Here is a 57,671-nt window from a genome sequence, read left to right as displayed (position 1 = left end):
CGCGAGCCATATTCGTAGATCGATTCCATGTTGAGATTGCGCTGGCCGGGCCATGCGGCCGCGCCCACAATCTCCGACAACAGATTTTCCGAGGCCGGATCATTGTCGAGAATGCAGCTCTCGCCGCCCTCCTCGTAATTGATCACGAACTGCACGGCGATCTTCGCACCGCCGGGCCATTGCGGATCGGGCGTGGTACGGCCAAAGCCGATCAAATCACGGGGATAATCTGCCAAGGAATGCCTCTTTGGTTTCGAATGGGCGTGTTACCGGAGCCTGCGAAGGCTGCACTGCAAAGTCAATGCGGCAAAAGAAAAAGCCGCGGACAGAGCCGCGGCTTTTATCGATCAATCCAATACCGTTTAGCGGCGCTTGAGCAGCGAACCCACGGCAGGAACAATGGCAGCAGCCAGAGCCAGCTTCAGGATATCGGCAACGATGAACGGGCCAACACCGAAGGCAAAGGCTTTTTCAATGCCGAGGAGATAGGCCAACCACAGGAAGCCGAGGCCAAGGATAATCGCTTCGCCCGCCAGCATGGCAAGACCAAGGCCAACCGGGTTGCGGGTAAAATCCTTGTCGGCAGCACGGCCAACCACCCAGGCGGCAGCGAGATAGGCGAATAGATAGCCGCCCGTTGTGCTGAGTATATAGGCAAGTCCAATGCCCTTTTCCGGCGTTCCGGTGAAAACGGGCATGCCGAGCGCACCTTCAAGCAGATAGAGCGCCATGGTGGCAACGGCGAGGCGCGAGCCATAGGCTGCGGAAATGGCAAAGACCGCAAAGGTCTGCATCGTCACATTGACGAACACCATGTCGACTTTGGTCTTGGCAGCAAGGGTCATCAGCGCCGTGCCGACGAGGGCAAGCGAGACAAACCATACGGCTTTGGCAAGCTGGCCTTCCGGCTGGAATGTTTCGGCAAGGGAGCGAGTTTGGGCAGCAATCATGTTCTATCCTCCGGATCAGCTTTCGCCACGCGTTGAAAACGGTATATTGGGGATGACACTTATCTGCAATACGTCGAAAGCCACACAAAGGTCTGCAAGCATCCATGTCCCTCGTTTTCGACAGTTCTTTTGCGCCACATTATGGCGAGGCCGTGCAGCTTGCGCATGATATCAAGCGAATCACGGTCAATAATCCGAGCCCCTTCACCTTCTACGGGACCAACAGCTATCTGATCGGCCGCGATACGTTGGCGCTGATTGATCCGGGCCCCGTCGACGAGGCGCATCGCGCCACCCTGCTCCATGCCATTGCCGGGCGTCCTGTCAGCCATATCTTTGTCAGCCATACGCACCGGGATCACTCGCCGCTTGCAACCTTGATGGCGCAGGAGCTCGGCGCAAAACTGGTTGCCGAAGGTCCGCACCGCCCTGCCCGGCCCCTGCATATCGGCGAGATCAACTTCCTCGATGCCAGTGGCGATTACGATTTCGTGCCTGATATCATCGCAGCGGACAATTCCGTGATCGAGGGGGATGGCTGGGCCATGCGCACCATCCACACACCAGGCCATACCGCAAACCATGTCGCTTTTGCGCTGGAGGGGACGGACGTGCTGTTTTCCGCCGATCACGTCATGGCCTGGGCCACCTCCATCGTTGCGCCGCCCGATGGCTCCATGTCCGACTACATGGCCTCGCTCGACAGGCTGCTGGAGCGGCACGACCGCGTCTATCTGCCCGGCCATGGCGGCGCGGTGACCAAGCCGAAAACCTTTGTGCGCGGGCTGAAAGCGCACCGGAAAATGCGAGAACGGGCGGTATTGGAGCGGGTCAAGCTTGGCGACCGTACCATTGCCGAGATGGTCAAGGTGATCTACCGCGAGACCGATCCGCGCCTGCATGGCGCTGCGGCGCTTTCCGTATTGGCACATCTGGAGGATCTGGTGGCACGTGGCCGTGTCTACACTGAGGGCAATCCCTCCATTGATGGCATTTACTGGGCAGGCTGAGTGGTATCTTCTTCCGGCTGGGCGCTCTGGATCTGACTATCGAGCGCTGCCATGAACTGGGTAATGCGGTCGGCATTGTCACCGAGATCATGCACGCCATAGCGCGACACCGAGCGCATATCGACATAAGTCGTATCGCCCTCATCGCTCAGACGGATCACCACATCGCTGGTAAAACCAAGCAGCCAGGTCCGTGCGACGACTTCCAGCAGAATTTCTTCATCGTCTCCCGGCAGGCCCTTCTGGTCGATGATCGTCCAGCCATTGTCGGCGATCACGCTGCTGATCCCATCCAGAATCCGGTCAGGTGAGCCTTCATAACGGCGACCCGTCACTTCCGGATAGGCCTTGGCCTGCAATGCGCGGCTGCGCGGATCATTGGCCAGCGGGTTCATCTGGTCGGTTCGCAACCCGCTTGTCGAAAACAGCGCCGGCGGATCAGTCAAATCCGTGGATATGTCATAGATCGCCGGCAGGGTCAGCGCCTGATAGACCGTGGTGACGAAAGGCCCAAGCACAATAAGTGCGATCACCGCGCCCCAAAATGCCGAAGGACCACCCCGATCGCCGCGCCGCCACAGGCTGGTGAAACCCTTGATGCTGAGGAGCAGTGCCAGCACGGCCAGACCGGCAACAATGGCCAGCAGCCAGAGAAATTCCGGTGTCTCGATGCGCTCGAAGCGGTGACCAAGGGCCGAGAGGACAAACAGGATTGCCGACAGAAAGGCGATGCGGACCGACCATTTGGCTGATATCGATTGGCGGCGTCGAATGTGCTGTCGCATGGAATCCTGGCGCTGGCTGCAAGAATGAGTACCAACAGCTAATCGCAAATGACACCGGAGACAAGCCATAGCTGCCCAAAGCGGGAAGCTTGGCTGACAGCTCTACCTTCCGCACCGTTCGCAGCGTGACTGCTCCTCATGTTAGGCTTGGAGCAGCCGCCTGAAACGCCGGAGCTGTGAAGCCTGCGCCGGCACGCGGGCTCACAATCTCCCAGCCGCTTACACTGTCCCGGCTTTGTAAATCCGCTTCACCTCGTCATAGATCATACCGATTGCCGGATCACTCTTGCTGATCGTGCCGGTTTCAAGACGCCCCGCATAGCGCCTGAGGTAACGGGATGTATTGACCGCATCGACAAAAGATACGTCGTACCACCCGTCAACGGTCATTGTGTCGGCAAATTTTGTCCCCCACGGAAGGATTTGTTCCTTTCCTGTATAAGCACTGATCATTTTCAACTTGCCGCTTCCTTCCGGCCATTGGCTGAAGTGGAAGTGCACCCCCTTCTCGTCATCGGTGAGCGATACATCGATGACATCGGCAAGGTACTGTTCGGTTGAATTCGAATTTCCGCGAAACTCGTTCAGATGACCATTCGGCCCATGAACGGCCAGATGATAGTCGAAAGGCGCTCTTCTCAATGTATCGTAGACACGGAGATCCCACAGGTCAGTCAGCAAATTAGGCTCGTCATCCGAGGATCCTTCCACGGTATAAAACCACGGACCATCGGTGCGATCATAGGAATAAACCGTAAAGGCAGCGGCCAGCGGACCGTAATTGGCAAAGGTCAGTGTGAGCTTTTCGGCTCCGCCGCTTACATAAATACGCGCCGCAGTGACGGTAAAGTCATAGGCGAGCGGCAGGATTTCGCAGCGCGCATTATCCTGCTTTCCACGAACCGGCATGTCCTTGTCCGGCAAGGTATCGCTGGCTTTCGGTGAAAAACCTTTTATTTGTCGAGCAGCTTCCCGTTTTGCGCTCGTAAAAATCGCAGCGGACTGACCGGGTTCGGCCAAAGACTCCGTACCTGGGTTTGCCGCGTGGTAGAAATCAAATGTGCTGGTTAAATCGCCGGCAACGGCATACCGCCATGAGGAAATATTGGGAAATGCGTCGGCATCTTCATCCTGTTTGCCGTGAGCAATCAACCATTCATCCAGAAAACGGATGAAAGATGTATGGTCAAAGACCTCCGAACAGACCCGCCCGCCCGTACTCCACGGGGAGATGACGAGCGTGGGTACGCGTGTTCCCATCCCGAGCGGCGTATTTTTTCCACGTGGCGATTCAGCATCGACATTGAATGTACTGGCGGGTTCAGGAACAACAATGCCGCTGGAAACCTTGCCGACATCCTTTTTGAGCGGCGGTACCGGCGGTGGTACATGATCGAAAAAGCCGCCATTTTCATCATATGTGATAAACAGCGCCGTTTTCTTCCATACCTCCTTGTTTGCGGCCAGTGCCCGCAAGATTTCGTGGACATAATATTCGCCAAATTCCGGCGGCCATTTTGGATGTTCGCTAAAAGCTTCCGGCGGCACGATCCATGAGACTGCAGGGAGCGTGTCATTGAGGATATCCGCCTCAAACTGCGATGGCTTGTCCGCATCGGTCCGCAGGACAGAATTTATCGACTGGTTTTTCTTATAAAGGACACTGCTCTTGCCCATGTATTTATCAAAATATTCGAGTGTATTATCACCGTAATTGCCGTCAAAAGGATTCTGCGCGTTCCATGTCAGGCCATCCTGATAGAAGTTCCAGCTGACACCCAGTTTCTCCAGCTTTTCCGGATAAGTGGCCCATGTTCGTATACCTTTTTGCGTGGCCGATCCGCTGAAACTCGAATTGTCACTGAATCCTGCCGATGTCGCAGTCCAGAAATAGCTGCGATTGGGATCTGTAGGCCCGTTCACCGAACAGAAATAAGCATCACAAAGCGTGAAGGCCTTTGCCAGCTTGAAATAAAGCGGGATGTTTTCCTCGACATAGTGGGCCAGGGAAACGACACCCTTTTGCATTCCCCATTGATCCATCCAGCCGTTGTTCCATGCGGCAATACCTGTCGTGTAGTCGTGCGCGGGATCCTCCAGAAACACTGCGCCCGCATGATGCGCATCCTGCAAGGCAAATTCCGGCTTCATCGGCAGATGGTAGGGTTGTATCGGGGACTGAGCCTTGCCGCTCGCATCTTTAGGCAATGCCTGCTGCCAGACTGGCTCATCATTCCTAAGCTTCAACGGTCGCGGATCGCCAAAACCTCGGACGCCGCGCAACGTCCCAAAATAATGGTCAAAGGAGCGGTTTTCCTGCATCAGGATGATGACGTGCTCGATATCCTCGAGCGATCCTTCGATACAAGGCACAGCAGCAGTGGTGAGTGCCTCTACTGTTTCAGGCCCTTTGGCCAGCGCCTCACGCATATAGGCGGAACAGGCTGTGTAAGCGGCTGCGCTCGTTCCTGCTAGGCCGAGCAAACGAATGAATTCGCGTCTGTCCATGTCTTCATCCTGAAAATATTCGTTCTGAAAAATTAAATCTCAAAAAGTGAGAACCGAGTGGAATTGAGCTAACCTTTTTGCTGGCAAACCTCGCCGTCATCGGTCTCTTTACCCTTACCGTCTTCCAAACGGGCTGCTAGAATCTCACGTTCCCGCTCCGAAACGGCGAGTTGATCCGCGAGAGCTTTCTTGTCCGCTTCAAGCGTCTGCTTTTCGCTGACCGCTGTAGCGAGATCAGCCTTGGCGGTTGTCAGTTCGCCCTCAAGCTTTGTCTTGTCATCTTCGGCGGTCTTTAGCTTAGCTTCCGCATCGGCTGCCTTCTTTTCTGCCGTCTCTTTCGCCGTGCCAGCTGTGGCCAAATCCGTCTTGGCGGTTGTCAGTTCACCTTCGAGCTTGGTCTTGTCGTCTTCGGCGGTCTTCAGCTTGGCCTCCGCGTCGGTGGCTTTCTTTTCAGCCGTCTCTTTCGCGGTGCCTGCTGTGGCAACATCCGTCTTGGCGGTTGCCAGTTCACCCTCGAGCTTGGTCTTGTCGTCTTCGGCCGTCTTCAGTTTGGCTTCGGCGTCGGCTGCCTTCTTTTCAGCCGTCTCTTTCGCCGTGCCAGCTGTAGCGAGATCCGCCTTGGCGGTTTTCAGTTCGCCCTCAAGCTTTGTCTTATCGTCTTCGGCGGTCTTCAGCTTGGCTTCGGCGTCGGCAGCTTTCTTTTCAGCCGTCTCTTTTGCCGTGCCAGCTGTGGCCAAATCCGTCTTGGCGGTTTTCAGTTCGCCCTCAAGCTTTGTCTTGTCATCTTCGGCCGTCTTCAACTTGGCTGCCGCATCAGCTGCTTTCTGCTCTGCTGTCTTTTTCTCCGTTGCGGCTGTGGCAATATCCGTCCTGGCGGTTTTCAGTTCGCCCTCAAGCTTTGTCTTGTCATCTTCGGCAGTCTTCAACTTGGCTGCCGCATCGGCTGCACTCTTTTCCGCCGCCTCTTTTGCCGTCCCGGCTGCGGCCAGATCCGTTTTGGCTTTCGCCAGTTCTTCCATAAGCTTCGTCCTGTCGCCTCCGGCAGTCTTCAACTGTTCGCTCAACGCATCAATTCTGTCCTGAAGCGCCGCTGCCCCGTCGCTGGCATCTTTCAACTCCCTGGTTTTCGCAGCCAAAGTATCGGCGGTCTCATGGCTGGACTTCTCCAGCGCATCAATGCGCTTTTCCAATCCGCTTTTTGCGTCCTGCAACCCGGTGATGATCAGTGTGCTGCCAGCGGCTGCCTTTTCGTTTTCCTGCTTCAGCCTTGCCGCATCGGCACGGGCAATGTCGAGTTGGCTTTGCGTTTGCTGAAGCTCCTCCTGCAACGCAAAAGTCGACGGCGATACATCGCCAGAAGCGTTGTTATCGTCACCATCGCAAGCAGTGAGGGAAAGCAGGAGAACGCTGGAAATAGCAATATTTTTCTACATGTTATCTACCAAAAATTATGAATATGACGACAAAAATGCAAGCAGTAAAATTTGGCATAATGGGCATGAAATTGCCCGCAATATCAACGGAATGACCGTTGTTCAATAATAGTACGATGACATCGCCCTGAACGCGCGTCAACCGCCAACTTGCGATCGTACATTTACGCCATTCACACTTTATGAATGGATCGGCTGTCACATAACTGACATCATCGCCCTGTGATTCCGTGCGGGACATGGAGAGCGGTCAAGCAAGCCGCTTTTACAATGCAAAATGACGAGGCCGGACAGAATGCCTGAGACTGGCAAAGCGGTTTCGCTTGAAGTTGTTGAAATTGAACTGGCGCTCGGCGCACAGGATATTGTTGCCGATGGTTTCGAAGGCGCCCTGCAGAAGGCGGCGGCGTTGGTCGGCGGCGAGGTCGTGTTCAACATGCGCGCGCCGGAAGATGGCGACCAGCAGCGCATTGCCGCTATTTCCGTGTCAGACGGCGCAGCCGATCAGATCGTCTTTGTCATGCTCGGCAATGACGGCACCAGCCTGACCGTTTCAGCAGAAGACGACGAAAACACCCTGCTCACGCGTCTTGGCAAGGACTATGCCGCCGTCATGAAGGGCATGCGCCCGGAATGATGCGCTGCAGCATCATTTTCCCGTCTGTTGCCGTTGCTCTTTCCTGAACTCCCGGTAGGGTTGCTCCATCCCTCACAGATGGAGTTATCACATGGCGAGCAGCCGCCCCCTTACGAATGTCCAGCAACGCGATATCGATTCGATCCTGCATCCCTATACGCCCCTCCACAAGCTGAAGGATCAAGGACCGCTGGTCATGGGTCATGCCAAGGGGGTCTATATCTATGACACGCAGGGCAAGGAATATATCGAGGGCATGGCCGGCCTGTGGTGTGCCGGGCTCGGCTTCGGCGACGAGGAAATGATCGAGGCCGCAACCGAACAGTTGCGCACCCTGCCCTACTACCATCTTTTCGGCGGCAAGGGCATGGAACCGGCCATCGAGCTGGCGGAAAAGCTCAAGGAAATCGCGCCTGTGCCGATTTCCAAGGTTTTCTACACATCGTCAGGCTCGGAAGCCAATGACACCCAGGTCAAGCTCGCCTGGTACTATAACAATGCGCTGGGACGACCGAAGAAGAAAAAGATCATCTCGCGGGTCAAGGCCTATCACGGTGTGACCATCATGGCGGCGTCGCTGACCGGCCTGCCCTACAATCACAAGGGCTGGGATTTGCCGGTCGAAGGCATCCTGCACACGGACTGCCCGCATTATTACCGTTTTGGTCAGGCGGGCGAGAGCGAGGCCGAGTTTGTGGCACGTCTTGCCGATTCCCTGCGCGATATGATCGAGCGCGAAGGCCCCGATACGATCGCTGCCTTCATCGCCGAGCCGGTCATGGGCGCGGGCGGCGTGCTGGTGCCGCCATCGGGCTATTTTGCCGCCATCGAGCCAATCCTGCGTGAGCACGATATCCTGATTATCGCCGATGAAGTCATCAATGGCTTTGGCCGTACCGGTCATTGGTGGGGCAGCCAGAGCGTCGGCATGACGCCAACGACAATTTCCGCCGCCAAACAGCTGACATCCGCCTATGCGCCGCTCGGCGCTGTGCTGGTTCCGGAAGATATCTATCAGGCCTATGTCGACCACAGCGCCCAGATCGGCACATTCGGTCATGGCTTCACCTATGGCGGCCATCCGCTTGGCTGTGCGCTCGGGGTGAAGGCCATCGAGATTTATCAGCGCCGCAACATTGTCGATTACGTCCGCAGCCTGACACCGACCTTCGAGGCACGCCTGAAGAAGGTCATTGATCACCCGCTGGTGGGCGAAGTGCGCAATTCCGGCCTGATGGGCGCGGTTGAACTGGTGGCGGACAAGGCGACCAAGCGCTCATTCGATCCAAAGCATGGTGTCGGCGCCCAGTTGGCGCGTTTCCTCGAAGGCCATGGCGCAATCCTGCGCGCTATCGGCGATTCCATCGCCTTCTGCCCGCCGATGATCATCACCGAAGCTGAACTCAACGAACTGTTCAACCGCTTCGAACTGGCCTTGGCAGATACAGAAGAGCTGGTATCGAAGAACAATCTGCGCGCCGTGAATTAAGCGAACAGACAATCCGGGGCGGTTTTCGCCGCCCCGGATTGAATATTAGCGCGCCTTCAGGAAATCGCCGACTTCAAGCAGCACGAATTCATTGTCATCGGCCTTATCAACGGCGCGGCCAGCGGAGAATGGCAGGTTGTTGTCGTTGCCAACGATGATATGGGTGGCATCAACCACGTCGACATTCTCGATGGTCACGAACGGCATATCGTAAAAACCCTCGCCGCCGCCCTGACGCTTCTTGTTGTCCGGATCGGTAATGTTCAGCAGATCGATATAGCCAATCTTGCGCACGGCAGCGCCAACGTTCTGGTCGGTCATCTCAATCTTGTAGATCCGCTTGACCTTGGAAGGCACATCAAAGCAATCGGGCTTCGGTGTCTTCGGATCGGCGCAGGCTTTTGCAGCCGTACCGGCACCATTGTCGCGCTCGATCACCAGCGCCGTAGTCGCGTCGATCATGTTGAAATCGCCGATGGCCTCGCCGCCTTGCGCCAGCGGATAAAGCCAGCTGCGGCCGGTCCAGCTCTTTGATGCGACATCGAATTCGATGATGCGCAGCACAGGCTGCCCGTCAACCTTCTCCACAACGCCATCCTCACCGAACAGCGGACCTTCAAGCAGACCATAGAGCTTGCTGCCATCTTTCGATTGCGCCAGGCCTTCGAAACCGCCGGAACGTTTCAGGTTGAAGGCCGGGTTCTTCAATGTCGGGTTGGCTGGCAGTGTGATCGCCGGATTGTCGGGCGAACGAACCGCACGCTCGCCAACTTTGGTGGCGATGACATCAGTGACCTTGCCGTCGCGTGTCACCTTGACAAGATAAGGTCCGAATTCCTCGCCGATCCAGAAACCATCGGCAACCGGCTGGATCGATTCCACATCGAGATCGCTGCCGGTGAGATAGCGCGTATCGCTGCCTTCCATGACAATCGGGAACGGTATTTTCTTGTCAGGGTCGCGCAGGAACACGGTTTCCTTGCGGTTAACCGTGCCCTTCTCCCAATCGAAAGCAATGTGATGCAGCATTAGCATGGCATCGGGTGAGTTCAGTTTCGTGCCGAAACCATTGTCGGACAGTGACCAGTACGTGCCATCGCCAACCGCCTTAATACCGGAAAAGCCCTGTACCGGCTGGCCATCGAAAGGCAGGCTCAGCCCTGTCAGCCGCACGCCATCCTTGCCGGGGACCGTCCCCAAACCTTCCGCGCGCTTGCGGTCGGCAGTGGTGAACTTGCCGGCTGTCTTCAGGTGTTCCGGCGCATTGTCGGGCGCCTTGATGATCGTGTTGGCAGGCAGAATGGCGTGGGAGACGAGTTTGGCCTTGAATTCCCGATCTGCAGCAAAAGCTGAAGCGGGAATGAGAAACGTAACGCAAAGAAGCGTGGCAAATATGGGTCGCATGGAGATCACCGGCGGTTTCGAGTTCGTGGATCGAGCCTGCAGGATTAGGTGCTGTGCATCTCTGCCGTTTGACTGTTCCATGAAGTTTTAGTGACGCCGCCGAATTGCTCAGCTTACAATTTCTGTGCGAAGACCCTGAAACGCATCCTGCAAAGCTATTGTGCGTGGTTCGACAGGCTCACCATGAGGGAGAGTGTGGATTGCACTGACAATCACGAACATTGCAGACCAGAGATCCCTGCAGTCAGCTCTCCCCCTCATGGTGAGCCTGTCGAACCACGCACAATAGGCATGCAATCCACAAACCCTTCACGGCAGCGGTAAAGCCGGACCAGTATAGCGGGCGCGCGACCCAATCAGACCTGCCCGCGATTATCGCCATGCTCGCCGATGATCCATTGGGCAATCAGCGCGAGATTGTCGCTGATCCGGTCGATGGACGTTATCTTTCCGCTTATGCAGCGATCGAAGCTGATCCGAACCAGTTGCTGATCGTGGCCGATGAAAACAACGGCGTTGTCGGCTGCGCCCAGATCACTTTCATACCCGGCCTCTCCCGCACCGGAATGTGGCGCGGACAGATCGAAAGCGTGCGCATTGCCGCAAGCCATCGTGGTTCCGGTCTTGGCCGCCATATGGTCGAATGGGCCATTGAGGCCTGCCGCGAGCGCGGTTGCGGACTGGTACAACTGACCACCGACAAGACCCGTCCCGATGCAACGCGCTTTTATGAAGCGCTGGGTTTCACCGCCAGCCATACCGGTATGAAGTTGCCGCTATAGGTGTTGAACCGGATGAAGATGATCCTGCACAGCTATTGTGCGTGGTTCGACAGGCTCACCATGAGGGAGAATGTGGATTGCACTGACAATCACGAAGATTGCAGACTAGAGATCCCTGCAGTCAGCTCTCTCCCTCATGGTGAGCCTGTCGAACCACGCACAATAGGTATGCAATCCACAAACCCTTTACGGCAGCGGTAAAGCCGGACCAGTATAGCGGGCGCGGGGACGGATCAGCTGTCCGTCAGACTGCTGCTCCAGAATATGGGCGATCCAGCCAATGCAACGGGCCAATGCAAACAGAATGAAGGGTGCTGACGGCGGCAGGCCGAATGCATCCGCCAATGCCGTCACGGCAAAATCGACATTGGGCTGCTCCCCGGTCAGCATTTCCACCGACTCGCGTATCTCCTGATAGACTTTGCCCGGCGTGAACTGGCTCAGCAGCGTGACTGCACGCAAATCGCCCGCAGGATAAAGCTGGTGGCCAAACGCCGGTATGCTGCGGCCCTGTGCCAGAAGTTCGCGCACGGCGAAGCCCGCGCTTGTCGCTTCAGCCGCCCGCACAAGGGACCACGCGCCAAGATAGGCACCGCCATGCAGCGGGCCGGTCAGCGTGGCCAGCCCGGCAAGAAGACTGGCCGCAAGTGGCGCTCCGGTTGAGGCGGCCACCCGCGCGGCGAAGGTTGAGGCATTGAGCTCATGATCAGCCAGCATGACCAGTGCCCGCCGGATGATGTCTTCGGCCTGCGGCGCATTCCACACCCGTGCCAGCCGTTCGTGCACCGCTGCGCCTTCGCGCGCGCCGGGGCCGAGCATCGCAGAGGTAACATCGTTGAAAAGACCAGCGGCTTCCCGCGCCAGGACCGCGCGGGAGCGGCCATATGCCGGTAAATCCACGCCCGCCCGCCGTGCCAGCAGCAGCAATACTGCCTCTAGCGGCTGTTCCGGCGCAAGGGCGGCTTCATCAGCGTTCCGCGCGTGATAGACCAGATCGATCTGCCCGGCGTCCCACAACAGTGCGGCAACCTGCTCGAGCGTGGCCGTGGCGGAAAGCGCCGCTGCATCCATGCCGCGATACCACAGACGCCCATCGGCAATAGTGGAAATGCTCGACGGCAGAACCGGATCACCCCAGCCGATAGCCTCTGCTGCCACACTGGCGACGGTGCGCCGTCCCGCCTTGCGCCCGGCCAGCCGTTTGACATCCTCGCTCTTGTACAGACTGCGGCGCGGATCTTTCGGATCGGGCTTTGCCTGAATCCGACCCCGGCTGACATTGGCATAGAGTGTTTGCGGCTGAACGCCGAGAGCCGCCAGTGCCTGTGATGCGGTGAGCCAGGTCATGCATTCCTTACATTGATCATTTACATCAAGATTGACGTCAATCATAGCGCACACCATTTTCCAATCAAAATAGAAAATGGAGAAAGCCATGAAAAACGGTCTTGATGATGTTGTCGCCACGGAAACCATGCTGTCGGATGTTGACGGGCTTGGAGGCATATTGATCATTCGCGGCCATTCGCTGGATGAACTGGCGGGCATTGTGACCTATGAGGAATTGCTGGCGCTGCTGCTCGCAGATGCCTTTGAAGACAAGCTCGACGCGGGCACACTGCGCCGCGAAATCAGCCTTGCCCGCCAGGATGTGTTTCGCGCCCTGCCCGATGCTGGTGCGCCGCTGTTGCGCCTGCCGGTTACCGACGCAGTGCGGGCGCTGACCGCGCAGTTTGAGGATGGCGATGACCTTGCCACTGCCCTGCGCCTGATTGCGGCTCCCGCTGTGTTCACTCCGGCGGTCATTCGGCTGAAGCAGGGCAAAGCCGCCGTCGCGCCTGACCCGGCGCTCGGACATGCCGCCGATATTCTGCACATGCTGCATGACCGCAGCATTTCCGCCGGAGAAGCGGCGGCGCTTGATACCTATCTCGTCACCGTCAGCGACCATGGCATGAATGCCTCTACTTTTGCCGCACGCGTCGTGGCCTCCACCCATGCCGGGCTGGTCTCCTCCGTGCTGGCGGCATTCGGGGCATTGAAGGGCCCGCTGCATGGCGGCGCACCGGGACCGGTGCTCGATATGCTCGATGCCATTGGCACACCGGAAAATGCCGAAAGCTGGCTGGAAAAGGCGCTGGATAATGGCGAGCGGCTGATGGGTTTTGGTCACCGCATCTACCGGGTGCGTGATCCGCGTGCCGACGCGCTGATGCAGGCGTTGCGACGGCTGGCAGGAAGCGGCGATCATGGCGCGGGCCGTTTCAAACTGGCGGAGAGCGTTGAAGCGGCGGCCTTGCGCATCCTCGCCCGGCGCAAACCGGACCGGCCACTCAAGACCAATGTCGAGTTCTATACCGCCCTGCTTCTGGAAACGCTCGGCTTTCCCCGCGAAAGCTTCACCAGCGTGTTTGCCATGGGACGTGTGGGCGGCTGGATCGCCCACGCGCGCGAACAGACCCAGCATGGCCGCCTGATCCGCCCGCAATCACGCTATACCGGACCGCGTCCGATCAAGGCAGCGTAAGCGTTCAAACAACCAACGGCGTCTGCAGTGATGGCAGACGCCGTTAGGCACCAATTGGCGGATTGTGGTTTTCGAACTGTAATTTTGAAATACCTCCCGGTCACCTCTTGTGTTAATCGTCTTCTTGGGAAGACTATTAAACGTGAGTGAAATAGATCAGGGGAGGAACTATTTGTGTCAGTGAAGCGACGGACTATTCTTGGCTTGGCGATCGGCTCGATGATCGCATCAATATTACCGGCAAAAGCAGCGGAAACATTTCCGGAGCGGACCATCACGCTGGTGGTGCCTTTCGCCGCTGGCGGTTCGACCGATCTCGTTGCCCGTCTGGTGGCAGCAAACATGGCAGCCAGTCTTGGCCATCAGGTTATCGTCGAGAATGTTGGCGGAGCGGGCGGCAATCTGGGTGCTGCGCAGGTCGCCCGGGCCGATCCGGATGGCTACACGATCCTCATGGGAACGGTTGCCACCCACGCGCTCAATCCGCTGATGCTGAAAACCAAGCCCTATGATCCGGTCAAGGATTTTGCGCCGGTTTCGCTTCTGGTTCTCGTCCCGAATGTGCTGGTGATCAACCCGCAATTGCCCGTCAACAATGTCAAGGAACTTGTGCAACTGCTCAAGGACAATCCTGAGAAATATTCCTATGCCTCGTCCGGCAACGGCACGCCGCTGCATCTGTCCGGCGAGCTGTTCAAAAGCATGGCAGGCGTCAAACTGGAACACATCCCGTATAAGGGTGCGGGTCCGGCTTTGAATGATCTGATCGGCAATCAGGTCTCGATCATGTTCGACAATCTGCCGTCCTCATCCGCGCATATCAAGGCCGGAACGCTGAAAGCGTTGGGCGTGACGACAAAGGATCGCGCGCCGTCCTTCCCGGATGTGCCGACGGTTGCCGAGACAGTGCCGGGTTATGAAACCTATACGTGGAATGCACTGTTCGCTCCAGCCGGAACACCGCCGGAAGTTGTGTCAAGCCTCAACAAGGCAGCCAATGCGGCGCTGGCCAATCCATCCGTCGTTGCGAAGATGAAAGACTTCAGCGCTACGATTGTTGCCTCAACCCCGGACGAGCTCGCTACACATGTGAAGGCCGAAATCGCGAAATGGGAGCCGATCGTGAAAAGCACGGGTGTGACGCTGGACTAAACAAAGCGCTCGAAATTCTGTGCAGCGTGATCGTTATTTGCGCTGCACAGTCAAACCTGTGTAAGCGAGGTCTTACCTATCAGCGTGGTTTTGCTGGTCTGCACTCTCGTCGAACCACTCGGTCAGAAATGTCAGGGAGATAATGCCTATGGGCTTGCTCTGGGCATCGCGCATGCTGATCGAAGCAATGCCGCGGCCCATCTCCGGTATCTCGTCGCGGGCAATATCGAGGAGAATACGCGAAGCGGCATCGACGGCTTGCTCGCGAGTATCGAACTCCAGCCCGTCCTCATCGACAAACCGCCCGTCGCCATTGTTCAAATCAAAATAATATCGACCCATTGGTTTCCTCGCCTTCTGGAACAGAAAGCCTGATCGCGGATTTAGTTCCTTGGAGACCGGATTTTCATCCGTTGACGAAACACCCCGGGAGATTTGTTTTGATCGAGTCATTGCTGTTAAATCTGGAGAGCCACGACGTTGTTTCGGAGGCCGAAAAAGCACTGCTCAGATCAATGGTGAAGCAGGAGAAGCGTTTCGCAGCGGGCGAGGATCTGGTTTCCGAAGGCAGCCGTCCGGGACACAGCACACTGCTGCTTGACGGGTTTGCCGCCCGTTACAAACTGGTGGATGATGGCCGCAGACAAATCACCTCGCTTCACATATCGGGCGACTTTGTCGATCTGCATGCATTTCCGCTGAAGCTCATGGATCACGGCATCGTTGCCTTGACACCCTGTCATGTTGCGCTGGTCAAATACAGCGACCTCAAACACATCACCGAGACCTCGCCCCATCTCACGCGGCTGTTCTGGCTCGATACGCTCATCGACGGGGCCATTCACCGCGAGTGGATCGTGGCGATGGGCCGAAAGAGCAAAAAGGCACATATCGCGCATCTGATATGCGAGCTTTACGTGCGTCTTCACGTGGTCCGGCGCACCAAGGGGCAGAGTTTTGATTTTCCTCTGACGCAAGCCGAACTCGCCGATGTTATCGGCATTTCACTGGTGCATGTGAACAAGACGATCCAGTCCTTGCGCAAGGAAAACCTTCTTACATGGACCAACCACACGATCACAATCCTCGACTGGGACCGCCTGATGGAATTTGCCGAATTTGACCTGATGTATCTCAATTTATCAGTCGAACCACGCTAAAGCATTTTTGAATTCTGTGCTGCCTTGGCGCTCGCAGTTTCATATATTTTGGGAACGATAGGAAAAGCTGCGTGTTGTTGAACCACTGAAAACAACAGGGAGCACTACCATGAAAACACTAGCAGAGCTTTTCGAACATACGCTCAAAGATGTCTATTACGCTGAAAACGCAATCGTAAAGGCGTTGCCGAAAGTATCCGGCGCAGTCAAAAATGCGGAATTCAAGAAGGCTTTGGATCATCACCTTGAAGAAACCAAGGGCCAGATCAAAATCCTCGACAAGGTTTTCAAGACAATCAACGTCAAGCCTGCCGGTGAAAAATGCGACGCCACGGAAGGGCTCCTCAAAGAGACCGATGGCATTGTGGCAGATGCGTCCGGCGTTGCGCTGGAAGCCGGCGCTCTGGCTGCCTGTCAGGCCGTCGAGCACTACGAAATCGCCCGGTATGGATCCCTGCGCGAATGGGCCAAGGTTCTCGGAAACGAGCAAGCTCACGTCCTGCTCAGTGAAATTCTCGATCAGGAAAAGGCAGCCAACAACAAGCTGACCAATTTGGCTGTGACATCGATCAATAAATAACCCCGACGGGTGTCGTGCTGGCGATTGGCGGCTCAATGCTGTCCATCGCCCCACTGCCCCACGATATCGCGGCTACAAGACATTCAATGCATTCATAATCAACGCCTAGCTAGCTCATCTATGCTATGTCGTATGCGGGCGTTTTAATCCAGACTAGGTTTTTCCATTGCTGCATTGTTGAAATGCGCTGCTGAAGGTCCGTCCATCATACCGGTACGGCGTGCAAGGGAGCCCCTGGATATGACGATGTCATATTTCCCCATTGTCGGATTTGCGCTGTTTTTCGCCACTGTTGTTCAGGCTGAGCCCCTCGGGCCGCCGAGTGTGACGACAACGGTGGAAATTTCACCTGGCAAGGAGAGTGATTTCTGGACACAGATTGTAGTAACGCCCGTGGGGCCACAGCCTAGTTTAAATCAATTGCTCAACCAGTTAAACCAGACCATTCGCCTCGATCCGACAAATCCAAATGCATATAAGAGCCGTGGCATTGTCCATTTTCAGATGAATGACCTTGATCATGCGCTTGCGGATTTTAGTGAAGCGATCCGGCTGAAGCCTAATTATCCGGACGCGCAAAACAATCGGGGAATGACCTATCTCCAGAAGGGCATGTTCGACCAGGCAATCACAGATTTCGATAGCGCAATCAAAAACAATCCGCGCTTTCTGGAGGCTTATAATGGCCGCGGGATAGCACTCTCCCGCACAGGTAAACTTGACCGGGCAATTGCTGATTTTGACGCAGCAAGCAAACTTGCTCCCAAAGATTCTTCGAGTTACGGCAACCGCGCTACCGCACGCTTCCTGTTGGGCGACTTGAAGGGTGCAATTGCAGATTATGACGAAGCCATCGGCCTTGAACCCGATTATGCGGATTCATATCATGGGCGCGGCAGAACGTATGCTCAGAAGGGAGAGTTCGACCTCGCAATTGCCGACTTCAATCGAACAATCCGTCTCAATCCGCAAGATGCCAAAAGCTATATAAGCCGTGGGACAGCTTACCTGCAGAAGAGACAACTGAACCGGGCGATCACAGATTTCAACAAGGGGATTGGTCTCAATCCCAAAAGCACGCAAGGGTACAATGGACGCGGAGCAACCTATTTAAAACTCGACAAGCCCGATTTAGCGATAAAGGATTTTAATGAGGCGCTGAAGCTGGATGCCAATAATATCGGGGCGCTTAACAATCGCGGCTACGCCTATCTCAGTAGAAAAGATTTCAAGGCTGCAATGACAGATTTCTCCGAAGCTGTTCGTATCGATCCCCAATATGCGCAGGCCTATAACAGCCGTGGAACCCTGAAGTCACAGACGGAACAATTTGATCAGGCAATTGCTGATCTGGACATGGCGATCAAACTTAAACCTGCCTTTGCAGAGGCCTATCAAAATCGCGGGATAATTTACCTTCGGAAAGCAGATTTCGAGAAGGCCTTCAATGATCTGGGAAGTTCGATACGATATAATCCCAACTATGCTCCGTATCTCGGAAAACGCAGCACCACCGGCAATTCCGACGACGCAGCCCCAATTGAACTTGCCGAGTTAGAAAGACTGATCAAGCGTGCGCCCAAAACTCCGGCTCTCTACTACACACGGGCGATGATCTACGGTCAGAAAGGTAATATCGCTCAAACGATCAAGGACCTTAACCGGGCGCTCGCCCTCGATCCTGGCTATGCGGACGCTAAGAGCGTTCTTATCGCCGTCAGCCATGCACCACGTTAATATTGGGCAGATAGTGGCTCACCGGTTGGCTTGAACGACTTGGCCCTCACATAGGCAAGTTGCATATCCGTAGTTTGGGTCGCATTCGGTTTCAAAACAGGCAATTCATGAACAGGAAGGCTGGCCGATCGGCTGGAATGTCCAGGCAATGGCTGGATTCATATAATGGACAACGTAAACGGCCTTGGATTTGGGAGGCACAGTAAAACTCTCCCACAGCTCTCTCGACTGCCGCCCCCCGACAGTTACCGTTTATAGCACGCTGCACGAATAGTTCCTGTCTTCATAATTGGTAGCATCGACCCAGAATCCAGACTCGTTGGAATTCCATGTAGCAAAGACATATGCACCCGCACCGGAAGGCGCAAGCACCAGCAACAATGCGAGAAGAGCGGCCGTTTTTCTCACGTCAACCTCCATTAGCCCCCATATTATTATATGGGAACTGGCGGTGATTGACGCGCCGTCTGGTGCACTAGTGAAAATCAGGATGCCCTAATTCTTCAGGCTTTTGCACTACTACTCAATGCAGCGGTTTTGTCCGGAATCCCGGAATTGCACCGTTCACCACGAACGCACCACGGCCGCTGGGATGAAACTGTTTGATGACGATCTGCACAGTCGAACCGTCTTTCAGTTCGAGCGCAACATCAGAACTGGTGAAGGCATCATAGAGGACATCATGGGTGGTTTCGATATGGCCGCTGGCGCTCAAGGTGCTGCCAATCTTGTCCACCTCGATACGATATCCAACATCGCCATGCGGATCGCCATCAATGATGATCTCCGCATGGCCGCGTCTTTCGCCAATCGTTGCCATGTTTTACCTCGAATGAATTTGGGTTGAGGCAGTGAACCGTGTCTGTAATCAGAAAGCAAGCGGAGCCTTGTCGCAGAGGGACTGAATTGCGGTGCCGGGCCATGGCATTCACCGCTGACCGCTATTCACCTGCCGGTGGCCGAACTGCACCTTGATACCTCGGCGTCTTGCTGCAATGATCCACCTCTATGCGCTGGGCAGCCGCTGCGGGGAGGCAGCGGGCGGCAATCCAAAAAGGGCCGTTCAGGAGTTGAGGCAGCGATAAATGGGGGGGATAGCATGAGCGACGGAAAACAGGCCGCCAATGCATGGAGAGTGCTTTGCCTGCTCTTTCTTGCCAATCTTTTCAACTTTTTCGACCGCGCCATTCCCGCCATTTTGAGTGAACCGATCCGGCACGAATGGGGTCTGACTGATTTTCAGCTTGGTCTTGTCGCAGCCGCCTTCACCGTTGTCTATGCGCTGGCCGGGCTGCCGCTCGGACGGCTTGCCGATACGGGATCGCGCCGGAAAATCATGGGTTGGGGCCTTGTGGTCTGGAGCATCTTTACCGGACTCAACGGCATGGCATGGAATTTTGCCTCCTACCTCGCCGTGCGTGTCGGCGTCGGCATCGGTGAAGCAGCTTACGCCCCCGCCGCCAGCGCCCTGATCGGTGATATGTTCCCCTCCAACCGGCGCTCCCGCGCGCTGGGACTGTTCATGCTCGGTCTGCCGCTCGGTTTGATCCTAGCCTTCTTTACGACAGGCGCCATGGTCCGGGCTTTTGACAGCTGGCGGGCACCCTTCTTCATCGCCATGGTGCCGGGGCTCGTCCTTGCCACCTTCATCTTCTTCATCAAGGAACCGGCACGCGGTGCGGCGGAAGAAAGCCGGGTCGAGCAGACGCCAGTCAGTCAGCCCGTGCGCAAGGTCCTCAGCATCCCCACCATGTGGTGGCTGATCGTTGCGGGCATTGCTGCCAATTTTGCCGCTTATTCCACCAACACGTTCATGGTACCAGTGCTGCAGCGCTATTTTGGCCTGCCACTGGAACAGGCTGCCATCACCACCGGCGTGATTGTCGGCGTTACTGGCCTCATCGGGCTGACGCTGGGCGGCTGGGTTGCCGACAAGATGCACCAGCGTTCGGAGCGCGGGCGCCTGCTGTTCGGTGCATTCGGTCTGGCCGTTGCCGCCCTTGCTACCGGCCACGCGCTGACACTTGGCGGCACTGAAATCGCGCTGTTTACGGCGGTGTTCAGCTTTGGCTGGCTCTTGCAGTACAACTATTACACGTGTGTCTACCCGGCCATTCAGGACGTTGTCGAACCGCGCCTGCGGGCAACGGCGGTCGCGTTGTTCTTTGCCGCCCTCTACCTGCTTGGCGGGGCGTTCGGTCCCATCGTGGTGGGATTGCTGTCAGACCATTTTTCCACCAGCGCCATGCTGGCAACAGGTGCCAGCGAAATGACGGAAGAGTTCAAGGCTGCTGGCTTGCACAGCGCCATGTTCCTCATCCCCGTCTCGCTGCTGATCACGGCCGTCGCCATGCTATTCGCCGCGCGCACCTTCAGTACGGATGCCAAAGCCATGCGTGACGGGATGGTGCTGCGGGCGGCGGAAGCGCGCTGACCGCCTGACCGGTACCATCAAATGTTCGTGTTGAGGGCTGCAAATGCCAGCAGAAAATGGCCATTGGTGGTACTCTATTTCACAGACTCAAGTGCACCGGTTTTGGTTCGTCAAAAGGAGCAACTGGGATTATGACACAGGTCTTCAATCGCGTTTCTCTCGCCCTCGCCATCAGCCTCTTCACCACACCTTACGCAATGGCCGGGCCTCTCAACACCATGGAAGATGTGGGCAAGGCGATTCAGTCATGCTGGAGCGCGCCGCAAGGCGTGCAGAAATCATCCGTCACCCTGCGGTTCAGCTTCAAGCGCGACGGATCGCTGCTCGGCCAACCAAGAGCAGCCGCGATCTCCATTCAGGGCAATGATCAGGCGCGCAAGTCATTTGTCGATGCCGCCATGGCCGCCGTCACGCACTGTACTCCGCTCAGCCTGTCACCGGCGCTGGCACAGGGCATAGGCGGCCAGATATTCACCATGCAGTTTGCTTCGCCCGAAACATGCGGCAGCAACTGCACCGCAAAAACTGCCCTGCAGCCGGATTGACCATCCCGGGAAATCCCCCGGCCTGTCCGAGAGAACTCGGAAAGGCCGGGAGAGATCGTGCGACCCTTGCTTAACCGCAGAGGGCAAAGGTTTTTGGATTTTGTTCGGTTGCCATGGCGTTCTCGTTGAATATGACTGGTATCTCGCCGCTGTAATCCAGATCGGACAATTTGCGGTCCAGCTTCCAGCCATCAACCCGGATTGCTGCTGTGTTCAGCGGCTTTCCTTCTTCGTGCGGAACTTCAATGCTGATCTGCGTTGAAGCTCCGGGCAAAAGATTAAGATAATTGTTGCTGAAGAAGGCAGGCAGGATGCGCTTCTTCGTTGTCCTGTCGAACAGCTGAAGATGAACCATCAGGGCGATGGACTTGCCGGTGTTTTCGATCCTGGCGCTGATCGTCGTCATCGTTTTGCCCTTCTCGGCAACTTTTGCCGACACGGCAATCGACGCTGCCTCCATCGTATCGAGTTTGGTATAGTCAGCATCCTTCCGGTTCTTCTGGAACCAGTAGAAATTTTCACACAGCATGCCGCCCTTGCTGTCAGAGACTTTCAGCGACACAAAACAGACCTCGGATACAGCTGCATCAACCTTCGAACCAATATTGACGAGGTTCTTGAATGAAGCGGGCGCAACATCGGAAAAATTCTGCGTGGTCCGGCTGCTCATTGTGCCGTTCAACTCGTAAATGCCGATATCGACGCTACCGCTGAGCTTGGTTGCCGTATGGTTTGCCAGAACAAGATCAAGGCTGCGCGCACTCATGACAATGTGGACCGGCTCACATGCATGCTTGACCGCAAAGAAGCTGGAATGCTGCTCCAGATCATGGCTGTACATCTGCCAGACAAAGCTCGGTTGTGCCGGGTTTGACATCCACATCACCACGCCGGTTGTCGGATCTGGCACCTCAGCGGAAACCGGTCCAATCATGGCCGCCACATAGGATTCATAGATGGCGCGGATGCATTCGTAATTCGCCAATTGCGATTTGCGAATGAAATCGGCGAGGTTGGCAATAGGCCCATACCGCCCGGCGGTCAGTTGGATATAGCCGCTTCCGCCGCCATTGCCGCCATTGGCATTGATATCCCTGTCCGCCCAATAGTCATCGGGGCACTCCCAGCTGCTTTCGGGAAGCATCGACTGGACAAATTCGAGTGTCGGGATTGAATATGATCCGATTTCATTGCGGAAAGGCACCGCAGACTGCCCTCGCCCGTCACTGAAATGATAGAGCGGTGTTCTCCAATGATATGGTCCACCGGAAGAATATCCCCTGTACATCGGGTCGCCGGCTGAGCTTTCAAGCATCACCCGGGCAGGGTCCAATTCCCGGACCAGCTTGGCAACGCCATCAACGAGTTCCTGCGGCGGTTTCTGCTCATTACCGCCGCACCAAAGCAATATGGAAGGATGATTGCGGTAATGGGTGATCGTATCGCGCACATTATCGAGATAGCGCGGCACGTTCTGCGGACTGCCGCCTTCGGACGAATAGAAGAAATCGTTCCAGACCAATATGCCATATTCATCGCACGCGGCGTAAAAGTCTTCGCCCGTGCTTTGACCCACCCAGTTGCGGATGAGATTGAGATTGGCATCCCGGTGCAGCCGAACCTGATCAAAGATGCGTTGGCGCGGGATGCGCTTCAGCGCCTCGTCCAGCCCCCAATTGCCGCCCATGATCAGTATCGGCAGGTTGTTGACCGTGATGGCCAATTCCTGAGCGCCATTTCTTGTGCGGGTATATTCGATGCGCCTTACGCCGATTTTCAGGGTCCGCATGTCGGAGACCACACCACCCGCATGAACAGTAAGCGACACATTGTAGAGATAGGGATCGCCGGACCCATTGGGCCACCACAATTTGGGCTGGAGCAGTTTCAGTTGCGGGATTTCATTGGAGGTGAACGTGACCACCTTGCTCTGTCCAGCCGGTATCTGAACCTGATGCTGAAATTCAATCGTATCGATCTGACCTGTAATCAGCCCTATCTGGTCGTCCGGCGACCGGTTGTCCAGCATAAGGTCAAATGTCAGCTCCGCAACACTCAAATCCTGCGACAGCACACTCTGAATGCGCAAGTCCTGGACGCGCAGCGCACCGGTCGTGAAAAATGCGACGGGCCGCCATATGCCCATATCGCGATCCGGGATGGTTGGCAGCCAATCCCAACCCGATGTGCAAACGAAGGTCGGGCCGTTATTGAGCGTAATGCCGGTTGGTCCGCCATTGCGATATCCACGTGTCACGCCGCTGTTATAATCGGGTTTCAGCACGCCTTCGACATAATCGAGCTTATCGATCCTGACGGCCAGATAGGCCTTGTTGCCGGTTGATTGCGCAACGATATCGGTAACGTCGAAATAGCCGTGCTTGAAAGCGCCCTCGATCTTGCCGACGGATTTGCCATTCAGCCATATTGTGCCGATATAATTTACCCCGTCAAACCGCAGCCAGAAGCGCTGGCCGGGCTTCAATACCGGCGTGTCCAGCTCGGTACGGTACCAGTAGGACGTATGGCAAAGCGTATCGGGGATCGTATCGGTGACAATATGTGCATAAAAGGGGTCCGGATAGGCGCCATTGTTGATCAGGCTGGTGAGCACGGTACCCGGCACCGTCGCCTTTGACATCGTGGCGGGAGCGGATGCACTGGCCAGACTTTCTCCGGTGATCCCCGGAATTACCGCCACGTCCTGAAATGTCCACGTCCCGGTTAACTCGGTCATGCCATAGAGGCTTTTTTCCATAACTGGAACCTCTGGCAGCACAACCGGCAATGCTGGCTCTGTTCCGCCGGGAGTCTGCCCGGGTGTATCGAATGTGGATTTTGACGGCGGGGCTTTGTTGTCGTCTTTGCATGCTGTCAGCACGCCGCCCGCCATGACAGAAGCGCTTTGCAAAAGAAATCGTCGGCGATTGGTCAGTCCCATGAAATATCCCTCCCATTCATTGACTGGCCGGAGGATTTTGGATGCTATTTTCCGCTGATCGAACAGCTTCAGCCTTGAGCGCTGCGTCGCAGCAGGCAAATAATCCGTCCAAGGCATTGCGGCCAAAATATTCCGGACCGTGATTGAAATATTGCCGTACCGCCTCCTCGCGGCTTGGCCTCCTCAACGGTCGCTAAAATCGATTTAATTATGACGCGACGAAAATTTAATAGACCCGAAATACCCGTTCGAAAAATGAGTTTAAGTCATTGGAGTCATAGCCCGAGGGAATACGGTGCGATCCCCCTCACTCAGCGCCAACTAAATCATCGATAACCGGAACCATCCGGAATCCCAGGCGTTTGACTGCAGTGGCTGGGGTCCGGATCGAACCATGTTCCGGTGTGGTCTCTTTTTCTCTTCCTGAGAAATGCCACTTTGACAGGAGTTACCATGAACAGAATTATGTCTGCCGTCTATGCCGGTGTGCTCGGCGCAACACTTGGTCTCGGCGCCATTGTCCCGTCCTTCGCCATGCCGGTCGCCCAGACTGCCGTCAATGCCGGTTCAGCCGTTCAAACAGTGCAATATGAAGGCGAATACCGCCCGCGCTATAACCGGGACCGCCGCATAGACCGGGGTGACCGTTATGATCGCCGTGACCGGCGTGACCGCCGCGATCGTTTTGAAAGCCGCCGCGAGCGTGCGGGCAGTTGGAACGGCTATCGCGGCTACCGCGAGCACCGCCGGGGTTACCGCCGCCACAGTGACGGCTACTGGTATCCACTGGGTGCCTTTGGCGGCCGGATCATTCTGGGCAACTAGCTCGATTTGATATTTGCAATTGAAAAAGGCGGCCATTGGCCGCCTTTTCTCGTTCAATTTTGCAAAACTCACTGGCGCGTCAGTTCAACGCGGCGGTTCTTTGCCCGTCCGTCCTCACTATCGTTCGGAGCGACCGGTTCCTGCAAACCATGACCGCTTGGTTTCAGGCGTCCCGACGATATGGCATACGTCTTGACCAGATCATCAACAACTGCCGTCGCCCGGGCATCCGAGAGCTTCAGGTTGAAATCAGCGCCGCCGATATTATCGGTGTGCCCGACGACATTGAGTTTCTGCTCCGGCTGTTCCTTCAGGAATTTGGCGATCTCATCCAGCGATGGACGCGATTCCGGCTTGATTGTTGCCTTGTTGAAATCAAAATGGATGCCGTAAAGGTTGATTTTGCCTGAAGTATCGAGACCCTTGTTGATCTCGGACGCTGTCACGAGCACCATCTGGTCCTTCAACTGCCCGACCTGCAGGGAGTCGAGGCGAACATAGACCTGACCCTTGACCGGTTCCACCTGCGGTGCATAGCCGTCATTGTACTCGATGACGTAGAGCGCCAGATAAGTTTTGACACCGGCTTCTTCTTTGACAGCCGCCACGTAGCGTGCTTCGTCGGGACTATAGGCGAACAACTGACCTTGGCCGTTCGGACCCTTTTCCCCGAAAACGCTTTCAAGGTTATAGGCTTCCTCCTGCTTGGCCTGGAACAGCACGGTGTAACCCGCAGACTGCAGGTCGTTCATATAGTTGCGGAACACTTCGGCCGAAGAAGGTCCTGCCGGAACGGAATAGACATTCTGTGTCAGGCGGCCTTCCAGGGCTTCCTTACTGGCGAAGTCGGACTTGTCCGGCTCATCTTCGTTCTTGACCCACTTGCCCGTCGGCAATGTGTACTCGGCGAAGTTGCGCCCATCGCACAGTATGATGGAGGAACCCTCAAACCGCTTGATACCGGGAAAATCCTTGCAGCCCGCCTTGTCTGCCGCATGGGCAGAGGAAGTGGCGGATATGACCATAAGGACAATTGCTGCGAAGACTCCACTGAAGAGTTTCGATGTCATGCGTATCTCCAAAATGATGTGACGTTGAGACATTGCCAGCCTGAAATTCGCAGGCAGCCCATGCCAAGGATTGCTTTATAAAAAGCTAAAATGCATTCTGCAAGACACGAAACATATCCGGCTTTCACCGTATCATGATCAGATATCAAGCAACAAACCCCTCATTGATATGCCGATCCACAATTATTTCTGCCTACTGGCAGGAAAGCTGGCGTCCTGCAATACGTTGAAAAACACCAATAAAACGCAATAAAGAATTTTAGCCGGATGAACAGTTCGATACCGTTGCCTCCGGTTTGGTCTTTCTCAGAAAGCGGGCTCTAGCAAACGCTGGGGATCGCAGATACTGGCATATGACAGGTATGGCTAAATAAAACGGCCCGTTTCCGGGCCGCTTTTCATGAGATTTTTAGGGTCTGGATTGGCCCTCTAGGCTTTGGGTGCTGGCTTTTCCACGTGCCCGCCAAATTCGCTGCGCATGGCGGACAGCACCTTATTGGCGAAATCCGCATTGCCGCGCGAACTGAAGCGTTCCTGCAGGGCAGCGCTCAGCACCGGTGTCGGCACCGCTTCGTCGATGGCGGCAATCGCCGTCCAGCGGCCCTCACCCGAATCTGAGACGCGGCCCTGGAAATTCGATAGCGTCGGATCGTCGTGCAGCGCATCGGCAGTCAGATCGAGCAGCCATGAGCTGATGACGCTGCCACGCCGCCAGACTTCGGCAATCTGCGGCAGATCGAAACTGTATTGATAATGCTCCGGGTGCAGCAGCGGTGTGGTTTCCGCATCGACCTCGTGCGTGCGCAAGCCAATGTCCGCATTGCGCAGAATGTTCAGCCCTTCCGCATAGGCTGCCATCAGCCCGTATTCGATGCCATTATGCACCATCTTGACGAAATGCCCGGCACCATTGGCGCCGCAATGCAGATAACCCAGCTCCGACGTGCTCTTGCCTGCAACAGCAACAGGCTGCGCATTGACGTCATTGCCACCCGGCGCCAGCGAGGCAAAGATCGGCGACAGATGCTCGACGACAGGCTTCTCGCCGCCGATCATCAGGCAATAGCCGCGCTCCAGCCCGAACACGCCGCCACTGGTGCCGACATCGACATAATGCAGGCCCTTGGCCTTCAGTTCACCCGCCCGCCTTATGTCATCGTGATAATAGGAATTGCCGCCATCAATGATGATATCGCCTTCTTCCAGGAGAGGCACCAGCTGGGCAATAACCTTGTCGACAACAGCAGCAGGCAGCATCAGCCAGACGGCGCGCGGCTTGGCCAGCATCGATACAAATTCTTTCAGTACAACGGTTCCCGTCGCGCCCTGCTTCTGCAATTCCACCATGCTCTCGGCGCGGGTATCGTTCACCACCAGCGCGTGACCGCGCTTCATCAGGCGCTCCGCCATATTGGCGCCCATGCGCCCCAACCCAATCATGCCAAGCTGCATTTCATTCTCCTTGGAGTGTTTGCAATCGATATGGAATCCCTCAAGGGATTCTCCCGTGTGATCAATGGTCAACGGCAAGTTAGGCAGAGCGGCCCTCGTGCACAAGCGAGCGATGCGTCATAAGCGCGTGAATGAGCGGTTTTCGACCAAAACACACGCATAAAAAATCCGTGAAATCATTGATCCAGCATAGAAAATCGAAAAATTGCCGGGAATATGCTGTATAGCTGCCAGGAATGATTTTGGCACGTGATGACGCATAAAGGAGTACGAATGACAACCGGATGGATCAGGCTAGTTGTAGCATGGGCAACAGTGGGGGCATTCCTCGTGTTTGGATATGGCTGGATGGCCGATCTGGGCTCGGTGACGAAAGCCACACTTTTGTTTGTCTGGTTGTTCGGCGTCATCATCTGGGCCGCCTTCGGTGTGGTGCACGAGGCAGAGGAACTCGCGGAGATTCTCGGCGAACCACTCGGAACACTCATTCTCACCCTGTCCATTGTCATCATCGAAGTGGTGCTGATCAGCGCCGTCATGCTGAGTTCCGATGCACCGACGCTTGGCCGCGATACGATGTTCGCCGTGCTGATGATCGTGCTCAATGGTGTTGTCGGGCTTGGGCTGTTCATCGGCGGCATTCGCTACCGCCAGCAGGGCTATAATCTGCAAGGCGCAGCGGCTTATCTCATCGTCATCATTCCATTGACGGTCATCCCGCTTATTCTGCCGAATTTCACCACATCGACCACGAATGGTTCGCTGACCATGGTCCAGTCGATATTCTTCTCGGTGTTCACCATTGCGCTCTATGTCATATTCCTTGTGTTGCAGACCGGGCGGCACCGCAGCTTCTTCGTCTATCCCAAGGGCGACGAAACTCTGCCGGAAGTTGCACCCGAGGAGGAGCTGCCACGCAAAAAGCCGGCCAAGGGTGCCATTGGCCGCCACACATTGCTGCTGGTTTTGAATATCCTGCCGATCGTACTGCTGTCGAAAAGTCTGGCATCCCTGCTGGATCATGGCATTGCCAGCTTTGGCGCACCGACAGCGCTGGGTGGTCTGCTGATTGCAGCCATCGTCTTCACGCCGGAAGCCATCACCGCGCTGCGCGCTGTTTCCGGCAACGAGTTGCAGCGTGCGGTCAATCTTTGCCTTGGCGCGGCGACCTCGACCGTTGGCCTGACCGTACCCGCCGTGCTCGCCATCAGCCTGTTCACCGGACAGACAGCCATCCTTGGCCTGTCATCCACCGAAATGACGCTGCTGGCTGTAACCCTTATTCTCAGCACCCTAACCTTTTCCGGCCTGCGAACAACAGTGCTGGAAGGCGCGGTGCACCTGATGATCTTCTTCGTCTATATCGTGCTGATTTTCAGCCCTTGATTTGCAGCAGGTGTTGCTGGCGCTTGGCGCAGGGCGGCATGGCTTTCGGGCGGTTGTGACGCGTTGAGGAGTGCCAAAAGCCCCAGAAGGCACAACCACTTACCCTCCCCCTCCGTGGGGAGGGTGGGAGCGAATTCTTTAGCTCTCAAACCCCGGAATGCACCGGCTGGGCGGAAACCGTCACATCCTGCAGGCGGACAAAGCGAAAGCCCTTTTGCTGCAGAGCGAGAATGCCCTTGGCAACGCCTGCGCCAGCAGCACGGCTTGGCTGGTTGATGTGGGCGATAATCACGTCACCATCTTTTGCAGCAGAGATACGCTTCTCCACCTGTCCGGCCATCAGCGATGCGCCCATATCCGCGTTGAGCGAGTAACCGGCGACCCGATAGCCCATATCGTGGATAAGCCGGATGGCATTGTCGCTGTAGCGGGCAGTGGCATCGCGATACCAGACCGGCTTGGCAATGGACGCCGTCACCATGGCATCGACCCCGCCCTGAATCTCGGTGCGGATAGCTGCTTCCGTTCCCGCTGTCTTCAAACCAAACATGGTCGGCTGGTTGTCTATTGCAGGAACATGGTTGAGGCCGTGGTTTTCTAGCTCGAACAAATCCGGATGCGCTTTCATGATGGCCAGCGCTTCAGCATTTTTGCGCAGCCAGCGGGCTGTAACAAAAATGGTTGCGGGAATGCGATTCTGGACCAGCGTATCGAGAATGCGCAGGTCGGTCTGCCCCATGCAGGCATCGAGTGTCAGCGCCACTTGCGGCGCGGCCGGCCCACCCTTGGCAACGTACAATTTGGGTTCAACGAAAGGCGCATGCTCTCCGGCCGCCACCAGTTTTGCTGGCGCGACAAGAAGGAGAGCGGCAATAATGGCGGTAGCGGTACGCACGATGTTTTCTGTCCTGATTTTCGGCGCAGATACACGCTTACACCGAGTCAAAAATGAGGCACGCCGTTTGAATTGTGGCTAAAATGAGAAATCCACGTCCTTCATGACTCTCACTTTTGCTTTGCCGAAGCTTGAGCGGCCGCCAGACGGGCGATCGGCACCCGGAACGGCGAGCACGACACATAGTCAAGACCGGTCTCTTCACAGAAGTGTATCGATGCCGGATCGCCGCCATGTTCGCCGCAAATGCCAAGCTTGATACCGGGCCGGGTTGCCCTGCCCTTTTCCACCGCAATGCGCACCAATTCGCCCACACCGTCCACGTCAATCGAGACGAACGGGTCCTGCTCGATGATGCCTTTCATCTGATAGGTCATGAGGAAAGCCGATGCATCGTCACGGGAAATGCCGAAGGTCGTTTGCGTCAAGTCATTGGTACCAAAAGAGAAAAACTCAGCGACTTCGGCGATGGAATGCGCGCGCACTGCCGCACGCGGCAACTCGATCATCGTGCCGACGAGGTAGTTGACCTTGATATCCGCCTCCTTCATCACATCGGCCGCAACCGCATCGATGCGTGCTTTGACGAAATCAAGCTCAGCACGAAGGCCGACCAGAGGCACCATGATTTCCGGCTCGACCGGCGCTCCGGTGACCTTTGCGGCCTGCAGTGCAGCTTCGAAAATAGCCCGCGCCTGCATCTCGGCAATTTCGGGATAGGAAATGGCCAGTCTGCAACCGCGATGTCCCAGCATCGGGTTGAATTCGTGCAAACTATCCGTTCGTTCGCGCAACTTATCCGGGCTGATTTTCATGGCAGCCGCAACTTCCGCTATCTCTTCCTCGGTCTTCGGGAGGAACTCATGCAGCGGCGGATCGAGCAGGCGAATGGTCACGGGAAGACCATTCATGATTTCGAAAAGCTCTTTGAAATCCGCACGTTGCATGGGTAGCAGCTTATCTAGCGCGGCGCGGCGGCCCTTCTCGCTGTCAGCAAGAATCATCTCGCGCATGGCTATAATCCTCTCACCATCAAAGAACATGTGTTCAGTGCGGCAAAGGCCGATACCTTCTGCACCAAAGGAACGCGCCATGCGTGCATCGTTGGGGGTTTCTGCATTGGCGCGCACCTTCATGCGGCGCGTCTTGTCGGCCCACTCCATGATCTTGGCGAAGTCACCCGAAAACTCCGGCTGTAGCATGGGAACGGCACCTTTCAGCACCTGTCCGATACCACCATCAATGGTGATAATATCGCCTTTTTTCAATAGGATACCCGCCGCAAGCAGCGTTTCGTTGCGGTAGTCAACCCGCAGCGAACCCGCACCGGAAACGCAGGGCTTGCCCATGCCGCGCGCCACGACTGCAGCGTGACTGGTCATGCCGCCACGAGTGGTCAAAATGGCCTCCGCCGCGTGCATACCGTGAATGTCTTCAGGGCTTGTCTCAATCCGCACTAGAATGGCCTTGCGGCCCTCGGATTTCAGCTGTTCGGCATCTTCCGACGAGAATACGATCTCTCCGGTTGCCGCGCCTGGCGATGCCGGCAGACCGCTGCCGATCACGTTGCGCTTGGCTGATGGATCAATGGTTGGGTGCAAAAGCTGGTCCAAAGAAGCCGGATCGATGCGCAAAACCGCTTCCTGCTGCGAAATAAGCCCCTCATTGGCCATTTCGACAGCAATTTTCAGTGCGGCCTTGGCTGTCCGCTTACCGGAGCGCGTCTGCAGCATCCACAGCTTACCGTCCTCGATAGTGAATTCGAGATCCTGCATATCGGTATAGTGCTTTTCCAGCCGGTCCGAGACCGCACAGAACTCGGCAAACGCCGCCGGCATCAGCTTTTCCAGCGAGGGCTTGTCAGATCCGGCGGCAATCCGAGCGTCTTCGGTGATGTTTTGCGGCGTTCTGATGCCCGCAACCACGTCTTCACCCTGTGCATTGACCAGAAACTCGCCGTAGAGCTTCTTTTCGCCCGTCGACGGGTTACGCGTGAATGCAACGCCCGTCGCCGAACGCTCGCCCATATTGCCGAAAACCATGGCCTGAATATTGACGGCCGTGCCCCAGCTTTCCGGTATGCTGTGCAGACGGCGATAGGTTATCGCCCGCGCGTTCATCCAGCTCGAGAAAACAGCACCAATCGCGCCCCACAGCTGTTTTTCCGGCTCTTGCGGGAATGGTTCTTCCAGCTCTTCTTCAATCTTGGCCTTGTAGAGGGCGATAATGCCCTTCCAGTCGTCGGCACTCAGTGCTGTATCGATCTCGTGGCCCAAGTTCGCTTTGGTATCTTCAAGAATTTCTTCGAAGACTGAATGATCCAGCCCCATCACCACATCGGAATACATCTGGATGAAGCGGCGGTAGCTGTCATAGGCAAAGCGCGGATCGCCGGATTCGCGGGCAATCGCTTCGACCGTCTGATCATTGAGACCGAGATTGAGGACAGTGTCCATCATGCCCGGCATCGAGGCTCGCGAACCGGAACGCACCGAAACCAGCAGCGGCTTTTCCTGATCACCGAAATTGCGGCCGGTTACAGCAGCAATATGGCCCAGCGCCTTTTTGACATCCGCTTCGAGTGTATCAGGATAGCGGCGGCCATTTTCATAAAACCACGTGCAGACATCGGATGTAATGGTGAATCCGGGCGGGACTGGCAGGCCAAGCGCGCACATCTCGGCCAGATTGGCGCCTTTGCCACCCAGAAGATTACGGTCGCTGGCAGAACCTTCTGCCTTGCCATCACCGAATGTATAGACCCATTTCACCATTGCAGCCTCCCATGCCGCTAAACTTGCTAGAAGGTCTATTCGATAGCCGGATCAAGCACCATCAAAAAATGCTGCATCGCACCATTCAAATCGATTAGCAGAGTCAATCCGCGTTAATCGTTGAAATCCTTCGTCATTTCAAGCTTGAAGGAGTGTTGAGCGGGTTGACTGGTCCGTGGTTCGACAAGCTCACCATGAGGGAGAGCGGTGCTGCAAGGCTAATCGCAAACATTGTAGAACATAGCGGCCCGCAATCTTCATTCCCACACGTGAAGAGCTTCACTCTCTCTCATGGTGAGCTTGTCGAACCACGCAAAAGCAGATTACCAGATTTCATCAAGGAATTTGATCTTAGCTTGCTTCGCGCAGCTGTTCCGCAGTCTGAAGATCAACAGATACCAGCTGGCTGACACCCTGTTCGGCCATGGTGACGCCAAACAGGCGGTTCATGCGTGCCATGGTGATGGGATTATGCGTGATGACGACAAATCGTGTTTCGGTGGACGCTGCCATCTCGTCCATCAGATTACAGAAACGCTCAACATTATGGTCATCGAGCGGCGCGTCGACTTCGTCGAGCACGCAAATCGGTGCCGGATTGGTCAAAAACACTGCGAAAATCAACGCCATAGCCGTCAAGGCCTGCTCGCCGCCGGAAAGCAGTGTCATGGTCTGCGGCTTCTTGCCGGGCGGGCGGGCCAGAATTTCAAGGCCAGCTTCCAGCGGATCTTCCGACTCAATCAATTGCAGTTCTGCGGTACCACCGCCAAAGAGATGGGTGAACAGCCGCTGGAACTGGGTATTGACCACTTCAAACGCCGCCAGCAAGCGCTCGCGCCCTTCGCGGTTGAGGCTTTGGATCGCCTGACGCAGTTTTTTGACCGCTTCGATAATATCTTCACGCTCACTGACAATGGCTTCAAGCCGTGCAGACAGCTCTTCCTGCTCTTCTTCAGCGCGCAAATTCACCGCGCCCAAGCGCTCCCGCTCAATCTTGAGCCGTTCGAGGTTGCGTTCAGTCGCATCTACATCCGGCAACGGGTCATTAGGGCCAAGGCCGGTCAGCTTCATGGTTTCATGCGGTGCACAGTTCAGTGCCTCGGCGATACGCGTTTCCGCTTCCTTGCGCCGCTCCTGCGCCGCGGCAAGCCGTTCCTCTGAACGTGCCCGGCCCTCGCGCGCCGTGGCAAGAGCCTGAATGGCATCGGTGGCAGCCCGATCGAGTTCCTGTTGTCTGGTTTCCGCGACAACCAGCCGGTCACCGGCTTCCTTGCGCAGCGCCTCTGCCTGGGACAATTGTGACAGCAAGGCCCGGTTACGTTCGGCAATTTCGTCCGGCGCATCGACCAGATCGGCAAACTCTTCTTCGGCTTCCTGACGCCGCTCGGACAGGGATTGAATCTGGCGATCGGCATTCTGAGCCCGATCATTCCAGCTCTTGCGCTCGAAACCGATGGATTCAAGCCGGCGCATGCGGTTTTCCGCCTCGCGGCGCAGACCTTCATGCACAGCCCGCGCTTCGGCCAGAGCGGCACGATCGGTCATGACTTCGGCTGTCAGATGCGTCAGCCGGATCGTGACTTCCTCAAGATCAATAGCGTGTGCCAAGCGATCTTCCGCTTCAAGGAACTGCTCTTGCGTTTCTTCAAGCGTTTCGGCCAGCCTGGCCTTGCCTTCATCCAGAGCGGCGCGGCGGCTCGAAAGCTGTCCCGCAGCGCGTTCGGCGGCGGCAAGTGCTTCACGAGCGTCGCTGACCGCGCGCTGCATGTTCCGCCAATGCTCACGCGCCGTGCGCTCGTTTTCAACCGACTGGCGCACCGAGGCTTCCGCCGTAGCTACTGCTGCTTCGGCTTCACGCAGTTGCTTGGTCGCTTCGACCACTTCAATATCCAGTTCAGCCAAACGGTTCTTTTGCGCCAGACGCTGGGCTGCGGGTGTCGGCGCATCAGCGCTTGCCGTGTAACCATCCCAGCGCCACAGCGCACCAGACCGGCTCACCAAACGCTGTCCCGGCTTCAACGATGCCTGCAGGCGCGATCCATCCGCCTCATCAACGATTCCGATCTGGGCGAGGCGGCGGGCAAGCTGGTGCGGAGCTTTGACGACACTTGCCAGGGACTGGAGTCCGGAAGGGAGCGTTGGATCATCACTCGTCGAATCAACGTCACCCCAGAAAACCGGAGAACTGCGATCAACGGGCGCATCCAAATCCTCGCCCAAGGCCGCACCAAGGGCAATTTCAAAGCCTTTTTCAACCTTGACCGCTTCAACCACTGCCGGAAACAGGTCTGAACCGCCGACATTGATCATTTTGGCCAAGGTACGGGCTTCAGTTTCGATGCGATTGAGATCGCTGCGGGCATCCTGCAATGGCTGGCGCAATTCAGCTTCTTGCTTGCGGGCGCTTTCAACCGCAGCTTCCGCAGTCAGAACAGTTTCCTCCGCCTGTTCCAGTGTGGCTTCAGCCACCTCGACCAGCGACTGTTTTTCAATTGGATCAGCCAGCCCGGCAATTTGCGCAATAATTGCAGACAGATCGCGTTCGACATCAGCCATCTGGCGAACAAGCCGATCACGACGCTCGGCACTTTCACGCAAGTTGCGCTCGATCTGCGCCCGCTCGGCGGACGCCTCGGCGCGTTCAGCTGTTACCTTGGCAAGCGCCGCTTCACTTTCTTTCAGCTTGGCATCTGCACGCTCAAACTCCGCACGTGTCTCAAGCTCACGTTCACCCGCATTGGCGTTATCGCCATTGAGCGAACGTTCTTCTGTATCCAGACGAGCTAGAATATCGGCATTGTCGCGGACCATTTGCTCTTCACGGCCAATATCGGCGGCGAACTGCGCCAGGCGCTTTTCCAGTTCGGATTGCCGTGCACGAATGCGCTGTGCTTCTTCTTCAATCTGCGAGCGGGCAATTGTCAGGCGCTGCAATGCGGCGGCAGCCTTGGCTTCCGCTTCACGCAGATCAGGTAATTTGTGTGCACCAATCGCCTGTTCCTTGGCGGCATTCATCTGAACCTGGGCAAAATCACCAACACCTGAGGTGGCAACCGACAATGCTGATTGCGCTTCTGCTTCCTGAGCCTTCGCAACGGTCCATTTCAGATGCAGCAGAATAGCTTCGGAGCGGCGTATATCCGCTGATAGGCTTTTGAAGCGATTGGCTTGGCGTGATTGCCGCTTCAGGCTCTCGATTTGGGTTTCAAGCTCACCAACAACGTCTTCGAGGCGCTCAAGGTTTTGCTCTGCTGCCCTGAGGCGCAGTTCAGCCTCATGGCGGCGGGTGTGAAGTCCGGAAATTCCGGCCGCTTCTTCGAGAAGCGCCCGCCGGGCCTGCGGTTTGGCCTGTATCAGTTCGCCAATACGCCCCTGCCCGACCATCGAAGGCGACCGGGCGCCGGTCGACTGATCGGCAAACAATAATTGCACATCCTTGGCGCGGGCATCCTTGCCATTGATGCGGTAAACCGACCCTGCCTCGCGCTCAATACGGCGTGAAACCTGCAATTCATCAGCATCGTTGAACGTTGCCGGTGCACTGCGATCATGATTGTCGAGGAAAAGTGTGACTTCGGCGGTGTTGCGCGATGGGCGCGTACCAGAACCGGAGAAAATCACGTCATCCATGCCGGACGCGCGCATGTTCTTATAGGAGCTTTCGCCCATAACCCAGCGCAGCGCTTCGACAAGATTTGACTTGCCGCAGCCATTGGGGCCGACAACACCGGTCAGCCCGCTTTCAATCACGAATTCTGCTGGCTCAACGAAGGATTTGAAACCAAGAACGCGGAGTTTTGTAAAGCGCATCAGATGCCCTTCCTGCAAAACACCGGAATGGCGGGCGCACAAAAGCACCCGCCGTTATTCAACAGGCAGTTATTTGAGTAGACCGTCAATAATCGCTGACATTTCGTCAACCGATAGGGCTCCTGCATATTTCGTGCCGTTGATGAAGAATGTCGGTGTAGCATTCACTCCGAAATCCTTGGCTCCGCGGTCACGCGATGCATTCACATCATCCAGAAGTTTTTGGTTCGTCAAGCAAGCGTTGAACGACTCCTGTGTAAAACCGGCCAATTTAGAGATTTGCATCAAAGGTTCGACGGCATTTGCCGATGCAGCCCACTGTTCCTGCTGTTTGAACAGAACTTCAACTAGCGGATAATAGCGCTCTTCAGGTGCGCAACGCGCCAGCATGAAGGCTGCTGCTGCACGCGGATCGAACGGGAATTCGCGCAAGATGAGCTTGGCTTTGCCCGTGTCGATGTACTTTTCCTTAATCGTCGGAAGCGTCGCAACCGTGAAATGCGCGCAATGCGGGCAGGTCATCGAAGCATATTCGATGATCGTTACCGGCGCGTCGGCCTTGCCCATGACGATATCTTTCAGCGGGCCCGGCTCCAGGAGCTTGGCGGGATCAACCTTACCGGCTGAATCAGGGATCTTAACGTCGGCTGGCGTACCTGGAACGGGCGTTGCGGCATCAGCAGCGGGCTTTGCCGCATCTTCCGACCATGCCTGGCTGCCCGCAGACGCGGCAAGCGCTGCTGTCGAAACGGCAGCAAGGGTCAGAATATTTCGGCGTGTCAGCATGTCGGTCATAAGGATCACCTGTCTCCGGTGTTGATTATGCAGGAATTGACTCACTAGAGCCCTATGTCAGCCTCTTTAAGGCAGAGCGGGCCGTCTGTCTTTGAATTTTTCGTGATCTGAACCGGAATGAAATCAAGCAAATGCGCCATTCAGCGTTTTATTTTTTCGGCGTGAATGTTTTGGCCAAGACGCTCCAGTGCTTCGCGAAGACTGTCATCTTCAATCGCCTCGACCACGCGGCTGATCTTACCCCTGGTTTCCGCATCGACCGGCGGTAAAGCCCGCCGCTTTGGTGCGGGCATTGTTATGGCTTTCTGCTCGATCTTGATGCGGCCAACGGCGGCAAAACCCAGAAATGCATTGACGCGGCTGATAATCTCTCCGGTTTCATGCTGGATGCGCATTGCGGTAAATCCCTGACAGGCAATGACAAGCGTTGCCGGCTGAAACGGATCGTCCTCATGGGCTCGCCGCGGCCAAAGAAGCTTCAACGGCCGGGATTGATCACCCAGGGCAGGCCCAACAACCTCTTCCCATGCTTGCACAAGCTCAATCGTAATTCCTGCGCGTTTGCGCAAGACCGGGTCGAGAATACCTGATGCGGGGTCAGCCAAGGGCCGGAAACCCTTTTTCCTGCGATCATCACTCATGGTTTTCAATTGCCTGACGAGTCAGTGACTTGATTTTTAACGGCCATTGTAACCGCGAAACCACTCAACAAACAAAGGTATACCCTCTTCCAGCGAAGTCTTGGGGCAAAAATCCAGATCGCGCGTGGCGAGGCTGATGTCGGCATAGGTGCGCTCGACGTCAGCAGGAGGCATCGGCTCGAACTGCTTTATCGCCTCACGGCCAACAGCCTGCTCGATAATCTCGATAAAGCGCATAAGCGCGACGGGATTGTTATTACCAAGATTATAGACCGGAGCTGTTCCCGCCGGGTCAGCCAGAATTCGTTTTACAGCGCCAAGCACACCACTGACGATATCATCGATAAAGGTAAAATCGCGCGCCATTTTGCCGTGATTATAAACCTTGATTGGCTCACCCTTTGAAATGGCATCGGTAAACAGCCAAGGCGCCATGTCAGGGCGACCATAAGGCCCGTAAACGGTAAAGAACCGCAGGCCTGTCGATACGATCTTATGAACATGCGCGTAGGAGTAAGCCAGCAGTTCAGCCGACCGCTTTGTCGCAGCATAGACTGAAACCGGATTGTTGACCGGATCATCCTCGGAAAAAGGCACTTTGGTATTGGCGCCATAAACCGAAGATGAGCTTGCATAAACGATGGGCGGCAGCTTGGGCATGACACGCGCCTGTTCGAAAACAGTCACCTGACCATGAACATTGGCATCCACATAGGCAGCTGGATTTTCGACCGAGTAACGGACACCTGCCTGGGCTGCGAGGTGAACAATAACGTCCGCATCAAGATCATTGCCAATCGCGGCACGAAATTCATGAGGATTTACAACATTTGCGCGCACAAAGCGGATATTGGCTTGCCCTTCAAGGGCAGACAGCCGGGTCTCTTTAAGAGCCACCTGATAATAATCATTCAGATTGTCGATCGCGACGACTTCGAAGCCTTCCTTCGCCAACCGCTTGGTAACGTGAAAACCGATAAAGCCGGCCGCTCCGGTAACAATTGCCTTCATTTCAATATTTTATCCTAAACGCTTGTTCTCACGCAGCCAACGCGGCTTTGTCTTCTTCAGCTTGATCTGCCAGTTGGCGTATCGACAGGGATGGCATAGTGCCGGAAACTGAACAAATGAGAAGCGTCAGATAAATAAATACCGCATCGGTCGCATCATGACCAAACATGATGCCAAACATACCGGTAATCACGTAACTCGTAACGAGAAGCAGTGAGAGTGCCGTCATCAGGTCACGCCCTGGCCCGGCTTTTTTCAATCTTGCCGCAACAATGGGTGTCGAAAGCAATAGGAGCAGTGCGAGAATACCGAGCACACCGCCATCGACGGCGGCGTTCAGAAATCCGTTATGAACATGCGTGAAGGTCATATATTTTTCGACTGGCAGGCCCAAAGCCTCGTTGACTGACGTCATTCGATTTTGAGGCCCTTGCCCGATGATTGGAGAGGCAAGAAACGCCGTTTCAGCACCGCGCCAAAGCAACAGGCGAGCGCTCAGGGAACTCACACTGTCGGGCTGCTCGTCAAGTTGGACGATGTCAGATTGCAGCGCTTCATATCGTTCAACGACCTTGGGAGCAGCGGCCAAAATCACCACGAGAAGCAACAGAGCCATAAGGAACTTTACGGTCCGGTTGATCTTCGGCAGCGTTTGTCCACGCAGATACCAGAACAATATTGCGCAATGAAAGGGAATAACCAGCCACGCAGACCGCGTGCCTGACAGGAAGGCGCATATCAATCCGCACGTAAAACCAGCAATAGCAATCACGCGCTCGGTTCTGCTGTCGGAATGCGCATTGAGCAGGGAAATGCTGCCAAATAAAACTGTGAAGAGCCCGAAGACTGCCGCGTTACCGGCGCCGCCCGATGCACGCGCGGCAAAAAACGAGATTTGGATGATGCTGAATATCAGCGCGCCGATCATGCCGATACCCGCTCCAGTCACAAAAAACGGGAACAATCGACCGTCCAGACTTACCCTCAGGCGAGGGATAACAGCCCACACAGCCAGAAAGGGTATCATTTTCAAGAGATATTCCGCACCTTTGCCTAGATTCGGACTGACAACAGCCGTGAACGCTGTGATCAGCACATACGTCGTGAAAAACCATGCGATAATGCGGTCTTCACGTGTCAGGCGATAGGGATAGCGCCCTATCGTCAGCGAAATGATAGCCCAAAGGAACGCACAGACGAGGGTCACGGATGTACCGCTCACCAACAATCCTGGAAAGAGCGCAAACAGAAACGTGAAAATGCGGTTGTTACGATCGATTCCGATCAGACGCCGCGTTGTGGGAAGCAGCAGGGCATTCTTCAACTGTGCAGGAAACATTATGATTCCGAATGTTCTCGAATTTACTTTCGCAACCGTTCCGTGAGAAATGTCACACTACTTCCCTGTAAAGCAGTTTTGAATTCATGCAACCGATAACGACCGAACTGCTCCGATGGTATGATAATCACCACCGGATTTTACCGTGGCGAATAACGCCGCATGATCGCAAGTCCGGCATGGTGGCTGACCCTTATGGTATCTGGCTGTCTGAAATCATGCTTCAACAAACAACTGTCGAGGCCGTAAAACCGTATTTTCTGAAATTTACCCACAAATGGCCGAGTGTTAGAGCCTTGGCTGCTGCCAGCCAGGACGATGTGATGCGGGCATGGGCTGGACTTGGTTATTATTCCCGCGCCCGCAACCTGAAAAAATGCGCCGATATCGTGGTGGCAAATTTTGACGGGCATTTTCCGGACGATCTGGTGGAACTGAAATCCTTGCCGGGTGTTGGCGACTACACTGCAGCGGCGATTGCATCGATAGCATTTGATATTCCGGCTGCTGTTGTCGACGGCAATGTCGAGCGAGTCATCACGAGGCTATATGCTTTTGGCACGCCCCTGCCCGCAGCCAAGCCCGAGATTCGCAGATTGATGCAAGCTCTGACACCGAACGAGCGCCCGGGCGACTTTGCGCAAGCCATGATGGATCTCGGCGCGACCATCTGCACACCCAAACGTCCAGCCTGCGTCATTTGTCCGCTCAACGACAATTGCGAGGCTTTGAAGACCACAGATCCCGAACTCTTTCCGGTCAAAGCACCCAAGAAAGGGAAACCGGTCCGCTTCGGCGCTGCTTTTGTCGCGATTTCATCGGAAGACGAAGTTTATCTACGAGGGCGTGAGCAGACAGGATTGCTTGGCGGCATGACCGAAGTGCCTACGACAGCATGGACATCCCGTGTTGACGGCGAAACAAGTGTTGAAGCGGCTCCATTTCACGCAAACTGGACCCCTTGCGGCGCTATCGTCCATGTTTTTACGCATTTTGAGCTACGCCTTGCGATCTACAAAGCAGACAATGTGCGAAAGCAAAACAATCTGGATGGCTGGTGGATTCAAGTTGAAAAACTGGAAAATGAGGCATTGCCGACGGTCATGAAAAAAGCCATTGCTGCCGCGATACCTGATGCTTTTGAAAAAAGAAGGAAAGAGGAATGACACCCGTCAAACATATCGTTTTCGACATTGGACAGGTTCTTTTGCACTACGATCCTGATGTCGCATTTCAAAGTGTCATCCCCGATGCAGCAGAACGCAAATGGTTCTTCGACAATATCTGCACCCATGACTGGAACCTCGAGCAGGATCGTGGGCGTAAATGGGCAGATGCCGAAGCTCTGCTGATTGAAGACTTTCCTGACAGGGAACATCACATTCGTGCATTCCGGCAAAACTGGCATAAGATGATCACGGGTTCGATCGACGACAGCGTGGTGATTATGCGCAAACTCATTGCTGATGGGCACGATGTGACGATGTTGACCAACTTTGCTTCGGACACGTTGCGTGAAGCGTGGGAACGCTTTCCATTCCTGACCGAAAGCCGCGGCGTGACCATTTCCGGCGATATCGGTCTCGTCAAGCCGGACAGGGCGATTTACGATCATCATGTTGCAACATTTGGCGTCGAGCCTTCCGCAACACTTTTTATCGATGACAGCGCCAAAAATGTTGCTGGAGCGCAAGCGGCGGGCTGGCAGTCCGTCCAGTTCATCAATCCAGAAACATTGCGCGCTGATCTCAATCGCCTCGGTATCCGCGTATAAAGCTTCAGAACGACGAAACGCCCGAGGTTGTCCCCGGGCGTTTCGAGATCAGAGCGGTACTGGAGGTCTCGTCCGATCAGATCAGAATTAACCGCCGGCAGAAGCCATGCCGTCACGGACCTGTTTGCGCAGATCATCGATCGGCTTCAGCTTTCCTTCGTGCTCATAGTGCCAGAAGGTCCAGCCGTTGCAGGCATCGAATCCCTGCACCTTGGCGCCCATGCGATGGATTGATCCTGCATCACCATTGCTGGATACGGTCCCATCAGCTCGAACAATAGCCGCATGACGCTGGCGCACATCTCTAAGGACAACGCCGGGCATCAATAATCCGGATTCAACGATGCTGCCGAAAGCAACACGCGGCTCGGCCCGTTTGCTTGTCATGACCTTAAGTTCGGCACCGCCCAATTCCTCAACAGAAGCGATCCGGCTCATTGCCGCGTCGATATATTTCTGCTCACGTTCAACGCCGACAAAATGACGGCCAAGGCGTTTTGCGACTGCACCGGTTGTGCCTGATCCGAAGAACGGATCGAGAATGATATCACCGGGCTTGGATGAAGCCATGAGAATACGGGCCAACAGAGCCTCGGGCTTTTGCGTTGGGTGGATCTTGTCGCCATTCTCATCTTTCAGACGCTCCGTACCGGTGCAAATGGGAAACAGCCAGTCGGATCGCATCTGCAAATCATCGTTGGCAGCCTTCATTGCTTCATAGTTGAAGGTGTAACCCTTGCTCTTCTGGTCGCGCGACGCCCAGATCATGGTCTCATGCGCATTCTGGAAGCGGCGCCCACGGAAATTTGGCATCGGATTATTTTTCCGCCAGATGACGTCATTGAGCATCCAGAAACCGAGATCCTGCATTGAAGCGCCGACGCGGAAAATGTTGTGGTAGGAGCCGATAACCCAGATCGTGCCATTTGGTTTCAGCACGCGGCGGCAGGCAAGCAGCCATGCGCGGGTAAAGGCATCGTAAGCTTGAAAGCTGTCGAACTGGTCCCAATGGTCATCAACAGCATCGACCTTTGACTGATCGGGGCGATGCAGATCGCCATCAAGTTGCAGATTGTAGGGAGGATCGGCGAAGATGACGTCGATCGAATGATCGGGAAGCCGATTGAGAGCGGCAACACAGTCGCCTTTCAGAATCGTGTCGAGCCAGGAAGATTGCGGTGCAGCCTGGGGCAGGTCATTGACGAGACGAACAACGGACATGGGATACTCGATTACTGGAGACGCGTTACTGACCTTATGGTTACCGAGCAGGGTAAACATCGCGTTAAGGCATCACGAAATCCGTGATCGAAAACCAGGCGCTTTTCTTTGACGCCTAGCCAATAAGGGTGTAGTCGATGCCGGTAATCCCCCAAACTTGACCCAAAGCTGTGCATTGCAGCCATTTTTCACGAACAGGTATGACGTAATGGAACCCCAGCTGATTATTTTCGACTGCGATGGCGTGCTCGTTGATTCAGAGATACTGGCCGCCGAAGTCGAATCAAGATTGTTGACGGAGTCGGGCTATCCGATTGAGCCGGAAGCCATTGCCGAGCGTTTTGCCGGCCTCACCTGGACGGACATTCTGATTCAGGTGGAAAAGGAATCTGGTGTACCGATCTCGGCCTCTTTGATTGAAGAATCCGCGCGTCAGATGGATCAAAAGCTGCGCAATGAGCTGAACGTTATTGACGACATCGAGCAGGTCGCCGCAGCGCTGAAATACCCGAAGTGCATAGCTTCGAACTCGAACAGCGCGTCCTTGAAAATGATGCTGGAGCAGAGCACGCTCTACGATACTTTCGCTCCCAATATTTTCTCGGCACGTGAAGTAGGGACCAAAAAGGCAAAGCCTGCGCCTGACGTCTTCCTGTACGCCGCGAAACATTTCAATGTTGATCCGGCCTGCTGCATCGTGATCGAAGATTCGGCCCATGGCGTGCATGCGGCTTCAACGGCAGGGATGCGCGTTATCGGATTTACCGGCGGGGCGCATACTTATCCTGGCCATGCCGACAAACTGACGGATGCTGGTGCCGAAACCGTCATCAGCCGCCACCGCGATCTGCCTGCTGTAATTCAGGCAATGACCGTATGGTCAGAGGCGGTCTGATTTTCAAAGACGGCACAAAATAAAAGGGCACCGCTTATGGTGCCCTCCCCTTCAAAATAGAACCGCTCACGATTCGTCAGCTGGTTTATTTCTTCTTCTTTGGCTTTGCCTTGGCTGCGGTATCATCCGGGCCTTCATCAAAGCCGATAAATACCTGCACATTTTTGGTGGCTGGCGTTGGGAAGCTGACATTAGGATCATTAAAAATAAACTGGGAGGCCGCGCTGGTATCTGTCGCGGAAATCGGCTGCCTGCTCAGCTTGGAATAAACCACATCCGAGCCGTTCATGACCGCCACCCGAATTGGCATGGTTACTGTACCGGCACTGAATTTGGGGCCAGGAACAATTTTCCCGGAGATGGCAACATTCATGGTCATAGTTCCCTCGCCGCGTTGGCAGGAACGGGATTGATCCGCAATGGAAGCCTGATAGATCAGGTTTTGCGGAGCCTTTTCGGCTTTTCCATAATTGTTGAAAATGGCTGTGCCTTCACGGATCGTTACCGATGGGCAAAATGCAGTCAGTTCAGTGGCGGTGATACGCGCCTGCGCTGCTTGCGTGGCTGCGGTTTTTTCTGCTTCCTTGGCCCCACCGCTTGTGGAGCATCCTGCAAGGCCCACAGCGAAAATCATGGCGCAAAGTTGATAGAAGGGCAGAGGTTTATATGTTTCTGACTTCATGAACTGAACTTTCCTTGACGAACGAACCTGTTCTATACCAACGGTAAGGTAAGAATGCGACGGTACTTTCCAGCTTTCTGCCACAGGACTCGGCTGGCTCGCAAGCATGGCACAAAAGGCGAATGATATGAAATATGCAAGTACCCGCGGTGAAGCGCCTGTTTTGGGCTTTTCCGATGCTCTTCTGGCCGGTCTGGCGCGCGATGGGGGGCTCTATCTTCCGCAGGATTTTCCACAATTTTCCCTTGATGAGATTCGCGCATTGCGCGGCAAGAGCTATGCGGAAGTGGCGATTTACGTTCTCACCCCTTTTATAGCCGGTGATATTGATCAGGCCGATTTCGAACGCATGGTGCACGAAGCATACGCTACGTTCCGCCACGAGGCCGTATGTCCTCTGGTGCAAACTGGTCACAACGAATTCGTGCTCGAGCTTTTTCATGGTCCGACACTCGCCTTCAAAGACGTGGCCATGCAACTTCTGGCGCGGCTTATGGATTACATTCTTGCCAAACGCGACCAGCGGGCGACCATTGTCGGCGCCACGTCAGGTGACACCGGTGGCGCAGCGATCGAAGCCTTTGCCAACCGTGACCGGACTGACATCTTCATCCTGTTTCCTCACAACCGGGTTTCGCCTGTTCAGCAGCGTCAAATGACCACGTCCGCAGCTGCCAATGTGCATGCACTGGCCATTGAAGGAAATTTCGATGACTGCCAGTCGCTGGTTAAAGGCATGTTCAACGACCTGAATTTCCGCGACTCGCTTTCGCTTTCCGGCGTGAATTCGATCAACTGGGCGCGGATTATGCCGCAGATCGTTTATTATTTCACAGCCGCGCTTTCGCTGGGCGGCCCGGACCGCTCTGTTTCGTTCACCGTTCCGACCGGCAATTTCGGCGATATTTTTGCCGGATATGTAGCCAAACGCATGGGCCTTCCCATTGACCGGCTGGTGATTGCGACCAATGATAATGATATTTTGACCCGAACAATCGAAACCGGAAAATATGAAACGCGCGGCGTCCTTCATACGACATCGCCCTCGATGGATATTCAGGTTTCGTCAAACTTTGAGCGCCTGCTGTTCGAAGCGCACGACCGTGATGCGGGCGCAGTGCGCCGTCTCATGGACGGTTTGAAACAATCGGGCAGCTTCACAATCGCCAACGGCCCTCTCGATAAAATCCGGGCTGAATTTGACGCGGGACGGTCGACAAAAGCCGACACTGCAGTTGCGATCAAGGACGTTCTGGCGCAATCGGGGTATCTCCTCGATCCGCACTCAGCCATTGGTCTCAAAGTTGCGCGGGAAAAAGTCTCCTCTGGCACACCCAGCGTCGTTCTAGCGACCGCGCATCCAGCTAAATTTCCCGATGCTGTGGAAGCGGCCAGCGGTGTGCATCCGGACCTTCCGCTCTGGCTCGGGGACCTCATGGAACGAAAAGAACAGTATACGGTACTTCCCAATGACCTTAAAAATGTGGAAGAGTATGTCAGCCGACATTCAAGAGCGGCAAGTAAGGAGCTTTGAATGGGCGTTGAAATCAGTCGCCTCTCCAACGGTTTGACGATTGCGACAGAGACAATGCCGCATGTGGAGAGTGTAGCCCTTGGCATCTGGGTCAAGGCAGGATCACGTAACGAGGCGAGCAATCAGCATGGTATTGCCCATCTTCTCGAACATATGGCTTTCAAGGGAACGGAAAACCGTTCCGCCTGGAAAATTGCCGCTGACATTGAAGATGTAGGCGGCGAGATCAATGCTGCTACCAGCGTTGAAACAACCTCGTTTTATGCGCGTGTTCTGCGCGATGACATGCCGCTGGCTATCGATATCCTGGCTGATATCCTCAACAGTTCCAAATTCGATGCTGAGGAGCTTGAGCGCGAAAAAAACGTGATCATGCAGGAAATCGGTGCGGCGCACGATACGCCCGATGACGTTGTGTTCGACCGGTTCACTGAGACTGCTTTTCAAAACCAGACAATCGGCCGGACGATCCTTGGAACGCCTGAAACCGTTCAGTCATTCTCCTCTGCGGATTTACGCAAATATATGGATGACCAGTACAGCGCGGAGCGCATGGTCGTTGTCGCAGCTGGCGGTGTAAAACACGACGAGTTTGTGCGCGAAGTTGAAAACCGTCTAGGCTCTTTCCGTGCGAAGTCAACAGCGCCCGAAGCGGATGTTGCGCATTATGTTGGTGGTGATTTCCGCGAACAACGTGAACTGATGGACGCTCAGGTCGTTCTTGGCTTTGAGGGCCGCGCCTATCACGTCCGTGATTTCTATGCCTCGCAGCTTCTTGCCATGATTCTCGGCGGCGGCATGTCGTCGCGCCTGTTTCAGGAAGTTCGCGAAAAACGCGGTCTTTGCTATTCGGTCTATGCGTTTCATTGGGGCTTTTCCGACACCGGCGTGTTCGGTATTCACGCAGCCACCGGACGTAATCACCTGAAGAAGCTGGTCCCGGTTATCATCAATGAGTTGCACGAAGCAGCCCGCAACATCGGTCAGGACGAATTGAACCGTGCGCGGGCGCAATATCGCGCCAGCCTTTTGATGTCGCATGAAAGTGCAGCCAGTCGCGCTGGACAGATTGCCCGTCAGATGCTGCTCTATGGCCATGCGGTTTCCACTGAACAACTGGTGGAGCGCCTGTCCAAGATCACCACAGAACGTCTGACCGATCTTGCCGGGCGGCTTTTCATTGACACGACGCCAACCTTGGCTGCAGTCGGTCCGATTGCGCCACTGATGAAATTCCCTGATATCCGTCATGGATTGGCATCTGCAACGTCGAGCCCGCGAAAAATAGCGGTCTAACGGCGTAACGCCATGATCGCCCTGCCCTTTCTGAAAAGTGCTTCACCATCGCTGCAGGGCGAGCGGCTTTATTTGCGCGCACCGCAAATATACGATTATCGGGCCTGGGCAAATCTGCGTGCGCAAAGCAGGGATTTTCTGACGCCCTGGGAGCCTCTCTGGGCCGATGATGATCTGGAAAGAAGTTCCTTCCGCCATCGGATCCGTCACTACGACGAGGAAGCGGCGGCGGGGACAGCCCATCCCTTTTTTCTTTTCCACAACTCCGATTCCCGCCTGCTCGGTGGAATCACACTTGGAAATATCCGGCGCGGTGTCGGCCAGAACGGTATGATCGGGTACTGGACCGGGGCGCCCTATGCCGGGCAAGGCTTTATGCGGGAGGCACTTGGCCTGCTGATAACCCATGCATTTACCAAAGTACGGTTGCACCGGCTGGAAGCCGCCTGTATTCCATCCAATGAAAGATCGATCCGCCTTCTCGAAAAAGCCGGATTTCAGAGGGAAGGACTGCTACGCTCCTACCTTAAAATAAACGGTATGTGGCAAGACCATCTGCTCTTCTCGATGATAGAAGACGATGTACGACGCTAAATAAATAAAGGTTGTATCCGTGGCATCATTGATCGGGCATCTGCTGAAAGGCTTATCGAGGATTTTTGTCCTCATCTTTTTGATGATATCCATGCTGTCAGCAGCAAACGCCTTTGAAACCATCAAGATCACCAAGGAAAGCACCGCACTCGATCTGTCCAAAGCCGTCGAGATTTACCGGAATCAGGGTGAAACCTTTCAGATCTCCACGGCTCCCGGCACCGATGGCATTGTCCGCCGCATTGAAGTGCAGGCCAATGACAGCCGCTCCACTGGTGACTGGGCTGCATTTTCACTGGCAAATCCAACCGATGAGCAGATTGACCGCCTGATCGTCGCGCCGCATTTCCGCCTCGTCGGGTCCGGGTTTGTCTGGCCTGATCTGGGTTCAACGCGTATTACCTCCATTACACCGAGTGAAGGCTTCGCGCTCGACCGGCAAGCCAGCGAAGATGCCGATATTTTCCTCGTCACGCTCAACCCCGGATCAGTCATAACATTCGTTGCTGAACTGGCTTCACCGAACCTGCCGCAGGTCTATGTGTGGGAGCCCAATGCCTATAAAGATACGGTCAATTCCTACACGCTTTACCGCGGAATCCTGCTGGGCATTGCCGGCCTGTTGGCGCTGTTCCTGACAATCCTTTTCGTTGTCAAAGGGACTTCACTGTTCCCGGCTACCGCTGCCCTCGCTTGGGCCGTTCTTGCCTATATCTGTGTGGATTTTGGCTTCTGGAACAAACTGATAGAGATAACACCCGGCAACGAGCAAATGTGGCGGGCAGGCACCGAAGTGGCGCTTGCCGCAACGTTAGTGATCTTCCTTTTCACCTATCTCAATCTGAACCGATGGCACGATAATTTCAGCTACGGCGCGCTGACATGGATTCTCGGCCTCGGTATTCTTTCCGGCGTGGCGATTTTTGATCCGCCGATTGCTGCGGGTATTGCACGTTTCTCGTTTGGATTGACGATTATCTCCGGCATTGTCCTGATCGGCTTCTTCTCGTTCCGAAGTTACGATCGGGCAATCATGCTGATACCGACATGGCTTCTCTTGTTGGTCTGGTTGACCGGCAGCTGGTTGACGGTTTCGGGTATTCTTTCCAACGATATTGTCCAGCCTGCGCTCGGCGGCGGCCTCGTGCTTATCGTCCTTCTCATCGGTTTTACTGTCATGCAGCACGCCTTCTCTGGCGGCGCCCTGCAACAGGGTTTGTTTTCCGATGTGGAGCGGCAGGCGCTGGCGATCATCGGTTCCGGCGACATTGTCTGGGATTGGGATGTGCCACGCGACCGTGTTGTCACGACACCCGATCTGACAAATTTCCTTGGAGCATCCGCAAGTTCGCTGCATGGCGCCGTGCGGAACTGGCTGCCCACTCTGCATGCGGACGACCGTGATCGTTTCCGCACCACGCTCGATGTCATTCTTGAGAACCGCCGTGGACGGATTTCCCAAACATTCCGTCTGCGCGCCAATGACGGTCATTACTACTGGTACACGCTGAAAGCCCGTCCTGTCATCGGTTCTGATGGAGAAATCGTCCGCTGTGTGGGCACGCTTATCGACGTGACCGAGCAGAAGAAGGCTGAAGAACGCCTGCTGCATGATGCGGTGCACGACAATCTGACCGGTTTGCCCAATCGCGAACTGTTTCTCGACCGTCTCGGTTCCGTCATCACCATGGCGCAGACCGAAAGCAAGATTCGCCCGACTGTGTTCATCATCGATATCGACCGGTTCAAACAGGTCAATGACGGGCTCGGTATGTCAGCCGGTGATACGTTCCTGTTGACCGTCTCACGGCGTCTGCATCGCTTGCTGCGCCCGCAGGATACGCTCAGCCGCCTTTCCGCAGATCAATTTGGACTTATTCTGGTGTCCGAGGTCGAGCCTGCAAGGATTGCAGCATTCGCCGAAGCTGTGAAACAGGCGATCCGGGCGCCTATCGCCTTTGCCAAGCGCGAAATCGTACTGACCGCGTCACTCGGTTTGATTACCTGGACGAGCGGCAGTTCGGCCTCGCCAGAAGATTTGGTGAAAGACGCCGAGCTGGCCATGTTCCAGGCGAAACGCTTTGGCGGAGACCGCATCGAGCCGTTCCGACCTGCATTTCGTGCCGTTGGCAGTGACAAGCTGCAACTGGAGTCTGATCTTCGCCGTGCTCTGGAGCGTCGCGAAATCCATATCGCCTACCAGCCAATCGTCCGGCTGGAAGACAATACGATCGCCGGTTTCGAAGCGCTCATGCGCTGGGATCATCCGCGACGCGGTTCCATTCCGCCATCAGAATTCATTCCCATTGCCGAAAGTTCCGGCCTGATCGTGCAGCTCGGCCTGTTTGTCATGCAGCATGCTGCGCAAGATCTCGTGAACTGGCAGCGCACTCTTGGCGCGTCGCCGCTGTTTGTTTCGGTGAATATTTCCAGCAGCCAGCTGATCCGTCAGGATCTGATTGATGACGTGCGCTCTGTCCTGACGCAGACACAGATTGATCCTGCCAGCCTGAAGCTTGAGCTCACCGAGTCTCTTATGATGGAAAATCCGGAGCGCTCCGCGCATGTGCTTTCAGGCATCAAGGCCATGGGCGTGGGTGTTTCGCTGGATGATTTCGGCACCGGTTACTCATCCCTGTCCTATCTGACCTCCTTCCCCTTCGACATGATCAAGATTGACCGGTCGTTCCTCAAAGCCGAACAACCACAAAAGGTAACGTTGCTGCGCTCCATGATCAGCATGGCCCATGATCTCGGCTTGTCGGTTGTCACCGAAGGCATTGAAAACGAGAGCGATGCACTGCAATTGCGTCAGATGGGATGTGAATATGCCCAGAGTTTCATGTTCAGCCCGCCATTGACACTCGACGTCGCAACGAAGCTGCTGCGCGAGCAGTTCCAGCAGTCAAAAGCTTCATAGAATGAAATAGTCAGGCGTGCCCGGCCACTGTGGCCAGCCGCGACGGATCAACGCCCATATGGGCAAGAAGCCGGTCATATTTGCTTTCGAGGTCCGTATCGAAGAGCAAATCCTGCGGCGCCTGACACGTCAGCCAGCCATTGTTGGCAATCTCGTTTTCCAGTTGTCCCGACGCCCAGCCGGAATAACCAAGCGTCATCAACGCACGGCGCGGTCCGCGCCCGCCGGAAATGGCCCGCAGAATATCAACCGTTCCGGTGAGGCAAATTTCTTCCGATACTGGCATGGTCGAGTCAGTCAGATAATCGTCAGAATGCAGAACAAAGCCCCGCCGCATTTCTACAGGCCCGCCATTGCGCACAATGAAGTCACGGGTGCAGTCCGGCAGCATGATGGCCTGATGTTCATCAAGAACGCCAAGCTGCACGAGAATGTCTGAGAATTCCATCTCTTGCGAACGGTTGATCATCAGCCCCATCGCACCTTTTTCCGAGTGCGCGCAGATGTAAACGACGGAGCGTGCGAAGCGGCTGTCTTCCATTCCCGGCATCGCGAGAAGGAACTGACCATTCAGAAATCCGGTCTCTTTGTTCGCCGTTCTGAAAATCTCCATCGAATAAAGGTATCAAGGATTACGCAAATGACAACGCCTTTGCGTAAGGAATTACAAATTGGAGCCAAATTTGCGACTTTGGTATTATTCAATAACATCGCTCTCACACAGAAATGATGAGCAATTTCCTGTACATCCTTGATAAGGCCCAAAAGGCCTGCAATTGTCCGCCGATGAAAAAAACCGTGTCCGTCATTTTTGCAGTCACTGTCTCTGCCCTTGCGTTTGTTTCACCGTCCCTAGCGGGAAATTCCGAGTGGACGAAAACACCCGGCGGCAGTGTTCGGCTGATTGTCGATAACCCGGAAAAAGGTGCTACGGAAGTGCGCGGTGCAGTCCAGATCAATCTTGATCCAGGCTGGAAGACCTATTGGCGTGAACCCGGTGATGCGGGCGTGCCGCCGGAGCTCGCTTTGACGCAATACGGCAATATCAAGAGCTATTCCCTGGGTTTTCCGGCACCGCACCGGTTTGAAGACGGCGGATCCAAATGGGCCGGCTACAAGAAATCTGTTGCTTTACCCGTTATTCTTACGCTTACTGACCCTTCAAAGCCCGCTCAATTGAAAGGCCATGCCTTTCTGGGCATTTGTGAAGCGATCTGCATTCCGGTGACGGCTGAGTTCAATATTCCAATCGACAACAACCCATCCGATGCGTTGACCAAGACACTGGTCTCCGATGCATTTTCTGCCCTTCCGGAAAAGGCATCTGCTGCGTTTGGCATCAAAAGTGCGGTGCGCAAGGATGATCACGTCAAAGTCACGGTTCAACTTCCAGAAAATGAGCCGCAAGCTGATCTGTTTGTCGCCGGCGAAAGCGGCGTGACATTCGGCATGGCAAAAATGAAGACCCGTGAAGCAAACAGCGCCGTGTTCTCCATTCCGGTTCTGACGGGTAAAGACAAAAAATCGGTAACGTTGAATTATACACTGGTACAGGGCGAAAAGGCCGTTTCAGGCAAGCTCGATGCGCAGGAATAGCGGGACCGCTCTCGACTTTTCCCGCATCACGCCCTATTTGCCATAGGTCTCAATTCCTCATTTCATCAGGAGCCAATTCATGACAATCAAGGTAGGCGAGCGTTTGCCAGACGCCACGTTCAAGACGAAATCCGATGACGGTGTCAGCGAAGTACGTTCCGACGCTCTGTTCAAGGGCAAGAAGGTCGTCCTCTTTGCTGTTCCCGGCGCTTTTACCCCAACCTGCAGCATGAACCACCTGCCGGGCTATCTGGAAAACCGCGATGCGATTTTGGCAAAGGGCGTCGATACGATTGCCGTTGTTGCCGTGAATGATCCGCACGTGATGGGCGCATGGGCCAAAGCCACCAATGGTGAAGGCAAGATCGAGTATCTGTCCGACGGCAATGCGACCTTCACCAAGGCAGTCGGCCTTGATATCGATCTTGCAGCAGGCACGATGGGTGTGCGCTCCAAGCGCTATTCCATGCTGGTTGAAGACGGCGTGGTCAAGGAACTCAATATTGAGGATTCGCCCGGTCAGGCAGTGACCTCGAGCGCCGCCACTCTGCTTGGTCAACTCTAAGAAGTTTCAAGATACGCTATCTGGAAAGGCCGGTTTTACCGGCCTTTTTCAATTTCGGCTCAAGGTTTGCGCTTGAATGGCGCCATGCCCGCACGGGCCAATTCATCGGCCCGTTCATTTTCCGGATGACCCGCATGGCCTTTGACCCAATGCCATACAACCTTGTGGCGCTTACGGGCTTCATCAAGGGCCTGCCACAACTCGGCGTTCTTCACCGGCTTCTTGGCGGCGGTTTTCCAGCCATTGCGCTTCCAGCCTTCAATCCAGCCGGAAATGCCATCACGCACATAGACAGAGTCCGTGTAAAGATCGACCGAACACGGCTCTTTCAATGCATTGAGCGCTGCAATCGCCGCCATCAACTCCATGCGGTTGTTGGTCGTGTCGGCTTCACCGCCTGAAAGTTCTTTCTCGTTGTCGTTCCAGCGTAAAACAGCGCCCCACCCGCCGGGGCCGGGATTGCCGGAACATGCACCGTCGGTAAAAACCTGAATTGACTTCACGATGCTGCGCCCGCCGGAATGAGACCATACTCCTCCGCAGATTTGATCTGTCGATGGAAGCGCATGCGCCGGACATATTCCATCGGATCCTTCTTCACGACAAAGCTGCCTTCTGGAACATTCAGCCAGTCGTATAGCCGGGTCAGCATAAACCGAAGTGCGGAGCCCCGCGCGAGGATTGGCAGGCTTGCCGCTTCCTCCGCAGACAATGGACGCACGGAATTATAGCCATGCAACAGCGCAGTTCCCTTCGTCAGATTGAACGAATGGTCCTTTTCAAAGCACCAGGCATTGAGACACACCGCTACGTCATAAACGAGCAGATCGGTACAGGCGAAATAGAAATCGATCAGCCCGGAAAGGCCATTACCGAGGAAAAAGACGTTATCCGGGAAAAGATCTGCATGGATAACACCTGTCGGCAGATGCGTTGGCCAGTTCGTTTCAAAGAAAGCAAGATCGGCTTCGGTTTCTTTCGCCAGTCCGGGTTCAACCCGGTCAGCATTGTCTTTTGAATTGTTCCATAGCGGCCGCCAGCCATCGACAGAAAGCGAATTCTTGCGGCGCATCGGGAAATCCTCCCCCGCCACGTGCATGCGCGCCAGCGCCTCGCCAAGGGCGTGGCAATGCTGAACAGTTGGCCTGCGCATCCACATACCTTCAAGGAACGTGACGATTGCGGCAGGACGTCCGGCGAGTTCACCGATGCTTGAACCACTCTTCTGAACGACGGGAAGCGGACAACTGATGCCCTTGCCGGCCAAATGCTGCATCAAACCAAGAAAGAATGGCAGATCGTTGCTGTTCACCCGCTTCTCATAAAGCGTCAGGATGAATGAACCGGCACTCGTATGCAGCAGATAATTGGAATTCTCGACGCCCTCGGCGATGCCCTTGTAGGAGCGTAATTCACCAATGTTGTAGTCTTTGAGAAAATGCGCGAGATCGGTTTCGTTGATATCTGTATAAACGGCCATAATCAGTGGCTTCCGTTGACAAAAGCCATGTCGCCCGTGGTGAGTTCCACATCACGCAGATCACGCATGACGTGAAAATTCTCGGTCTCAATGGTTGTCTCGGCAAGTTCGATCGACACGGAATAGCGCTCCGAAAAGGACTGGATGATTTCATCAACGATAATTTCCGGCGCCGAGGCACCGGCGGAAAGGCCAACGGTGGAAATATCACCGATTTCACTCCAGTCGATATCCGCAGCGCGCTGGACCAGAAGCGATTGCACGGCGCCGGAACGCTCAGCAACCTCAACCAGCCGCTTCGAATTGGACGAATTGGGTGCACCGACCACAAGAAAAAGATCGCAACCCGGCGCCGCAGCTTTCACCGCATCCTGACGATTGGTCGTGGCATAGCAGATGGATTCCGCGGCTGGCGCTGTCAGATCAGGAAACCGCTGCTGCAGCACCGCAATAATGCCCGCCGTGTCGTCAACGGACAGCGTTGTCTGTGTGACAAAACCCAGATTTTTTGCATCTTCCGGCTGATAGCGCTCGGCGTCTTCAATGGTCTCGATCAAGGTAACAGCACCCTCCGGCAATTGCCCCATCGTCCCGATGACTTCAGGATGGCCGGAATGGCCGACCAGAATGACGTGCCGTCCTAGCCGCTGATGGCGCATGGCCTGCTTGTGCACCTTGGAGACAAGCGGACAGGTCGCGTCGAGATAGAAGAGTTTCTTGTGTTCCGCATCTTCAGGCACCGATTTCGGTACCCCGTGCGCAGAGAAGACCACGGGCTGGCTGCGATGCTCTGCCGGAATTTCGTCGAGTTCTTCGACGAAAACGGCACCCCGCGCCTGCAGCCCCTGAACCACATAGCGATTGTGAACAATTTCATGGCGGACATAGACCGGTGCGCCATACTTCTTCAGCGCCAGAACCACGATCTGAATAGCGCGATCCACCCCGGCGCAAAACCCGCGCGGTCCGCAGAGGCGGATTGTCAGTGGTTTCTTGTCAGCCATGGTCAAAGGTCTCGCGGAAGTCGAAGTATTGGGCATGCCCATGGAATTGGGCGGCAATCAGCCGGAAGTCAAGTCCGAAGGATCAGTTTGTGGCTTGTTGTCCCGCTTTCGCCGGGTCAGAACAATCACAACAATGGCCACCAATGTCACGGCCAAGCCGTACCAGGTCACCGCATATTGCAGATGGCTGTTCGGCAGATCGATGATCGTCACCCCGCCAATAGGAAAGCCACCGGGATTGGGGGTTTTGTCCGCATCAATGAAGAACGGCACCAGCTTGTCAGCAGTGATCCCGGCCTGCGCTGCCATCACCGGCAAATCTTTCCAGAAATAGATATTCTTGGCGAGATCATTATCAGGAAGGATCGACGATGGTTTTCCCGGAAGCGGGTTGCGTGCAAGACCAGTGATCGTTACCTGGCCAGCAACCTCGCCTTGCGGACGCTTTGCCGGATCCTTTTGATCATAGGGTACAAAACCGCGATTGATGAAAACGGCCCGCCCATCGTCTAGCTGCAAAGGCGTATAGATGAAATACCCGGAATAACCCTCGTAGGTCGCAAAGAAATGCCGCTCGCAATCATTGAGCAACGTTCCCGTAACGGTGACGGGGCGGTATTCAACATCACGCTCACCTGCCCATATTTTCTCCACTTGCGGCAACGGCAAGGGATCCGAATGGGTACGCTCATTAATCGTCGCCAGCAGTGCTTCTTTCCACTGCAGACGTTCAACCTGCCACGTACCGAGTGCAACAAGAATGACAAAAAGGATTGTACTGAGGATCAGGGTGATCCACGGAAAACGGTGACTCTTCGCTGGCATGGCTGTGTCACTCATGAGCAGGCGTATCAAGGCGACCTTCCGCAGCCTTATTCCTGTACTGGAGCGCGATCAGAACACCCTTCATCCAGCGCAATGCAATTAGGCATAAGACCAGCGCCAAGGGAATCCATAAAATAAAATGTATCCAGAGCGGAGGGTCAAAAGTGACTTCCATCCACAGGGCGAGGCCAACAACGATAAACCCGATCAGCAGCATAACCAGAACCGCAGGACCATCGCCCGAATCGATAAAGGAATAATCGAGACCACAGCTGGAGCATTGTTTGGCCGGTGTCAGAAAACCGTCAAACAGTTTCCCCTGCCCGCAACGGGGACAGCGCGCCTTGACGCCCGCCGCGAAAGGGTCGACTGGCGGGTAGAGGGCCTTGTCTTCATTCATGGGTTGATCTCGATCGGTGTTCCGTCCTGGACCAAAGTCCAGATTTCATCCATTTCGCGATTAGTGACGGCAATGCACCCGTCTGTCCAGTCGATAAGTTGAAGCAGCCAGCCCCACCAGCCATAGCCATTGGCCGCACCATGGATCATGATCATGCCGCCGGGCGGCACGCCCATTGACTTGGCCGAGGCCACATCGCGCGTATTGGGATAGGAAATGTGGATGGACTTGTAAGCCATGCTCTTGGGGTTACGCCAATCAAGGGTGTAACGGCCTTCGGGCGTCCGTTCGTCACCCTCCCAGCGTTTGTGTCCTTCCGGGCGGGCACCGAGTGCAATTGTATATTCCCTGACCACTGCATCACCGGAAAGCAGTTGCATCCGGCGTTCAGCCTTCTCCACCCTTACCAGATCGATCTTGCCATCGGCCGCCTGCGCCAGCGTTGCGACGAATGGCGAAAGGATAACGAGGCAAGCTGAACGAATGGCGTTACGTGTGATCATGCCAAATGCATCGCGCAGGATTGTGCCTAAAGCATGAGGGTGGCCATGTTTCCATGACCGCCCCCAAAAATTCAACTGTTGTTGACCTATTCGACTGCCATCGGTGCGCCCCATGAGGCCCAAACGTAGATCGAGAAGAACAGGAACAGCCAGACAACGTCCACGAAATGCCAGTACCAGGCAGCAGCTTCGAAGCCGAAATGCTTCTGCGGGGTGAAGTCACCGCGCATGGAGCGCAGCAGGCAAACCAGCAGGAAGATCGTGCCGATAATGACGTGGAACCCGTGAAAACCCGTGGCCATAAAGAAGG

52 protein-coding genes (2 of these 52 cut by a window edge) are annotated in these 57,671 nt (G+C 55.4%); 22 read left to right on the top strand and 30 right to left on the bottom strand.

Annotated elements, in window-relative coordinates; genetic code table 11:
- Both puuE and HB779_RS10310 read right to left on the bottom strand, forming a co-directional pair.
- Window positions 1–236 carry the 5' end (the start) of an allantoinase PuuE gene (puuE, locus tag HB779_RS10315; protein ID WP_188345608.1) on the bottom strand. The gene continues 682 nt to the left of window position 1, outside the view, so 236 of the gene's 918 nt are visible here — the first part of the coding sequence; its start codon is at window positions 234–236; its stop codon lies off the left edge, out of view.
- 126 nt (window positions 237–362) lie between these two features.
- Entirely contained in the window at window positions 363–950 is a 588-nt protein-coding gene (locus HB779_RS10310) for a biotin transporter BioY (protein ID WP_188345607.1), read from the bottom strand.
- A gap of 104 nt (window positions 951–1,054) precedes the next feature.
- Between HB779_RS10310 and HB779_RS10305 the strand changes: the two genes are divergently transcribed.
- The gene (locus HB779_RS10305; protein ID WP_188345606.1) at window positions 1,055–1,960 is read left to right on the top strand and encodes an MBL fold metallo-hydrolase; all 906 of its coding nucleotides are present in this window, start codon (window positions 1,055–1,057) and stop codon (window positions 1,958–1,960) included.
- Here HB779_RS10305 and HB779_RS10300 read toward each other — a convergent pair.
- From HB779_RS10300 to HB779_RS10290, 3 genes are all read right to left on the bottom strand, one after another.
- The gene (locus HB779_RS10300; protein ID WP_244642517.1) at window positions 1,945–2,745 is read right to left on the bottom strand and encodes a DUF1499 domain-containing protein; all 801 of its coding nucleotides are present in this window, start codon (window positions 2,743–2,745) and stop codon (window positions 1,945–1,947) included. The two genes, HB779_RS10305 and HB779_RS10300, sit on opposite strands and share 16 nt — an antisense overlap.
- A 219-nt stretch (window positions 2,746–2,964) precedes the next feature.
- Window positions 2,965–5,253: a phosphocholine-specific phospholipase C gene (locus HB779_RS10295; RefSeq protein WP_188345605.1), complete on the bottom strand. Its 2,289-nt coding sequence runs from the start codon at window positions 5,251–5,253 to the stop codon at window positions 2,965–2,967.
- Between the two features lie 68 nt (window positions 5,254–5,321).
- Window positions 5,322–6,581: a hypothetical protein gene (locus tag HB779_RS10290; protein ID WP_188345604.1), complete on the bottom strand. Its 1,260-nt coding sequence runs from the start codon at window positions 6,579–6,581 to the stop codon at window positions 5,322–5,324.
- 400 nt (window positions 6,582–6,981) lie between these two features.
- Between HB779_RS10290 and HB779_RS10285 the strand changes: the two genes are divergently transcribed.
- Window positions 6,982–7,323 (top strand): hypothetical protein, encoded by a 342-nt coding sequence (locus tag HB779_RS10285; protein WP_244642516.1) that lies wholly within the window; start codon window positions 6,982–6,984, stop codon window positions 7,321–7,323.
- A 91-nt stretch (window positions 7,324–7,414) separates the two neighbouring features.
- Window positions 7,415–8,812 carry an aminotransferase gene (locus HB779_RS10280; protein WP_188345602.1) on the top strand — a complete coding sequence of 466 codons (1,398 nt, stop codon included), beginning with the start codon at window positions 7,415–7,417 and terminating at the stop codon, window positions 8,810–8,812.
- A gap of 45 nt (window positions 8,813–8,857) precedes the next feature.
- On the opposite strand, the gene HB779_RS10275 is transcribed toward HB779_RS10280, so the two are convergent.
- Complete coding sequence (locus HB779_RS10275) at window positions 8,858–10,216, bottom strand: esterase-like activity of phytase family protein (protein ID WP_188345601.1); 1,359 nt, start codon at window positions 10,214–10,216, stop codon at window positions 8,858–8,860.
- A gap of 380 nt (window positions 10,217–10,596) precedes the next feature.
- Here HB779_RS10275 and HB779_RS10270 point away from each other — a divergent pair, with 380 nt between their 5' ends.
- Window positions 10,597–10,998, top strand: coding sequence for a GNAT family N-acetyltransferase (locus HB779_RS10270; protein ID WP_188345600.1), 402 nt, complete (start codon window positions 10,597–10,599; stop codon window positions 10,996–10,998).
- Between the two features lie 186 nt (window positions 10,999–11,184).
- Here HB779_RS10270 and HB779_RS10265 read toward each other — a convergent pair whose 3' ends face one another.
- Window positions 11,185–12,345: a citrate synthase gene (locus tag HB779_RS10265; RefSeq protein WP_188345599.1), complete on the bottom strand. Its 1,161-nt coding sequence runs from the start codon at window positions 12,343–12,345 to the stop codon at window positions 11,185–11,187.
- Window positions 12,346–12,433: 88 nt separating this feature from the next.
- On the opposite strand from HB779_RS10265, the gene HB779_RS10260 reads away from it, so the two are divergent.
- Window positions 12,434–13,525 carry a citrate synthase/methylcitrate synthase gene (locus HB779_RS10260; RefSeq protein ID WP_188345598.1) on the top strand — a complete coding sequence of 364 codons (1,092 nt, stop codon included), beginning with the start codon at window positions 12,434–12,436 and terminating at the stop codon, window positions 13,523–13,525.
- A 219-nt stretch (window positions 13,526–13,744) separates the two neighbouring features.
- Entirely contained in the window at window positions 13,745–14,677 is a 933-nt protein-coding gene (locus HB779_RS10255) for a tripartite tricarboxylate transporter substrate binding protein (protein WP_188345867.1), read from the top strand.
- 72 nt (window positions 14,678–14,749) lie between these two features.
- On the opposite strand, the gene HB779_RS10250 is transcribed toward HB779_RS10255, so the two are convergent.
- Window positions 14,750–15,019 carry a hypothetical protein gene (locus HB779_RS10250; RefSeq protein WP_188345597.1) on the bottom strand — a complete coding sequence of 90 codons (270 nt, stop codon included), beginning with the start codon at window positions 15,017–15,019 and terminating at the stop codon, window positions 14,750–14,752.
- Window positions 15,020–15,117: 98 nt separating this feature from the next.
- Here HB779_RS10250 and HB779_RS10245 point away from each other — a divergent pair, with 98 nt between their 5' ends.
- The 3 genes from HB779_RS10245 (at window position 15,118) to HB779_RS10235 (ending at window position 18,154) form a co-directional block, all read left to right on the top strand.
- Entirely contained in the window at window positions 15,118–15,837 is a 720-nt protein-coding gene (locus HB779_RS10245; RefSeq protein ID WP_188345596.1) for a Crp/Fnr family transcriptional regulator, read from the top strand.
- A gap of 109 nt (window positions 15,838–15,946) precedes the next feature.
- Window positions 15,947–16,417, top strand: coding sequence for a ferritin-like domain-containing protein (locus tag HB779_RS10240; protein ID WP_188345595.1), 471 nt, complete (start codon window positions 15,947–15,949; stop codon window positions 16,415–16,417).
- Window positions 16,418–16,657: 240 nt separating this feature from the next.
- Window positions 16,658–18,154 (top strand): tetratricopeptide repeat protein, encoded by a 1,497-nt coding sequence (locus HB779_RS10235; protein ID WP_188345594.1) that lies wholly within the window; start codon window positions 16,658–16,660, stop codon window positions 18,152–18,154.
- 252 nt (window positions 18,155–18,406) lie between these two features.
- Here HB779_RS10235 and HB779_RS10230 read toward each other — a convergent pair whose 3' ends face one another.
- Together HB779_RS10230 and HB779_RS10225 are read right to left on the bottom strand one after the other, a co-directional pair.
- Window positions 18,407–18,562, bottom strand: coding sequence for a hypothetical protein (locus HB779_RS10230; protein WP_188345593.1), 156 nt, complete (start codon window positions 18,560–18,562; stop codon window positions 18,407–18,409).
- A gap of 115 nt (window positions 18,563–18,677) precedes the next feature.
- A complete protein-coding gene (locus HB779_RS10225; RefSeq protein WP_188345592.1) occupies window positions 18,678–18,974 on the bottom strand; it encodes a hypothetical protein in 297 nt (98 codons plus the stop codon).
- 279 nt (window positions 18,975–19,253) lie between these two features.
- On the opposite strand from HB779_RS10225, the gene HB779_RS10220 reads away from it, so the two are divergent.
- Together HB779_RS10220 and HB779_RS10215 are read left to right on the top strand one after the other, a co-directional pair.
- Window positions 19,254–20,588, top strand: a complete 1,335-nt coding sequence (locus tag HB779_RS10220; protein ID WP_188345591.1) for an MFS transporter — start codon at window positions 19,254–19,256, stop codon at window positions 20,586–20,588.
- A 131-nt stretch (window positions 20,589–20,719) separates the two neighbouring features.
- Window positions 20,720–21,133, top strand: a complete 414-nt coding sequence (locus HB779_RS10215) for a hypothetical protein (protein WP_188345590.1) — start codon at window positions 20,720–20,722, stop codon at window positions 21,131–21,133.
- 70 nt (window positions 21,134–21,203) lie between these two features.
- Here HB779_RS10215 and HB779_RS10210 read toward each other — a convergent pair whose 3' ends face one another.
- Window positions 21,204–24,074: a glycoside hydrolase family 2 TIM barrel-domain containing protein gene (locus tag HB779_RS10210; RefSeq protein WP_188345589.1), complete on the bottom strand. Its 2,871-nt coding sequence runs from the start codon at window positions 24,072–24,074 to the stop codon at window positions 21,204–21,206.
- Between the two features lie 453 nt (window positions 24,075–24,527).
- Here HB779_RS10210 and HB779_RS10205 point away from each other — a divergent pair, with 453 nt between their 5' ends.
- Window positions 24,528–24,899 (top strand): hypothetical protein, encoded by a 372-nt coding sequence (locus tag HB779_RS10205; RefSeq protein ID WP_188345588.1) that lies wholly within the window; start codon window positions 24,528–24,530, stop codon window positions 24,897–24,899.
- 68 nt (window positions 24,900–24,967) lie between these two features.
- Here the strand turns inward: HB779_RS10205 and HB779_RS10200 are convergent, their stop codons facing one another.
- Both HB779_RS10200 and gnd read right to left on the bottom strand, forming a co-directional pair.
- Window positions 24,968–25,969 carry an OmpA family protein gene (locus tag HB779_RS10200; protein WP_188345587.1) on the bottom strand — a complete coding sequence of 334 codons (1,002 nt, stop codon included), beginning with the start codon at window positions 25,967–25,969 and terminating at the stop codon, window positions 24,968–24,970.
- A 429-nt stretch (window positions 25,970–26,398) separates the two neighbouring features.
- Window positions 26,399–27,421 (bottom strand): phosphogluconate dehydrogenase (NAD(+)-dependent, decarboxylating), encoded by a 1,023-nt coding sequence (gnd, locus tag HB779_RS10195; protein ID WP_188345586.1) that lies wholly within the window; start codon window positions 27,419–27,421, stop codon window positions 26,399–26,401.
- Window positions 27,422–27,694: 273 nt separating this feature from the next.
- On the opposite strand from gnd, the gene HB779_RS10190 reads away from it, so the two are divergent.
- Window positions 27,695–28,807: a calcium:proton antiporter gene (locus tag HB779_RS10190; protein WP_188345585.1), complete on the top strand. Its 1,113-nt coding sequence runs from the start codon at window positions 27,695–27,697 to the stop codon at window positions 28,805–28,807.
- A 145-nt stretch (window positions 28,808–28,952) separates the two neighbouring features.
- On the opposite strand, the gene HB779_RS10185 is transcribed toward HB779_RS10190, so the two are convergent.
- The 7 genes from HB779_RS10185 to HB779_RS10155 form a co-directional block, all read right to left on the bottom strand.
- Window positions 28,953–29,705: a polysaccharide deacetylase family protein gene (locus HB779_RS10185; RefSeq protein WP_188345866.1), complete on the bottom strand. Its 753-nt coding sequence runs from the start codon at window positions 29,703–29,705 to the stop codon at window positions 28,953–28,955.
- A 107-nt stretch (window positions 29,706–29,812) separates the two neighbouring features.
- Window positions 29,813–32,476: a pyruvate, phosphate dikinase gene (gene ppdK / locus HB779_RS10180; RefSeq protein WP_188345584.1), complete on the bottom strand. Its 2,664-nt coding sequence runs from the start codon at window positions 32,474–32,476 to the stop codon at window positions 29,813–29,815.
- Between the two features lie 351 nt (window positions 32,477–32,827).
- Window positions 32,828–36,286: a chromosome segregation protein SMC gene (gene smc, locus HB779_RS10175; RefSeq protein WP_188345583.1), complete on the bottom strand. Its 3,459-nt coding sequence runs from the start codon at window positions 36,284–36,286 to the stop codon at window positions 32,828–32,830.
- Window positions 36,287–36,355: 69 nt separating this feature from the next.
- A complete protein-coding gene (locus HB779_RS10170; protein WP_188345582.1) occupies window positions 36,356–37,081 on the bottom strand; it encodes a DsbA family protein in 726 nt (241 codons plus the stop codon).
- A gap of 140 nt (window positions 37,082–37,221) precedes the next feature.
- Window positions 37,222–37,722: a DUF721 domain-containing protein gene (locus tag HB779_RS10165; protein ID WP_188345581.1), complete on the bottom strand. Its 501-nt coding sequence runs from the start codon at window positions 37,720–37,722 to the stop codon at window positions 37,222–37,224.
- Between the two features lie 36 nt (window positions 37,723–37,758).
- Complete coding sequence (locus HB779_RS10160; protein WP_188345580.1) at window positions 37,759–38,733, bottom strand: SDR family NAD(P)-dependent oxidoreductase; 975 nt, start codon at window positions 38,731–38,733, stop codon at window positions 37,759–37,761.
- Window positions 38,734–38,761: 28 nt separating this feature from the next.
- Complete coding sequence (locus HB779_RS10155; RefSeq protein ID WP_188345579.1) at window positions 38,762–40,072, bottom strand: O-antigen ligase; 1,311 nt, start codon at window positions 40,070–40,072, stop codon at window positions 38,762–38,764.
- A gap of 86 nt (window positions 40,073–40,158) precedes the next feature.
- Between HB779_RS10155 and mutY the strand changes: the two genes are divergently transcribed.
- Window positions 40,159–41,238: an A/G-specific adenine glycosylase gene (gene mutY / locus HB779_RS10150; protein ID WP_188345578.1), complete on the top strand. Its 1,080-nt coding sequence runs from the start codon at window positions 40,159–40,161 to the stop codon at window positions 41,236–41,238.
- Window positions 41,235–41,846 (top strand): HAD family phosphatase, encoded by a 612-nt coding sequence (locus tag HB779_RS10145; RefSeq protein WP_188345577.1) that lies wholly within the window; start codon window positions 41,235–41,237, stop codon window positions 41,844–41,846. Before mutY ends, HB779_RS10145 begins: the two co-directional genes overlap by 4 nt.
- Window positions 41,847–41,933: 87 nt before the next feature.
- On the opposite strand, the gene HB779_RS10140 is transcribed toward HB779_RS10145, so the two are convergent.
- On the bottom strand, window positions 41,934–43,067 hold the full coding sequence (locus tag HB779_RS10140; protein WP_188345576.1) for a site-specific DNA-methyltransferase: 1,134 nt from the start codon (window positions 43,065–43,067) through the stop codon (window positions 41,934–41,936).
- A gap of 208 nt (window positions 43,068–43,275) precedes the next feature.
- Between HB779_RS10140 and HB779_RS10135 the strand changes: the two genes are divergently transcribed.
- Window positions 43,276–43,962 carry an HAD family phosphatase gene (locus HB779_RS10135; protein WP_188345575.1) on the top strand — a complete coding sequence of 229 codons (687 nt, stop codon included), beginning with the start codon at window positions 43,276–43,278 and terminating at the stop codon, window positions 43,960–43,962.
- Window positions 43,963–44,047: 85 nt separating this feature from the next.
- Here HB779_RS10135 and HB779_RS10130 read toward each other — a convergent pair whose 3' ends face one another.
- On the bottom strand, window positions 44,048–44,644 hold the full coding sequence (locus tag HB779_RS10130; protein ID WP_371823919.1) for a hypothetical protein: 597 nt from the start codon (window positions 44,642–44,644) through the stop codon (window positions 44,048–44,050).
- A gap of 127 nt (window positions 44,645–44,771) precedes the next feature.
- On the opposite strand from HB779_RS10130, the gene thrC reads away from it, so the two are divergent.
- The 4 genes from thrC (at window position 44,772) to HB779_RS10110 (ending at window position 50,988) form a co-directional block, all read left to right on the top strand.
- A complete protein-coding gene (gene thrC, locus HB779_RS10125) occupies window positions 44,772–46,178 on the top strand; it encodes a threonine synthase (protein ID WP_188345574.1) in 1,407 nt (468 codons plus the stop codon).
- Window positions 46,179–47,474: a pitrilysin family protein gene (locus HB779_RS10120; protein WP_188345573.1), complete on the top strand. Its 1,296-nt coding sequence runs from the start codon at window positions 46,179–46,181 to the stop codon at window positions 47,472–47,474.
- Between the two features lie 12 nt (window positions 47,475–47,486).
- Entirely contained in the window at window positions 47,487–48,068 is a 582-nt protein-coding gene (locus HB779_RS10115; protein WP_188345572.1) for a GNAT family N-acetyltransferase, read from the top strand.
- An 82-nt stretch (window positions 48,069–48,150) separates the two neighbouring features.
- Window positions 48,151–50,988, top strand: coding sequence for an EAL domain-containing protein (locus tag HB779_RS10110; protein ID WP_244642604.1), 2,838 nt, complete (start codon window positions 48,151–48,153; stop codon window positions 50,986–50,988).
- Between the two features lie 10 nt (window positions 50,989–50,998).
- Here HB779_RS10110 and HB779_RS10105 read toward each other — a convergent pair whose 3' ends face one another.
- Window positions 50,999–51,601 (bottom strand): YqgE/AlgH family protein, encoded by a 603-nt coding sequence (locus HB779_RS10105; protein WP_188345570.1) that lies wholly within the window; start codon window positions 51,599–51,601, stop codon window positions 50,999–51,001.
- 185 nt (window positions 51,602–51,786) lie between these two features.
- Here HB779_RS10105 and HB779_RS10100 point away from each other — a divergent pair, with 185 nt between their 5' ends.
- Both HB779_RS10100 and HB779_RS10095 read left to right on the top strand, forming a co-directional pair.
- The gene (locus HB779_RS10100; protein WP_188345569.1) at window positions 51,787–52,584 is read left to right on the top strand and encodes a protein-disulfide reductase DsbD domain-containing protein; all 798 of its coding nucleotides are present in this window, start codon (window positions 51,787–51,789) and stop codon (window positions 52,582–52,584) included.
- 79 nt (window positions 52,585–52,663) lie between these two features.
- The gene (locus HB779_RS10095) at window positions 52,664–53,149 is read left to right on the top strand and encodes a peroxiredoxin (protein ID WP_188345568.1); all 486 of its coding nucleotides are present in this window, start codon (window positions 52,664–52,666) and stop codon (window positions 53,147–53,149) included.
- A gap of 59 nt (window positions 53,150–53,208) precedes the next feature.
- On the opposite strand, the gene rnhA is transcribed toward HB779_RS10095, so the two are convergent.
- The 7 genes from rnhA to HB779_RS10060 all read right to left on the bottom strand — a co-directional run.
- Window positions 53,209–53,652: a ribonuclease HI gene (gene rnhA / locus HB779_RS10090; RefSeq protein WP_188345567.1), complete on the bottom strand. Its 444-nt coding sequence runs from the start codon at window positions 53,650–53,652 to the stop codon at window positions 53,209–53,211.
- A complete protein-coding gene (locus HB779_RS10085) occupies window positions 53,649–54,629 on the bottom strand; it encodes a homoserine kinase (RefSeq protein WP_188345566.1) in 981 nt (326 codons plus the stop codon). Before HB779_RS10085 ends, rnhA begins: the two co-directional genes overlap by 4 nt.
- Before the next feature lie 2 nt (window positions 54,630–54,631).
- Window positions 54,632–55,633 (bottom strand): 4-hydroxy-3-methylbut-2-enyl diphosphate reductase, encoded by a 1,002-nt coding sequence (ispH, locus tag HB779_RS10080; protein ID WP_371823903.1) that lies wholly within the window; start codon window positions 55,631–55,633, stop codon window positions 54,632–54,634.
- Window positions 55,634–55,690: 57 nt separating this feature from the next.
- Window positions 55,691–56,473 carry an SURF1 family protein gene (locus tag HB779_RS10075; protein ID WP_188345564.1) on the bottom strand — a complete coding sequence of 261 codons (783 nt, stop codon included), beginning with the start codon at window positions 56,471–56,473 and terminating at the stop codon, window positions 55,691–55,693.
- Window positions 56,466–56,858, bottom strand: coding sequence for a DUF983 domain-containing protein (locus HB779_RS10070; protein ID WP_188345563.1), 393 nt, complete (start codon window positions 56,856–56,858; stop codon window positions 56,466–56,468). The genes HB779_RS10075 and HB779_RS10070 overlap by 8 nt, the downstream gene beginning before the upstream one ends.
- Window positions 56,855–57,361: a murein L,D-transpeptidase family protein gene (locus HB779_RS10065; protein ID WP_188345562.1), complete on the bottom strand. Its 507-nt coding sequence runs from the start codon at window positions 57,359–57,361 to the stop codon at window positions 56,855–56,857. The genes HB779_RS10070 and HB779_RS10065 overlap by 4 nt, the downstream gene beginning before the upstream one ends.
- A gap of 86 nt (window positions 57,362–57,447) precedes the next feature.
- Window positions 57,448–57,671, bottom strand: the final stretch of a protein-coding gene (locus HB779_RS10060; protein ID WP_188345561.1) for a cytochrome c oxidase subunit 3. It continues 655 nt past the right edge of the window; the window shows 224 of its 879 coding nt (coding positions 656–879); its start codon lies off the right edge, out of view; the stop codon is at window positions 57,448–57,450.

The organism is Phyllobacterium sp. 628, assembly GCF_014189505.1.
GTDB lineage: Bacteria > Pseudomonadota > Alphaproteobacteria > Rhizobiales > Rhizobiaceae > Phyllobacterium.
The sequence above is the reverse complement of the archived record's forward strand: the minus strand, read 5'-3'. Positions and strand labels throughout refer to the sequence as shown.

Bases quoted from the DNA above. Each gene is read 5' to 3' on its own strand.
- HB779_RS10310 (WP_188345607.1), bottom strand. From the start codon at position 950: ATGATTGCTGCCCAAACTCGCTCCCTTGCCGAAACATTCCAGCCGGAA.
- HB779_RS10305 (WP_188345606.1), top strand. From the start codon at position 1,055: ATGTCCCTCGTTTTCGACAGTTCTTTTGCGCCACATTATGGCGAGGCC.
- HB779_RS10300 (WP_244642517.1), bottom strand. From the start codon at position 2,745: ATGCGACAGCACATTCGACGCCGCCAATCGATATCAGCCAAATGGTCG.
- HB779_RS10295 (WP_188345605.1), bottom strand. From the start codon at position 5,253: ATGGACAGACGCGAATTCATTCGTTTGCTCGGCCTAGCAGGAACGAGC.
- HB779_RS10285 (WP_244642516.1), top strand. From the start codon at position 6,982: ATGCCTGAGACTGGCAAAGCGGTTTCGCTTGAAGTTGTTGAAATTGAA.
- HB779_RS10280 (WP_188345602.1), top strand. From the start codon at position 7,415: ATGGCGAGCAGCCGCCCCCTTACGAATGTCCAGCAACGCGATATCGAT.
- HB779_RS10275 (WP_188345601.1), bottom strand. From the start codon at position 10,216: ATGCGACCCATATTTGCCACGCTTCTTTGCGTTACGTTTCTCATTCCC.
- HB779_RS10270 (WP_188345600.1), top strand. From the start codon at position 10,597: ATGCTCGCCGATGATCCATTGGGCAATCAGCGCGAGATTGTCGCTGAT.
- HB779_RS10265 (WP_188345599.1), bottom strand. From the start codon at position 12,345: ATGACCTGGCTCACCGCATCACAGGCACTGGCGGCTCTCGGCGTTCAG.
- HB779_RS10260 (WP_188345598.1), top strand. From the start codon at position 12,434: ATGAAAAACGGTCTTGATGATGTTGTCGCCACGGAAACCATGCTGTCG.
- HB779_RS10255 (WP_188345867.1), top strand. From the start codon at position 13,745: ATGATCGCATCAATATTACCGGCAAAAGCAGCGGAAACATTTCCGGAG.
- HB779_RS10250 (WP_188345597.1), bottom strand. From the start codon at position 15,019: ATGGGTCGATATTATTTTGATTTGAACAATGGCGACGGGCGGTTTGTC.
- HB779_RS10240 (WP_188345595.1), top strand. From the start codon at position 15,947: ATGAAAACACTAGCAGAGCTTTTCGAACATACGCTCAAAGATGTCTAT.
- HB779_RS10235 (WP_188345594.1), top strand. From the start codon at position 16,658: ATGACGATGTCATATTTCCCCATTGTCGGATTTGCGCTGTTTTTCGCC.
- HB779_RS10225 (WP_188345592.1), bottom strand. From the start codon at position 18,974: ATGGCAACGATTGGCGAAAGACGCGGCCATGCGGAGATCATCATTGAT.
- HB779_RS10220 (WP_188345591.1), top strand. From the start codon at position 19,254: ATGAGCGACGGAAAACAGGCCGCCAATGCATGGAGAGTGCTTTGCCTG.
- HB779_RS10215 (WP_188345590.1), top strand. From the start codon at position 20,720: ATGACACAGGTCTTCAATCGCGTTTCTCTCGCCCTCGCCATCAGCCTC.
- HB779_RS10210 (WP_188345589.1), bottom strand. From the start codon at position 24,074: ATGGGACTGACCAATCGCCGACGATTTCTTTTGCAAAGCGCTTCTGTC.
- HB779_RS10205 (WP_188345588.1), top strand. From the start codon at position 24,528: ATGAACAGAATTATGTCTGCCGTCTATGCCGGTGTGCTCGGCGCAACA.
- HB779_RS10200 (WP_188345587.1), bottom strand. From the start codon at position 25,969: ATGACATCGAAACTCTTCAGTGGAGTCTTCGCAGCAATTGTCCTTATG.
- gnd (WP_188345586.1), bottom strand. From the start codon at position 27,421: ATGCAGCTTGGCATGATTGGGTTGGGGCGCATGGGCGCCAATATGGCG.
- HB779_RS10190 (WP_188345585.1), top strand. From the start codon at position 27,695: ATGACAACCGGATGGATCAGGCTAGTTGTAGCATGGGCAACAGTGGGG.
- ppdK (WP_188345584.1), bottom strand. From the start codon at position 32,476: ATGGTGAAATGGGTCTATACATTCGGTGATGGCAAGGCAGAAGGTTCT.
- smc (WP_188345583.1), bottom strand. From the start codon at position 36,286: ATGCGCTTTACAAAACTCCGCGTTCTTGGTTTCAAATCCTTCGTTGAG.
- HB779_RS10170 (WP_188345582.1), bottom strand. From the start codon at position 37,081: ATGACCGACATGCTGACACGCCGAAATATTCTGACCCTTGCTGCCGTT.
- HB779_RS10165 (WP_188345581.1), bottom strand. From the start codon at position 37,722: ATGAGTGATGATCGCAGGAAAAAGGGTTTCCGGCCCTTGGCTGACCCC.
- HB779_RS10160 (WP_188345580.1), bottom strand. From the start codon at position 38,733: ATGAAGGCAATTGTTACCGGAGCGGCCGGCTTTATCGGTTTTCACGTT.
- HB779_RS10155 (WP_188345579.1), bottom strand. From the start codon at position 40,072: ATGTTTCCTGCACAGTTGAAGAATGCCCTGCTGCTTCCCACAACGCGG.
- mutY (WP_188345578.1), top strand. From the start codon at position 40,159: ATGCAACCGATAACGACCGAACTGCTCCGATGGTATGATAATCACCAC.
- HB779_RS10145 (WP_188345577.1), top strand. From the start codon at position 41,235: ATGACACCCGTCAAACATATCGTTTTCGACATTGGACAGGTTCTTTTG.
- HB779_RS10140 (WP_188345576.1), bottom strand. From the start codon at position 43,067: ATGTCCGTTGTTCGTCTCGTCAATGACCTGCCCCAGGCTGCACCGCAA.
- HB779_RS10135 (WP_188345575.1), top strand. From the start codon at position 43,276: ATGGAACCCCAGCTGATTATTTTCGACTGCGATGGCGTGCTCGTTGAT.
- HB779_RS10130 (WP_371823919.1), bottom strand. From the start codon at position 44,644: ATGAAGTCAGAAACATATAAACCTCTGCCCTTCTATCAACTTTGCGCC.
- thrC (WP_188345574.1), top strand. From the start codon at position 44,772: ATGAAATATGCAAGTACCCGCGGTGAAGCGCCTGTTTTGGGCTTTTCC.
- HB779_RS10120 (WP_188345573.1), top strand. From the start codon at position 46,179: ATGGGCGTTGAAATCAGTCGCCTCTCCAACGGTTTGACGATTGCGACA.
- HB779_RS10115 (WP_188345572.1), top strand. From the start codon at position 47,487: ATGATCGCCCTGCCCTTTCTGAAAAGTGCTTCACCATCGCTGCAGGGC.
- HB779_RS10110 (WP_244642604.1), top strand. From the start codon at position 48,151: ATGATATCCATGCTGTCAGCAGCAAACGCCTTTGAAACCATCAAGATC.
- HB779_RS10105 (WP_188345570.1), bottom strand. From the start codon at position 51,601: ATGGAGATTTTCAGAACGGCGAACAAAGAGACCGGATTTCTGAATGGT.
- HB779_RS10095 (WP_188345568.1), top strand. From the start codon at position 52,664: ATGACAATCAAGGTAGGCGAGCGTTTGCCAGACGCCACGTTCAAGACG.
- HB779_RS10085 (WP_188345566.1), bottom strand. From the start codon at position 54,629: ATGGCCGTTTATACAGATATCAACGAAACCGATCTCGCGCATTTTCTC.
- ispH (WP_371823903.1), bottom strand. From the start codon at position 55,633: ATGGCTGACAAGAAACCACTGACAATCCGCCTCTGCGGACCGCGCGGG.
- HB779_RS10075 (WP_188345564.1), bottom strand. From the start codon at position 56,473: ATGAGTGACACAGCCATGCCAGCGAAGAGTCACCGTTTTCCGTGGATC.
- HB779_RS10070 (WP_188345563.1), bottom strand. From the start codon at position 56,858: ATGAATGAAGACAAGGCCCTCTACCCGCCAGTCGACCCTTTCGCGGCG.
- HB779_RS10065 (WP_188345562.1), bottom strand. From the start codon at position 57,361: ATGATCACACGTAACGCCATTCGTTCAGCTTGCCTCGTTATCCTTTCG.